Source organism: Rhodococcus sp. AZ1 (genome assembly GCF_054979605.1).
In genome coordinates, this window is record NZ_JBUEQF010000015.1 from 1 (window position 1) to 57671 (window position 57671).

Below are 57671 nucleotides of genomic sequence, written 5' to 3' on the forward strand. Positions count from 1 at the left end.
GACGAAAGGGGACCCACATCGTGGGTCCCCTTTCGCATGTTCGGAGCACTGTGTGATGCAGAATCAAGGCGGCGCTGGACCGAGTGCGCTGCACTGTCGTTGTGATCGTCACTGTCGATGTGATCGTCGGTCGTGTCGGCAGTCGAGAGGGGAATGTGGTGTCGGACGACAGCAGTGAACGCAAGGACGTTCGTGGCGGGGTTCCGCGATCGGCGTCCCGGGCACGCTCGGCCGGTGAACCTCGAGCGGGACGCTCGGGTGTGCCGCACCGCCGGGGAGGTGACCCGGTGTCGCGTCCACGACGTGAGCGTGGCGGACGGCCACTCGACCCCGCGCGGCGTGAGCCGCGCGCGCCCCGGCCCGTCGAGCCGGACCTGCCCGACGAGGTTGCGGCAACAGACCTCGAGCCGGCAGTGCGGCGAGACCTGCTGAGTCTGGACAAGTCGAACGCCGACGCTGTGGCACGTCACCTGGTGATGGTGTCCAAACTCATCGAGGACGATCCGGCGCTTGCGCTGACCCACGCACGTGCTGCGCGTAATCGAGCCGGAAGGATCGCCGTCGTGCGTGAGACCGCCGGCATCGCCGCCTACCACGCCGGCGAGTGGGCCGAGGCGCTGTCCGAGCTGCGCGCTGCGCGCCGGATGGCCGGTGGGCCAGGGCTGGTTGCAGTGATGGCCGACTGTGAGCGCGGCCTCGGGCGACCGGAGCGGGCGATCGAACTCGGCCGCAGTGATGAGGCGCGGCTGCTCACAGGTGACGAGGCGTCCGAGTTACGGATCGTCGTCGCGGGTGCCCGCATGGATCTCGGACAGTACGACCAGGCCGTCGTCACGTTGCAGACCCCCGATCTGGCCGGTGACCGTACCGGCTCGGCCGCAGCCCGTCTGTATTACGCGTACGCCGATGCTCTCGTGGCGGCGGGACGAACCGATGATGGGCTGCAGTGGTTCCTTCGAGCCGCCGCAGCAGACCTGGACGGTGAGACCGACGCCGAGGACCGCGTTGACGAGTTGACCGGTTCGCCCGAATGACGTCGTTCGCCGACCTGTACGACGTGCTACTTCTCGACCTGGACGGAACCCTCTACCGGGGACCGGACCCGGTCCCCGGGACGGTGGAAGTTCTCTCGGCGTGTCCCATCGTGGCCTGGTACGTGACCAACAACGCGAGCCGCAGCGCATCGGCCGTCGCCGATCACCTGACAGATCTCGGCTTCGCGGCCACGTCGGATCGCGTTGTGACCAGCGCGCAGGCAGGCGCTCGCCATTTGGCGCAGACGCTCGCACCCGACTCGTCGGTCCTGGTGGTCGGGAGCGACGATCTGGCACAGGCCGTGGCGGAGGTAGGGCTGCGCCCCGTGCGATCGGCCCAGCCGCGACCGGCCGCCGTCATTCAAGGACACTCGCCCACCACCGACTGGTCGATGATCGCGGAGGCCACGTATGCGATCCGGGCCGGATCCGCGTGGGTGGCCACCAACGCCGACGCCACGCTGCCCACTGCGCGCGGCCTCGGCCCGGGAAACGGCGCGATGGTGGCGGCGGTACGCACGGCCACCGGAGCGGCACCGACGATCACCGGCAAGCCGTTCGCTCCCATCATGAACGATGCGCTCGCGCGCAGCGGTGCGCGGTCGGCGCTCGTGGTCGGCGATCGTCTCGACACCGATATCGCAGGTGCGGCCTCGGTCGGGCTCGATTCCCTGCTCGTACTCACCGGCGTCAGTACCGTCCTCGATCTGCTGAACGCGGTCGAGTCGGAACGGCCGACCTACGTCGCGTTCGACCTGTCCGCCGTCCTGACAGAGAGCGACGGGTTCAGGTTCGATTCGGCGAGCGACCAGCGGTCGTCCTGGTACGCAGTGCTCGTCGACGACGTTCTCACCATCGAGGGACCCGACCGGTCGGATGCAGCGGCGTCGGATGCAGCGGCGTCGGATGCAGTCGACGCGTTGCTGGTTGCCGCACCTGTGGCATGGCGATCGGGAGCGGTGCGGTCGGTGGTTGCCCGCGGCGATCGCGCCGAAGCGGTGATCGCCGACTGGGGTCTGTGATCGGTCGGTCCGAGATCGGCTCTAGTGCCGCGATGTCCGATGTCGCAGGCGTCGACTAGCGTGGTCGGCGATGAACGAGTCGATGCCCCGCCCCGGTGAACACCTGGCGCAGCCGCATGCGCTCATCACCCCTCAGGACCTGGTCGAACGGATCGACGCTCTTCTTGCACAACTGGACACCGTGCCACAGGTCGCGCACGGTGACGAGGTTGCGTTCGCCGAGCAGACCAGGATCCTCGAGGCCGCTCACGAGGTTCTCGTCGGGTCGCTCTCTGCCGTAGAGAAGTCCTGACGTGTCTCGTCGCGCTCGCCTCGACGCCGAATTGGTTCGCAGGGGCCTTGCCAGGTCCCGCGAGCATGCTTCGGAGCTTGTTGCCGCCGGTCGAGTGAAGGTCGCGGGTTCGGTGGCAGTCAAGGCTGCCACCGCAGTCGAGGCCGCAACCCCGCTCGTCGTCACCGAACTCACGGATGAGGTGTCCTGGGCTTCGCGCGGCGCGCACAAGCTCATCGGAGCGCTCGAGGCCTTCTCCGACCAGGGTGTTCGGGTTGCGGGCGCTCGCTGTCTCGACGCCGGCGCGTCCACCGGCGGGTTCACCGACGTGCTCCTCTCTCGCGGTGCCCGCGAGGTGGTCGCGGTGGATGTCGGATACGGGCAACTGGTGTGGAGGCTTCGTTCGGACGAGCGCGTGCGGGTGCTCGATCGCACCAATGTGCGCAACATCGACGCCGATGCCATCGGGGGTCCGGTGGATCTGGTGGTGGCCGACCTGTCGTTCATTTCCTTGAAGCTCGTGCTTCCCGCGTTCGTCGCCTCGATGGGCCCGCGCGCCGATATCGTTCCGATGGTCAAGCCGCAGTTCGAAGTCGGTAAGGATCGTGTCGGTTCGGGCGGGGTCGTGCGGGATCCCCGGCTGCGGGCCGAGGCGGTCGTGGACGTGGCCGAGGCTGCCGCGTCTCTCGGGCTCGCCACCGCTGCGGTGGAACCGAGTCCTCTGCCGGGGCCATCCGGGAACGTCGAATACTTCCTCCTGCTCCGGGCCGCGGACGCGATCGAGGATCCGGATGCGATGCCGTCGGTACGCGAGATGGTTGCCCGTGCTGTCGAGGAAGGACCCCAGTGACCGAGTGCCGCGAAATTCTCGTGGTCGCCAATCCCTGGCGTCCGGACGTGGTCGCCACGGCGGCGCGAGTAGCGAAGACGTTCCACGACAATGGAATTGCCCTCAGGGTCCTGGTGGACGAATACGACAATTCGAAGACCGAACCCACCCGTGAGTTCGGTGACCTCGTCCCCGAGGCAGCCGAGGTCACCGTGGTGGAATTCGGTCCGGACGCCGCGACAGGATGCGAGATGGTCCTGGTTCTCGGCGGCGACGGGACATTGCTGCGGGCTGCCGAGCTTGCCAGGTCGGCCGGGATACCGGTGCTCGGGGTGAACCTCGGCCGCATCGGGTTCCTGGCCGAGGCAGAGGCAGAGAGTCTCGACGTGGCTCTCGATCGTGTCGTTCGTCGTGACTACCGCATCGAGCCGCGCATGACACTCGACGTCACCGTGTCGGTCGACGAGCAGGTGGTCGAGCGTGGTTGGGCTCTCAACGAGGCGAGTGTGGAGAACCGCTCTCGCCTAGGTGTCCTCGAGCTGGTCCTGGAAGTCGACGGTCGCCCGGTCTCGTCCTTCGGCTGCGACGGCATCCTCCTCTCCACACCAACGGGTTCCACGGCGTACGCCTTCTCGGCGGGTGGTCCGGTGGTGTGGCCCGAGCTCGAGGCGATCCTGGTGATCCCGAGCAATGCCCACGCACTGTTCGCGCGACCACTCGTGACCAGTCCGGACTCGCGCATTGCCGTGGAGGTGTTCGATGGCGGTCACGATGCTCTGGTGTTCTGCGACGGCAGACGCACACTGGACCTGCCGGCTGGTGCTCGCCTGGACGTCGTGAGGGGAGCCAAGCCGATTCAATGGGTCAAACTCGACTCGACGCCGTTCGCCGATCGGGTGGTGCACAAGTTCGCCCTCCCTGTCACCGGATGGCGGGGAAGGCCCGGTTAGCCAGTGCTGTCAGAGATCAGGATCTACGGACTCGGTGTCATCTCCGAGGCGCATGCCCAGTTCTCCACCGGATTGACCGTTCTGACCGGCGAGACCGGTGCGGGCAAGACGATGGTGGTGACCAGCCTGCACTTGCTCTCGGGTGCTCGGGCCGACCCATCGCGTGTACGAATCGGCGCAGATCGTGCGATCGTCGAAGGGCGCTTCACCACCGATGCGGCACCCGAGCGGTCGGTCTCCGACATCGATGAGTTGCTCGAATCCACCGGCGGCCGACGCGATGACGACGACAGCATCATTGCCGTGCGCACGGTCGGAGGCGACGGACGCTCGCGCGCCTACCTCGGCGGCCGCAGTGTGCCGGCGGGCGTGCTGTCGGAGTTCACCGGCTCGCTGCTGACCGTCCACGGTCAGAACGATCAGCTACGGCTCCAGCGTCCCGAGGAACAGCTGGCTGCCCTGGACCGTTTCGGCGGGGCTCGGATCGCATCGCTCGTCGAGAAGTACCGGCGGGACCGGGAGGAGTGGCTGAGCGCGGCAACCGAACTACGCGAGCGTCGCGAGAGGTCACGCGAACTCGCCCGTGAAGCCGACCAGCTCCAGTTCGCCCTGGCCGACATCGATGCGATCGACCCGGCGCCCGGCGAGGACGAGGAGATAGCGGCCGCCGTGAGGAGGCTCAGCGACCTCGATTCCCTGCGGAACGCTGCGCTCGGCGCACAGGAAGCGTTGGTCGGCGGCGACGACGGCATCGATGCCGCATCGGTGATGAGCCTGCTCGGTCAGGCTCGGGAGCGGGTGCAGACCTCCGGAGATCCGACGCTCAGCGCGTTGTCGGACCGGGTGAGCGAGGCGATCTCCGTCGTGACCGACGTCGCGTCCGATCTGTCGTCGTATCTCGGGGATCTACCGACGGACGAGACCTCCCTCGAGGCGCTCCTTGCTCGGCAGGCCGACCTGAAGAATCTCACTCGCAAGTACGCAGCGGATGTGGACGGTGTCATCGAATGGGCGCGCTCTGCGCGCGAACGCCTCGCGAGTATCGACGTCTCGGCCGAGGCTCTCGACGAGCTGGCCGCGAGGGTTTCCGATGCTGCTGGTCGGACCGCGAACGCTGCATCGGCGTTGACGTCCGCACGCACGAAGGCTGCGGTCGGGCTCGCGAAGGCGGTCAGTGCCGAACTCGCCGGGTTGGCGATGGGCAAGGCGTCACTCGAGGTGTCGGTGGCGCCGCGCGAGGCCGGTGCAGCCGACGCGGCCGCCCTCGAGGTGGACGGTCGGACGGTGCATGCGGGTTCGACCGGAGTCGACGAGGTGGAGTTCAGGCTGGCAGCGCACAGCGGCGCTCGGGCATTGTCGCTGAACAAGAGTGCGTCCGGTGGCGAGCTCTCACGTGTGATGCTCGCTCTGGAAGTTGTTCTGGCCGGCTCGGACTCGGGTGTCACCATGGTCTTCGACGAGGTCGATGCAGGCGTGGGTGGTCGCGCTGCGGTGGAGATCGGCAAACGTCTCGCGCGTCTGGCCCGTACCCATCAGGTCATCGTCGTCACGCACTTGGCGCAGGTGGCGGCCTATGCCGACACGCACTTGATGGTCGACAAGACCGACGGGCAGGCGGGCCCCGACAGTGGGGTTCGCTCGCTGTCGGACGCCGAGCGTGTGGTCGAGCTCGCCCGCATGTTGGCGGGTCTGGGCGATACCGAGACCGGGCGTGCGCACGCCGAGGAACTGTTGACGACCGCTACCGCGGAGCGCGAGGCGCCCTGACTCGTGTGACTGGTGTGGCCGAAGTGTCGAATGGTACGGCGCGCCTCCTCCGCTGAGGATGTCCGCGCGGTCATCATCGAGTGCATGAAGATGCCTGCACTGCTCTCGCGTAGTACCGACTCGCTGCCCGGAGTCACAGGAATCGCCCGGGTGGACCGCAACACGTCCAAGCTCCTGAAGAGAGTGGGCCCCGGCGACGTCGTGGTCCTCGATGAACTCGACCTCGACCGCAATTGCGCCGACGCGCTGGTCGAGGCGGGTGTGACCGCCGTTGTCAACGTGTCGGCCTCGATGTCTGGGCGCTACCCCAACCTCGGCCCGGAGGTCCTGCTGGCCAACGGCATCGTGCTGATCGATTCGGTCGGGCCGGACGGCTTCTCACGTATCAAGGACGGTCAGAAGGTTCGACTCGACGAGGGTGTGGTGTACGCCGGTGAGAAGACCCTCGCCACCGGTACACACCAGAGCGAGTCCGACATATCCGATCGGATGATCGAGGCCAAGGCCGGCCTGATCGATCACCTCGAGGCGTTCTCGGGGAACACGATCGAGTTCATCCGCGCGGAGAGCCCGCTGTTGATCGACGGTGTCGGAATCCCGGACGTGGACGTGCGGATCGCGGGTCGCCACGTCGTTGTCGTCACCGACGGCCCCGAGCACATGTCGGATCTGAAGTCCCTCAAGCCGTTCATCAAGGAGTACTCACCCATCCTGATCGGCGTCGACGGTGGTGCGGACGCCCTCACGGAGGCGGGCTACCGACCGGACCTGATCGTCGGGGACCCCGAGGTGATCAGTACTCGCTCGCTCAAGTCCGGCGCCGAGGTGGTGCTGCCCGCCGATACCGACGGCCATGCCAACGGACTCTCCCGGATCCAGGATCTCGGGATCGGCGCGGTGACGTTCCCGGCCACCGCCACCCCGGCCGATCTCGCACTCATCCTCGCCGATCACCACGGCGCATCCCTGATCGTGACGGTGGGCTGCTCTGCCTCGCTCGACGAGTTCTTCGACAGCGAGAAGCGCGCGAGTACTCCATCGACCTTCATGACCAGGCTCAAGGTCGGGCCGAAACTCGTCGACGCCAAGGCGATGGCGACGCTCTACCGCACCCGAGTGTCCGGCGTGGCGGTGGCCCTGCTGGTTCTGGCGGCTCTCGTGGCGGTGATCGCTGCGCTGGTGGTGACCAACGGTGGTCAGGAGACTCTCGATTGGGCCATACAGACCTGGAACAGCTTCGCGCTGTGGGTTCGGGGGCTCCTTCCGTGATTTCGCTTCGCCAGCATGCCATCTCGTTGGTGGCGGTGTTCTTGGCGCTGGCCGTCGGGGTCGTACTCGGTTCGGGGCTGCTCTCCGGCAGCGTGCTGTCGGGGTTGCGCGACGACAAGGCCGACCTGCAGTCCCGCGTGGACGCGCTGCAGAACGACAAGAATGCACTCAACGAACGCCTCAACGCCGCCGACGGTTTCGATGCCGCGGTCGCCGGACGCATCGTCTCGGGTGTGCTGGCCTCGCGCACGGTGATGGTGTTCACCACGCCCGATGCCGATCCTGCGGACGTCGACGCCATCACCGGTCTGATCAACCAGGCAGGTGGGTCGGTATCGGGCCGTGTCGGTCTGACCGAGTCGTTCGTCTCTGCAGCGAGCGGGGACGACCTGCGCACGCGCCTGACGAACGTGGTCCCGGCGGGGGTCCAACTTCGCACGGGCGCGGTCGACCAGGGCAGCCTCGCCGGTGACCTTCTCGGGGCAGTGCTGTTGCTGAACGCGCAGAGTGCGCAGCCTCAGAGCACCCCGGCCGAACTCGGCCTGGCCCTGGACACCCTGCGCAGCGGCGGCTTCATCACCTACGACGACAACACGGTGCGACCCGGCCAGTTGGCTGTGGTCATCACCGGTGCGAGCAGCAGTACCGACGACGGCAACCGAGGTGCGATCGTGGCCCGGTTCGCCGGTGCCCTCGATGCGCGCGGTGCCGGCACCGTACTGGCGGGACGGCCCGCATCGGCGACGGGGACCGGAGCGATTGCCGTGGTTCGGTCCGACGCGGCGCTGTCCGCCGGTCTGAGCACGGTCGACGACATCGATCGGCAATCCGGTCGTGTGACCTCGATCCTCGCACTCGGCGAACAGCTCGCTGGTTTCGCGGGCCGCTACGGCACCGGACCCTCCGCTACCGCGATCACGGTGGGCGCTCCGGCCAAGTGACGGGTTCCCCCCGCCGCCCGGGCCGGGGCGGCGTGTTGTGGGACCCTCCGGAGCATTGGTGTTACCGTGAAGTCCCGTGGTCGGGTACATCCGAGCCACTTCTCCACCGCCGACATCGTCGGCGTGGGGGAGATGCCGAACGACGTCACGGGAGTTCTCTTGGCACAGATTCGCGCTCAGGCGCGCGGGGACATCAAGCACATCTTCGTCAGCGGTGGTGTCGCGTCCTCGCTCGGTAAGGGCTTGACCGCCTCGAGCCTGGGGCAACTGCTCACGGCGCGAGGTCTGCGGGTCACGATGCAGAAGCTCGACCCCTACCTCAACGTCGATCCCGGGACGATGAACCCGTTCCAGCACGGCGAGGTCTTCGTGACCGAGGACGGCGCCGAGACGGACCTTGACGTCGGACACTACGAGCGGTTCCTCGATCGCGACCTATCGGCCGATGCCAATGTCACCACCGGACAGGTGTACTCGACGGTCATTGCGAAGGAGCGCCGCGGCGAGTATCTCGGTGACACGGTGCAGGTGATCCCGCACATCACCGACGAGATCAAGAGTCGGATCCTGGCGATGCGAGGACCCGACCTGCAGGGTCACCTTCCCGACGTGGTGATCACCGAGATCGGTGGCACCGTCGGCGATATCGAGTCGCAACCCTTCCTCGAGGCCGCTCGCCAGATTCGTCACGACGTGGGGCGGGAGAACGTCTTCTTCCTCCACGTGTCCCTCGTTCCGTTCCTGGCTCCGTCCGGGGAACTGAAGACCAAGCCGACGCAGCACTCGGTGGCTGCACTGCGCAGCATCGGTATCGCTCCCGACGCCCTGATCCTTCGGTGTGACCGCGACGTGCCACCGGCACTGAAGAACAAGATTGCACTGATGTGTGACGTCGACGTCGACGGCTGCATCTCCACCCCCGACGCGCCGTCGATCTACGACATCCCCAAGGTGCTGCACCGTGAAGGTCTCGATGCGTACGTGGTGCGCAGGTTGGGTCTGCCGTTCCGCGATGTGGACTGGACGGTGTGGGGCACCCTGCTCGAGCGGGTCCACCAGCCGCGCGAGACGGTGTCGGTTGCGCTGGTGGGCAAGTACGTAGATCTACCCGACGCGTACCTCTCGGTCACCGAGGCGCTCCGTGCGGGCGGGTTCGCCCATCGTGCGAAGGTCGACATCGTGTGGGTGCCGTCCGATGAGTGCGCCACGCCGGCCGGCGCCGCCGCCGCCCTCGAACGTGTTCAGGCCGTGCTGATTCCGGGCGGGTTCGGGATTCGGGGAATCGAGGGCAAACTCGGGGCCATCACATATGCACGAACCCGCGCCATCCCCACCCTGGGTCTGTGCCTGGGTCTGCAGTGCATGGTGATCGAGGCTGCCCGGTCGGTCGGCCTGACGGGCGCGAACTCCGCCGAGTTCGATCCCGACACCACCGACCCCGTGATCTCGACGATGGCCGACCAGGAGAAGGCCGTGGCCGGTGAGGCCGACCTCGGCGGGACCATGCGCCTGGGGTCCTACCCCGCCGTACTGACCAGGGGATCGGTCGTGGCCCGCGCCTACGGCACCGAGAACGTCACCGAGCGGCATCGGCACCGCTACGAGGTGAACAACGCCTACCGTGACCGGATCGCGGAGAGCGGTCTGCAGTTCAGCGGAACATCGCCGGACGGGACACTGGTCGAGTTCGTCGAATTGCCCGCCGACACCCACCCGTTCTTCGTGGCCACCCAGGCACACCCAGAGCTCAAGTCGCGGCCCACGCGCCCCCATCCGCTGTTCGCGGCGCTGATCGGCGCCGCGCTGACCTACAAGGCGGCCGAGCGACTCGAGGTGGACGTCCACGTCGACGAGCCCACGCCGGTCCCCCCGTCGACACCGGTGACGGTCGAGACGGCCTGAGAGCGCGCGGTGCCCGATCGTCACGAGTTCGAAACGCTGGATTCGACGCTCATCCACTCCGGCGCGGTGTTGGCACTACGCGTGGATTCGGTGTCGATGCCCGATGGTCGCACCGCCCGCCGCGAAGTCGTCGAGCATCACGGCGGGGTCGCCGTGGTCGCGGTCGACGACCGTGGCGACGGCGCCGAGACCATCGTGCTGATCAGTCAGTACCGCCACCCGATGCGGACACGGCTGCTCGAGCTCCCGGCGGGCATGCTCGACGTGCCGGGAGAGGACCCCCTCGCCGCGGCTCGGCGGGAACTGGCCGAGGAGACGGGTCTGGCCGCGAAGCGCTGGTCCCTGCTGGTCGACGTGGCGGCGTCGCCGGGGTTCACCGACGAGGTGGTGCGTATCTTCCTTGCGGAGGGTCTCACCGAGACCGATCGCCCCGATCCCGTCCACGAGGAAGCCGACATCGAGTTGGTGCGCATGGATCTGCCCGGTGCGGCCGCGGCGGTACTGGACGGCCGCATCGTCAATCCAGCCGCGGTGGCGGGCATCCTGGCGCTCGGCGCCCTGCGATGGGGTCCGGGCCTGGACCCGCGCCCGCTCGACGCACCGTGGCGGGATCGCCCGACGGCGTTCGAACGCAGACAGCAGCGACCCGGTGTCTGAGCGCGCGCCTGCGCCACGTCTCGCCGGGGTGGTGCAGACATATCTCGACCATCTCACCGTCGAGCGGGGATCGGCGCACAACACGATCACCTCCTATCGCCGGGATCTCGATCGCTATCTGGCCTACCTGGCCACCCGCGAGGTCACCGAGCTGGCCGGGGTGACCGAGCGCGACGTCGCCGACTTCGTGCTCGCGCTGCGACAGGGCTCGCCGGGGTGCGCACCACTTGCCGCGAGTTCGGCGGCTCGCGCTCTGATCGCGGTGCGGGGGCTGCACCGGTTCGCCGCTGCCGAAGGCATCGTCGACGTGGATGTCGCCGCACCCGTCAAACCGCCCGCGCCGTCGCGCCGCCTGCCCAAGTCGCTCCCGCACGAGACGGTGTTCGCGCTGCTCGACGCAGCCGTCGGGACCGCGGGCGACACTCCTCGCGGGTTACGCGATCGCGCTTTGCTGGAACTGCTGTACTCCACCGGCGCCCGGATCTCGGAGGCCGTCGGCCTCGACATCGACGACATGGACACCGCGACGCGGTCGGTTCTCCTGCGGGGCAAGGGTGGAAAGCAACGGATGGTGCCCGTCGGCCGTCCGGCGATCGATGCGGTGGACGCCTACCTCGTGCGCGGGCGGCCCACCCTGGCCACGCGCAACACACCCGCGCTGTTCCTCAATGTTCGTGGTGGACGGTTGTCCCGGCAGAGTGCGTGGCAGGTCCTCCAGGACACCGCACAGCGCGCGGGGATCGCGTCCGGTGTCTCGCCGCACGTCCTGCGGCACTCCTTCGCGACCCACCTCCTCGACGGCGGCGCAGACGTCCGAGTGGTGCAGGAACTCCTCGGCCACGCGTCGGTGACCACCACCCAGATCTACACTCTCGTCACGGTCACCACCCTCCGCGAGGTCTGGGCCCAGGCCCACCCGCGCGCTCACTAGCGTGTCCGAACCCGAGACCGGCCGCACGGGCGGGTAGCGTTTCGGGCAGCCCTGGTCCCCGCGGCCAGGTGAAGTCGCCGAAGAACAGTCGCACCCAGCAAGATCGTTCATCCAGCAACATCGCATGCAGGATCGTCCGGAACAGGAGCGCAAGCACTCGTGGTGTCGCCGCAGCCGGGAGCCAACGACAAGGCTCAGGACGAGGGGGTGCTCTTTCGTGCTCGATTCGCCGAGTCCGAGGCGTCCGACCGGGCCGCCGTCGGGGCGCAGTCGGTCGAGGGCGAGGCCGCACCGCCCGTCGGGGGTGATCCCACCGTTCATGGACCCACCGGACGGGTGAGGCGAGATATTCCCGACCCGGCACCCCTGACTCGCCACGGCCCCGCCGTCGTGGTGGCCGTGTGCAACCAGAAGGGTGGGGTGGGCAAGACCACCACCACGATCAACCTCGGCGCTTCGCTGGCGGAGTACGGTCGCCGGGTTCTGCTGGTGGACCTCGATCCTCAGGGCGCCTTGTCCGCAGGCCTCGGTGTTGCACACCACGAACTCGATCTGACGGTGCACAATCTCCTCGTCGAGCCGCGCGTGTCCGTCGACGACGTTCTGATGCGCACACGCGTCGACAACCTCGACCTGCTCCCGAGCAACATCGACCTTTCCGCCGCCGAGATCCAATTGGTCTCGGAGGTCGGTCGTGAACACACCCTCGGTCGGGTCCTGCACCCGATCCTCGACCGCTACGACTACGTCCTCATCGACTGCCAGCCGTCGCTGGGCCTGCTCACCGTCAATGCCCTCGCCTGCGCGGACGAGGTGATCATTCCGATGGAGTGCGAGTACTTCAGCCTGCGCGGGTTGGCCCTGCTCAACGACACCGTGAACAAGGTGCGTGAACGGCTCAACCCGCGACTGTCACTCGGCGGCATCGTGGTCACGATGTTCGATGCGCGCACCCTGCACTCGCGCGAGGTGATGAATCGGGTGGTCGAAGTGTTCGGCGACACGGTTTTCGACACCGTCGTCACCCGCACGGTGCGGTTCCCCGAGACCTCGGTCGCCGGTGAGCCGATCACCTCGTGGGCGCCCAAGTCGTCGGGCGCGCAGGCGTATCGGGACCTCGCCCGTGAGGTCATTCATCGGGACACCTCACACACATGACGAGCGTCGTCTCATCGGAGCCGGTCGAGACGAGCGGCGGTTTCCGGGTGCGCCTCGACAATTTCGAGGGCCCTTTCGATTTGTTGCTGACCCTGATCAACTCACACCGCCTCGACGTGACGGAGGTGGCGTTGCACGTGGTCACGGACGAGTTCATCGCCTACACACGTGAACTCGGTCCGGATCTCGGGCTCGACCAGACCACCGAGTTCCTCGTCGTCGCTGCCACCCTGCTCGATCTCAAGGCCGCTCGACTGTTGCCGGCGGGCGATGTCGAGGACGCCGAGGACCTTGCCCTGCTCGAGGTGCGGGACCTGCTGTTCGCCCGACTGCTGCAGTACCGCGCGTACAAGCAGGTTGCGCAACTGTTCGCCGAACTCGAAGGCACTGCACTGCAACGCTATCCACGTTCGGTATCGCTCGAGGACCGCTACGCCGCATTGCTGCCCGAGGTACTGCTCGGAGTTGACCCGCTGCGTTTCGCGGAGATCGCTGCCGCGGCCTTCACGCCGAAACCTGTTCCGGCCGTTGGGCTGAGCCACCTGCACTCGTCGACCGTGTCCGTGCCCGAACACGCCGCAGCGATCATGGAGATCCTGCGCCTCGGCGGGCCGGGACACTGGACGAGCTTCGCGTCGCTCGTGGCGCAGTGCACCGCGCCGGTCGAGGTTGTCGCTCGGTTCCTTGCCCTGCTCGAGCTCTACCGCGAGCGTGCCGTGGCGTTCGAGCAGGCCGATCCGCTCGGGGAACTGACGGTCACCTGGACCGGTGAGGAAACCGACGACCTGCGCATGGACCCGGACTACGGATGACGGAGGATGGGGCGATGAGCGAGTCCGCGGAGACGCTGGACATCCTCGACGACGATCGCTTGCGTCGCGCGCTCGAGGCTCTCCTGCTGGTGGTCGACTCCCCGGCGTCGACGGAGTTGCTGGCGGGCGCGCTCGGTTCGACGGTCGCGAGGGTGCACGAGCATCTGACGTCGATGGCGGCCGAGCTGGACGAGCAGGGCAGTGGCATCGATCTGCGGTTCGCGGGCGACGGGTGGCGGTTCTACACGCGCACGGAGTTCGCTCCGTACGTGGAGAAGCTTCTTCTCGATGGTGCGCGATCCAAGCTCACTCGCGCGGCTTTGGAAACCTTGGCGGTGATCGCCTATCGTCAACCGGTTACCCGCGCACGCGTCGGAGCCGTACGCGGGGTGAACGTCGACGGGGTGATGCGCACCCTGCTAGCTCGCGGTCTCATCGCCGAGGCCGGACTCGATCCGGACTCCGGTGGCACGCAGTACGTGACCACCGAGATGTTTCTCGAGCGACTGGGCCTGGCCTCGTTGGCGGATCTCCCCGATCTGGCTCCGCTGTTGCCGGGTGTCGACATGATCGACGACATCAGTGACAGTCTGGACACCGACCCCAGAATGCTGCGCGCACAGGGCATCGCCCCGAACGCGGAACCGAACGGCGGAGTACCCGAGGAGGGGGCACTGCGGTTCGATACCGAGGCCGACTCCTGACGGTGTTGGCCCACACGAAGTTCTCTCCAGAGGAAGCAGTACAAGTGAAGACACCCGCTCGCCGAGATGGCACACCGGATCGCAACAAGGCCGCCGGCACGAGGAAGCCCCGTCCCCGGAAGGGTGGTGCAACCACTCCCCATAAGGGTGGTGCAACCACCAACGCCCGCGCGATCAACCCCGAGATCCCGCGCAAGAACCCCAAGCCGACGCGCAAGGTCGCCGTGGCGCCGACCATCAGCAATGCCAAGCCGGCCCGTCACCAGAACGTCGACACCGCCGCACGTCGTCAGCTGCCCGCAGGCGAGGGTGTGCGGCTGCAGAAGGTGCTCGCTCAGGCGGGGGTCGCCTCCCGGCGAGCAGCCGAGGAACTGATCGAGCAGGGTCGGGTGGAGGTCGACGGGCGCATCGTCACCGAGCAGGGACTTCGTGTCGATCCGGGCACGGCGGTGGTGCGTGTCGACGGCACGAGAGTGATGGTCAAGGCCGATCTGGTGCACATTGCGCTGAACAAGCCGCGCGGATGGCAGTCGACGATGTCCGACGACCTCGGGCGCCCCTGCATCGGCGACATCGTGGCCGAGCGGGTGCAGGCCGGGCAGCGCCTGTTCCACGTCGGCCGCCTCGACGCCGACACCGAGGGCCTGATCCTGCTGACCAACGACGGCGATCTCGCGCACCGGCTGATGCACCCTTCGTTCGAGGTGTCCAAGACGTACCTGGCAACCGTCCACGGCACGATCGATCGGAGCGTGGGCAAGCGCATGCGCACGGGCGTCACGCTCGACGACGGTCCGGCCTCGGTGGACACGTTCACCATCCTCGACATCAACGAGGGCAAGTCGTTGGTGAAGGTGGTGCTGCACGAGGGTCGCAAACATATCGTCCGCCGACTGTTCGACGCGGTGGGGCACCCGGTGATCCGGTTGGTGCGCACCGACATCGGCGCCGTCGCACTCGGGGATCAGCGCCCGGGTACGCTGCGTGTCCTCGGTCGCGGCGAGGTGTCGAGTCTGTACGGGGCGGTGGGACTGTGAGCGCCGGCGCCTCGCGAGGGGAGCCGATGGTCGTGGCCATGGACGGCCCGTCCGGGACCGGCAAGTCCACCGTGTCCAGAAGACTGGCCCGCGAGCTCGGAGCCGAATATCTCGATACCGGGGCGATGTACCGGGCGGCCACCGTGTGGGTCCTCGACAACGATGTCGACCCCGACGACACCGAGGCTGTGGCCGCAACGGTGGACACCCTCGAACTCGTCATCGGGACAGATCCCGAGGTCGAGTCGGTGACCGTCGGTGGCCGCGACGTCTCCGGTCGCATCCGCGGCCCCGAGGTGACCGCGGCCGTGTCGGCCGTGTCCGCCGTCTCGCCGGTGCGCGCTGCGTTGGTGGCACATCAGCGTCGACTGGTGCGCTCGACCACACGCATCGTCGTGGAGGGGCGGGACATCGGCACCGTGGTACTGCCCGATGCCGATGTGAAGATCTTCCTGACCGCCTCGGCGCGGACCCGCGCGCAACGACGTCACGGGCAGGATCTGCGTGAGGGCAGGCGCACCGAGTTCGACGCCGTGCTCGCCGACGTCGAACGGCGTGACGCGGCAGATTCCTCGCGCGCCGACTCACCGCTGCGACCGGCCGAGGACTCGCTACGCGTGGACACCAGCGATCTCGACGCAGACGGCGTGGTGGAGTTGCTGGTGTCGCTGGTCGTCGAACGAACGGGAGTACTCAGATGAGCGATGGTGCGTACCCCTCGCCGGGGGACTACACCTCCGCGGGCGACTCCTTCGCCGGCGACGGTACCTGGTCCGAGGAATCGGATTGGGATTCAGTGGTTTTCGACGACGACGAGTCCCTCGACGAATCTGTGGCCGTGCCCACCCTCGCTGTGGTGGGCCGTCCCAACGTGGGCAAGTCGACTCTCGTCAACCGCATCATCGGCCGTCGCGAGGCGGTGGTCGAGGACGTACCCGGCGTGACGCGCGACCGCGTCTCCTACGAGGCCAACTGGAGCGGCCGCCGGTTCCTGGTGCAGGACACCGGGGGGTGGGAGCCGGATGCGAAGGGCCTGCAGGCTGCGGTGGCGCGGCAGGCCGAGCACGCGATGGCGACCGCGGACGCGATCCTGATGGTGGTCGACGCCGTGGTCGGGGCAACGGCGACAGACGAGGCGGCAGCCAAGGTGCTGCGTCGGTCGAAGACGCCGGTGATCCTCGTCGCAAACAAGGTCGACGACGAACGCACCGAATCCGAGGCCGCTGCACTGTGGTCGCTCGGTCTGGGCGAGCCGCGTGCTGTCAGCGCCTCTCATGGCCGGGGGACCGGCGACCTGCTCGACGATGTACTGGCCGTACTGCCGGAGACCCCGCGGGAGGGAACCGGCGTCGCCGGTCCTCGCCGGGTGGCCCTGGTGGGTAAGCCGAACGTCGGCAAGTCGTCGCTGTTGAACAAGCTGACCGGCGACGAACGGTCGGTGGTGCACGACGTCGCCGGGACCACGGTCGACCCTGTCGACTCGCTCGTCGAGCTCGGCGGCAAGGTGTGGCGTTTCGTGGACACCGCAGGTCTGCGCAAGCGGGTCTCGCACGCCAGCGGCGCCGAGTTCTACGCCTCGCTTCGGACGAAGGGCGCGATCGACGCCGCCGAGGTGGCCATTCTGCTGATCGATGCGTCGGAGCCCATCTCCGAGCAGGACCTTCGGGTGTTGTCGATGGTGGCCGACGCCGGACGGGCCTTGGTGATCGCGTTCAACAAGTGGGATCTGGTGGACGAGGATCGCCGCGAGCGCCTCGAGCGGGAGATCGACCGCGACCTCTCGCGGGTGCCCTGGGCGCAGCGGGTGAACGTGTCCGCGCGCACCGGTCGCGCCGTCGCGAAACTGGTGCCCGCGATCGAGACGTCGTTGGCATCGTGGGACAAGCGCATACCCACAGGTCGGCTCAATTCGTGGCTCAAGGAGGTCGTGGCAGCCACCCCTCCACCGATGCGTGGGGGGCGCCTGCCGCGAGTGATGTTCGCGACCCAGGCCGGCACGCGACCCCCGACGTTCGTGCTGTTCACCACGGGGTTTCTCGAGGCTGGATACCGGCGATTCCTCGAGCGGCGACTGCGCGAGGAGTTCAACTTCGATGGCAGCCCGGTGCGGATCTCGGTGCGAATCCGGGAGAAGCGAGACCGCTCGCGGCGGTGAATGCGAGCACGGCACGGCGATTGGCTTCCGGCAACGGCGCTGCGGTAGTCTCGGCGAGCGCCCCGCGGGGTGCGGCGGGCTGTGGCGCAGCTTGGTAGCGCACCTGACTGGGGGTCAGGTGGTCGCAGGTTCAAATCCTGTCAGCCCGACACGAGAAGCACTGACGCTCCGTCAGCTGCTCATCTGCCTACGTTCGTCCACCATGCCCGAGTCGTCGGCAGAGGATTACTCGGCAGCGCGTTGTTCACAACCACGTCCGACCCGATGTGCGACGCTGATCCGATGGCGGAACAGTCTCGGCGAGTGAGTAGTACCGAATCGGCGAGGGCTCCCGATCCGGAGGGCCGAGTGCTCACCGTGCCGAACCTCCTGAGTTTTCTGCGGCTGCTCGGCGTGCCCCTGCTGGTGTATCTGCTCGTGGTCCAGAAGGCCGACGGGTGGGCTCTGGCGATTCTGATCGCGAGCAGCGCCACCGACTGGTTGGACGGCAAACTGGCGCGTCTGCTCGATCAGACCAGCCGGCTCGGTGCCCTGCTCGATCCCCTGGTCGACCGCCTCTTCGTGGTGGCGACCCTGTTCGCGTTCGTCCTCAGGGACCTGCTGCCCTGGTGGGTTGCTCTCGCCCTCATCGGCCGCGACGCGGTACTGGGGCTCACCATGTTCGTGTATCGACGTCGTGGTCTGCCTCCGCCCGAGGTGATCTACCTCGGCAAGGCAGCCACGTTCGTCATCATGGTGGCGCTGCCGCTGATCCTCGCCGCACAGTTGGACTGGTCGGGTGCAACGGTCGTGGAGCCGATCGCACGAGCGCTGCTCGTCTGGGGGACCGGCCTCTACATCTGGACCGGGCTGCTGTATCTGTGGAAAGCGGTCGCGGTCGCACGAGATGTTCCGCCGCTGTTGCACGAACAGAATCCACGCCCATAGGGTCGTGAAGTCCCGGAAGGGCATTCGGTGCCCTCCGACACTCCTCGAAAGGACCCGCGACGGTGAGCGATCCCGACGTACCGACGGAACTGCGTTACACGACCGAGCACGAGTGGGTCCGGCGCTCCGGTCCGACGACGGTGCGTGTGGGAATCACCAACTACGCCCAGACCCAGCTGGGCGACGTCGTCTTCGTACAGTTGCCCACGATCGACGAATCGGTCGAGTCGGGCGAATCGCTCGGTGAGGTCGAGTCGACCAAGAGCGTCTCCGAGATCTATTCACCTCTGACCGCCAAAGTCGTTGCAGTGAACGGTGATCTGGATGGTGATCCCGAACTGGTCAACTCCGATCCCTACGGAGAGGGGTGGTTGGTGGACCTCGCCGTCGACTCCGAGGACGAACTCGACGAGGCCCTCGATGCGATGCTCGACGCGGAGGCGTACACAGCGATCACGGACGGGTAACGTCTGGCGACCCTTGGGTGCCGAGGATCGACGTGTGTGCACCGATGCGGGGTACGGTCGGTAAGGTTCCTACTCGTGGTCCGCGGCTGACCGCGGTCGCGGAGAGATCGCAGGAGTTCTCGCGCTCACTTCGATGAGCACGTCCCGGGGGCCACCGCGACTTGGTACGAATTACGTGCTGCACCGTCCCGGCTGTCATCAGGACGGTCACACCGAGGAGGAGAAACGTGAGCGAGAACGACGGCGGCTTCGGCGAGGCACCGGTGGAAACCACCTCGGTCTTCCGGGCAGACTTCCTGAACGAGATTGACAGTGCGGCCGCGAGCCCATCGTCCGATGCGCCCGTGTCCGGTGTCGAGGGACTCCCGGTCGGTTCGGCGCTGCTCGTGGTCAAGCGCGGACCGAACGCCGGCTCTCGTTTCCTGCTCGATCAGGCGACCACCTCCGCCGGTCGCCACCCCGACAGCGACATCTTCCTCGACGACGTGACCGTCAGCCGCCGCCACGCGGAGTTCCGTCAGGAGGGTCCGGACTTCCAGGTGGTCGACGTCGGCAGCCTCAACGGCACCTACGTCAATCGGGAGCCCGTGGATTCCGCCGTTCTCGCGAACGGCGACGAGGTGCAGATCGGCAAGTTCCGTCTGGTGTTCCTGACTGGTCCGCGTGCTGCCGCTGATTCCTCCGATCCGGGCTCGGGTAGGTAACTCGTGACAGCGGTCGGGCACCAGTCGGCCGATGGCATGTCGATCGGCACCGTCCTCGATCGTCTGCGGCCCGACTTCCCTGACGTCACCATCTCCAAGATCAGGTTCCTCGAGTCGGAGGGCCTGGTCTCGCCCGAGCGGACCCCGTCGGGTTACCGACGGTTCTCGGTGGCCGACTGCGAGCGCCTGCGTTTCGTGCTCACCGCTCAGCGCGATCAGTACCTTCCCCTGAAGGTGATCAAGGAGCAGCTCGACGCCATCGACAACGGTTCGGCGACGCTCGTCGACGCAGCGTCCCGGCGTCCGCGAACACTCGCGCCGGCGACGGGCTCGGTCTCGCCCGACGAGTTCCGCACCGACCGACTCACCCGAATGTCCCGGTCCGATCTGATCGACCGGGCGGGGATCGACGATGCGTTTCTCACCGAGCTGCATCGCGCAGGCCTGATCTCCGCCGGGCCCGCGGGGTTCTACGACGAGGAGGCCGTGGTGTTGGCGCGTACCGCGTCGACGATGTCCGAGTACGGTCTCGAGATCCGGCACCTGCGGGCGTTCAAGGCGGCAGCCGACCGCGAGGCGGGCCTCGTCGCACAGATCGCCGGACCCGTCGCGAAGGGTCGTGACGTCGGTGCACGCGATCGCGCCGAGGAGGTGGTGCGGGAGCTGGCGGCGCTCTCGCTGTCCCTGCACGCCTCGTTGGTCAAGCAGGCCGTGCGCGGCGTCCTCGATCGCTGATCGTCACCGAGCCGCGACCAACGGTCGTTCGCGGGCACAGTTTTTCAATACACTGGCCGAGAGGTCAGGGATCGACGACCGATCCGGCACGCACGCCAGGTGGAAGGCAGACGCGATGAGCGAAATGCGGGTGATCGGGGTTCGTGTGGAACAGCCGCAGAACCAGCCGGTGCTTCTGTTGCGTGAGGCCGACGGCGACCGGTACCTACCCATCTGGATCGGGCAGGCCGAGGCCACCGCGATAACGCTCGAGCAGCAGGGCGTGGCGCCGCCGCGACCGCTCACGCACGATCTGATCCGCGACATCGTCGCCGCGCTCGGTCGCACTCTGACCGAGGTTCGCATCGTGGACCTTCGCGAGGGAACGTTCTACGCCGACCTCGTCTTCGACAAGGGTGTGCGCGTGTCCGCCCGTCCGTCGGACTCCATCGCGATCGCGCTGCGGGCAGGCGTGCCGATCCACGTGGAGGACACTGTGCTCGACGAGGCCGGGCTGGAGATGCCCGACGAGCGCGAGGACGAGGTGGAGAAGTTCAAGGAATTCCTCGAGTCCGTATCGCCCGATGACTTCAAGGGCGGCGACGGTTTATAACGGTTCAGTCTCACCCTCAAGTCAAGGTTTAGGTTTTGGGCGTGGCGCGTTGACCCGTTCCGGCCCCCGCCCTACCGTTCGCCTCACGTGGAGCCGATATCCAATCGGGGGCCCCGGGCGTAACCTGGGGACAGTCGAGAAGTACCGGATCACGCTTTCGGGTGGGACCTCATCCTCCTCGACCGATCGTCCGACAAGGGAGTGCACGTGGCAGACAGGCCGCAGGAGCCGGAGCAGCTCGATCTGCTCGTCGGTGACGTCGAGGTGGACGTTCAACCCGGACTGTTCCCGGACGACTCCATCCCGGACGAGCTGGTCGGGTACCGCGTTCCCAGCGCCTGCCAGATCGCCGGGATCACCTATCGCCAGCTCGACTACTGGGCGCGTACCGGTCTGGTGGTCCCCTCCATCCGCGGTGCCGCAGGATCCGGTAGTCAGCGCCTGTACTCGTTCAAGGACATCCTCGTCCTGAAGATCGTCAAGAGACTCCTCGACACCGGGATCTCTCTGCAGAACATCCGCGTCGCGGTGGATCATCTGCGTCGCCGGGGTGTCGCCGACCTGGCTCGCATCACCCTCTTCTCCGATGGAACCACCGTCTACGAGTGCACGTCCGCCGAGGAGGTCGTCGATCTGCTGCAGGGCGGACAGGGTGTGTTCGGCATTGCCGTCAGCGGTGCGATGCGTGAGCTGACCGGTGCGATCGCCGACTTCCCGGCAGAACGTGCGGACGGCGGCGAGACGCAAGCCACTCCCGAGGATGAGCTGGCCTCGCGTCGCAAGACCCGCACCACACGGCGAACCGGCTAGACTCGGGCGCGCGTCGTCGCCGCACGGGAGAGTTCCGAGCAGTCGCCGAAGCGAGAACTGGTTCTCGCACGGGCGCGGACTCGGACGCCGAAGGAGCAGCACCTCTCCGTCGATCTCTCAGGCACCCGGACCGTGCGGGCTCCGGCGCCTCTGGAGAGTGGTGGAATCACCCACCCGCCCACGGGGAAAGGCCGCGTATCCGTAGCGGCCGAATCTCTCAGGCGCTCGGATCGGCGAGCGACAGACAGAGGGAGAGGGCCCGCAGTTCGCATGCGCGAGCGGCGCCGCCCGAAACCCCGAGGGAGAACCATGAGCCCGCACCCCAGCATCCCGTTCGCCGATCGCCACATCGGTCCGAACGCTGCCGAGATGGCCCGCATTCTCGACGTGATCGGCGTGGACGATCTCGATGCGCTGGCCACTCTCGCCGTTCCCTCGAGCATCCTCGACGGCGTCGACGGCGATACCGGAGTCGCTGCCGGCCTCGACGTTCTTCCGCACGCACTCTCCGAGCACGACACCCTCGCCGAGTTGGCGACCCTGGCCAACTCCAATGTCGTTTCGCGCTCGATGATCGGTCTGGGCTACTACGACACCCTCACGCCACCGGTTCTCCTTCGGAACATTCTGGAGAACCCCGCCTGGTACACCGCGTACACGCCCTACCAGCCAGAGATCAGTCAGGGCAGGCTCGAGGCCCTGCTGAACTTCCAGACGATGGTCGCGGATCTGACCGGCATGGCGATCGCGAACTCCTCGATGCTCGACGAGGCGACCGCAGCGGCGGAGGCGATGACCCTTCTGCGGCGGGTCGGGAAGTCGGCGTCCACGCGTTTCGGCGTGGACACCGATGTGTTTCCCCAGACACGCGCCGTTCTCGCCACGCGGGCCGAGCCACTCGGTATCGAACTCGTCGATGTCGATCTCGACGCCGATCCCTTCGGTTCGGGAGCGTTCGGCGACCTCTTCGGGCTCCTCGTTCAATACCCCGGCGCCTCGGGTGCCGTGCGTGACATCGCGCCGGTGATCGCGGCAGCCCATGATGCCGGCGCACTGGTGGCCGTCGCCGCCGATCTGCTCGCCCTCACCCTGATCACCCCACCCGGCGAGATGGGGGCCGATGTGTGCCTCGGCACCACCCAGCGGTTCGGCGTCCCGCTCGGTTTCGGTGGCCCGCACGCCGGGTATCTGGCCGTGCGCGAGAGCCACGCGCGGCAGTTGCCCGGCCGGCTGGTGGGCGTCTCCGTCGACGCGGACGGCAACCGCGCCTACCGGCTGGCGCTGCAAACGCGCGAGCAACACATTCGTCGGGAGAAGGCCACCTCCAACATCTGCACGGCGCAGGTCCTGCTGGCGGTGGTGGCCGCGATGTACGCGAGCTATCACGGCGCCGAGGGGCTGACTGCGATCGCCCGGCGAGTGGCTCACCACGCGTCGAGCATCGGCGGCGGATTGCGGGCGCTGGGTATCGACCTCGTGCACGAGAACTATTTCGACACCCTCGTCGCCCGCGTGGACGGTGGGGGAGCGACCATCGTCGCGAAAGCCAAGCGCCGCTACGGAATCGACCTGCGTTACATCGACGACGATCACGTCGGGATCGCGTGTGACGAGACCACCACCGCCGATCACGTCGGCCAGGTGCTCGGGGCCTTCGGCCTCGACAACGAACTTCGGTGGCAACACCCGGGGACGGCCGTACCGGCCGGCCTTGCCCGCACCTCGACCTTCCTCGAGCACGCCGCCTTCACCGACCACCGAACCGAGACCCGGATGCTGCGCTATCTGAGGTCGTTGTCCGACAAGGACATTGCCCTGGATCGGAGCATGATCCCCCTCGGTTCGTGCACCATGAAGCTCAATGCCACTGCCGAGATGGAGCCGATCACCTGGCCTGGATTCAATCGGCTGCACCCCTTCGCACCGCCCACCGACGTTCCCGGCATGCTACGGGTGATCGAGGATGTCGAGACCTGGCTCGCCGCCGTCACCGGCTATCACGCGGTGAGTCTGCAACCGAACGCCGGCAGCCAGGGTGAGTACGCCGGGTTGCTGGCAATTCGCAACTACCACCGCAGCAACGGCGATGAGGGGCGCACGGTGTGCCTTATTCCCTCGAGCGCCCACGGCACCAACGCGGCCTCGGCGGTGATGGCAGGAATGAGCGTGGTCGTGGTGTCTTGTCGAGAGAACGGTGACGTCGACCTCGACGACCTGAAGGCCAAGGTGAGCAAGCATGCGGAGCAACTCGCCGCGATCATGATCACCTACCCGTCCACTCACGGGGTGTTCGAGCACGAGATCGGCGAGATCTGCGCAGCAGTCCACGACGCGGGCGGACAGGTATACGTGGACGGGGCGAATCTCAACGCGCTGGTCGGTGTGGCGAGGCCGGGTCGGTTCGGCGGCGATGTCAGCCACCTCAACCTGCACAAGACCTTCTGCATACCGCATGGCGGCGGTGGCCCCGGCGTGGGGCCGATCGGTGTTGCAGAGCACCTGGCGCCCTTCCTTCCCGGGCATCCGTATCTGCCCGGCGCGCAGACGGGCGCGGTGTCGGCAGCGCCCTATGGCAGCGCGTCGATTCTGCCCATCACCTGGGCCTACATCCGGATGATGGGAGCGGACGGTCTGCGGCGGGCCACCCTCACGGCCATCGCGTCGGCCAACTACATCGCGCGCCGACTCGACGAGTACTTCCCCGTGCTCTACACCGGAGACCGCTCGATGGTGGCGCACGAATGCATCCTCGATCTGCGTCCATTGACCAAGGCCACCGGCGTGACGGTCGACGATGTGGCGAAGCGACTGGCCGACTACGGGTTCCACGCCCCGACGATGAGTTTCCCGGTCGCGGGAACGCTGATGGTCGAACCCACGGAGAGTGAGTCGCTCGCCGAGATCGATGCATTCTGCGACGCCATGATCGCCATTCGCGCCGAGATCGATCGAGTGGCTGCGGGGGAGTGGACCGTCGAGGACAACCCGCTCCGCGGTGCCCCGCACACGGCCCGGTGCCTGATCGCCGACGCCTGGGATCACCCCTACTCACGCGAGCTCGCGGGCTACCCGCTGGGCCAGGCTCGCCCCAAGGTGTGGCCCGCGGTCCGTCGGATCGACGGCGCACGAGGTGACCGGAATCTGGTGTGCTCGTGCCCGCCCATCGAAGCGTTCGCGTGAGCGTGCCCTACTGGGACTTGCCGAGCAATCGGGCGAGAGTCTCGCCGTAGTTCGCATCCGACGAGCGCGCCTGCACCAGTTCCCCGCCGGTGGCGGTGGCCAGTGACGTCAAGGTCGCCAGATCGCTGTTGCTCGCCAGGGACACCACGTCCACGCGGACCGGCTTGGCTGCGGAGCCGGCTGCCTTGATGTCGGCCAGGAACGTCGACGACGAGATCGAGGTGTCGTCGTTCGGGCCGTCGGTGATGAGGACGATCGAGTTCGACCGTCCGGGCGTCCAGTTCGCGACCGCGGCCCTGTAGGCGGCCTCGACGGAGACGTAGGTCGACGTCGCCGTGGCCGGACGGACCGAGTTCAGATCGGCGGCGAGCGCCGCACGCTTGCCCTCACCGCCGAGCGGTGCGGTTTGCTCGAGCACGCGATACGCATTGGCCCCATCGAGATTGCGACTGAACACCCACAGGCCCACATTGGATGCGTCCGGCATCGAGGCCAGCGCGGAGGTCAATGCCGTCGTGGTGTTCCGCAATCGGGTTCCAGAACCTTCGCTCGAATCCATCGAACCCGAGACATCGAGGACGATCGTGGTCGTTGTCGGGCTCACCGGGTTGTCGACGACACTGTCGAGCGCAGCCTGCGCCGCTGCCGACGGTCGCTCGAGCGTGCTGAGGATCGGTACGAAGTCGAGTCCGTCGCTGCTCTGTGGCGCCAGGACTCGGCCATCGGCTCCGACGACCCGGAACCCGGCTCGCCCCAGCACGTTCTGCTGATCGGGAGCCAACGCGTACTCGACGAACTGCGCCGCGGCGGCGCGCAGGGTGTCGTCGGCGTCGGCGAGGATCACTGCCGGGTGATCGGCCATCGGGGTGGCACCGGCGGGACGGAAGACCGTCAGTTGGCTGCCCTCCCGGCGTGCTGCGAACACCTGCTGTTCGGTGGCCGGCACCGCCTGAACGGGACCGCTCGCAGGTGTGTTCTCCCCGCTCAGTGCCTTCACGCTGTCCGCGGTGCTCGACGATCCGGTGTCCGCCGCGGAACGTACGAGGGTCGAGACGGCAGTCCGCACGGCCGGTGTGCCGACCTGCTCGGGTGTGAGCGGTCCGGTCGCGCCCGCTGCGGCAGCCGCCACCGCCGCGACCGCGTCGGTCGTCGCCGAGGACCCGGCCCCGGTGGGCAGAGCCAGACGGAGCGAGCCCCATCCGGGCAATCCGATCGCATCGAGCGTGTTGGAGCCCGACGTCAAGCCCGGCAGTGCCGCCCATCCGGTCGCGGTGGCCTCCAGCGCACTGCTCAGAGCCGACGGCACGGCCAGCACCACCGGACTGGTCGCCAGCGATTTGGGTGAACCGTCCACCGCTCCTGGCTTGTCGAGAACTGCGGCGGCCGCCGACGAACTTGCCGGAACCCACAGCGCCGGCCTCGGCCCCACAGAACCATCCCACGAGGGTGCGGACAGACCGCGCGCCACCGCCGCGCCGTCCAGCCCGGTGACGTCGGCGGTGATGCACTTGTCACGGACCACCGGCCGCGTCGCCGACCATGATCGGGCAAGGTCGGTCAACGGAGCCGCGATGTCGGGGTCGGCGGCGATCTGAATCGTCGCCGACCCCTCCACGCAGGACGCAGCAGCAGCGGCTGCCTCGTCCCGGCTCTTCGAACGAAGTGTGAACCACCCGATCACCAGGGCCATCACCACGAGCAGGACTACTCCGGCGATCACGGGTCCCTTGCTGACCCCGCGACGACCGTCCTCCCTGCGATGCTCACCCATGGTCAGTGGTGCCGGTGTCTGCTCTGTACCTGGCCCTCGGCTCCGGTCCTAGGCGTTCGCTGCCTTGTACTCGCGGCGGCGGCGGTGAAGGATCGGCTCGGTGTAGCCGTTGGGCTGCGACGTGCCCTCCAAGATCAGTTCCTTGGCTGCTTGGAAGGCGATGTTGTTCTCGAAGTCGTCGGCGAGGTTGTTGTACGCCGGATCGGACGCGTTCTGTCGATCCACCACCGGTGCCATGCGCTCGAGGGACGCAACGACGTCCGCTTCGCTCACCACACCGTGACGAAGCCAGTTCGCCACGAGCTGGCTCGAGATGCGCAGGGTCGCGCGGTCCTCCATGAGTGCGACGTCCGAGATGTCCGGCACCTTCGAGCACCCGACACCCTGATCGATCCACCGCACGACGTAGCCCAGAATGGACTGGGAGTTGTTGTCGAGTTCGTTCTGCTTCTCCTCGGGCGTCCAGTCGACCGACTCGGCAAGCGGGATCGTCAGAATGTCGTCGATCTTCGCGCGACGGGCCCGGGCGATCTCGTCCTGTCGGGCGAACACGTCGACCTGGTGGTAGTGCATCGCGTGCAGTGTCGCCGCAGTCGGGGACGGGACCCATGCGGTGTTGGCGCCTGCCCGCGGATGCGCGATCTTCTGCTCGATCATGTCGTGCATCAGATCGGGCATCGCCCACATGCCCTTGCCGATCTGCGCCCGGTGCTGCAACCCGGCGGCGAGCCCGGTGTCCACGTTGTAGTCCTCGTAGGCCGCGATCCAGGCCTGCTTCTTCATCTCGGCCTTGCGAACCACGGGCCCGGCGACCATCGACGTGTGGATCTCGTCGCCCGTGCGATCGAGGAACCCGGTGTTGATGAAGACGACGCGGGACTGAGCGGCCTTGATGCAGGCGCCGAGGTTGACCGTGGTGCGTCGCTCCTCGTCCATGATCCCCACCTTGAGAGTGTTGGCGGGCAGGCCGAGCACCGACTCGACACGGCCGAACAACTCGTTGGTGAAGGCGACCTCGTCGGGTCCGTGCATCTTCGGCTTGACGATGTACAGCGAGCCCGTTCGGCTGTTGGCCAATGCGGCGGACCCGTTGAGGCTGTGGATGCCGCACAGCGAGGTCAGCAACGCGTCGAGGATTCCCTCGGGAACCTCGTTGCCCTCGGCGTCGAGGATGGCGTCGCTGGTCATCAGATGGCCGACGTTGCGCACGAACAGAAGTGAGCGGCCGTGCAGAGTGAGCGTCGAGCCGTCGAGCGCGGTGTAGACGCGGTCGGGGTTCATCACACGGGTGAACGTCTTGCCGTTCTTGGTGACGCTCTCGGCCAGATCACCCTTCATCAGGCCGAGCCAGTTGTGGTACCCGAGAACCTTGTCCTCGGCGTCCACCGCAGCCACCGAATCCTCGAGGTCCATGATCGTGGTGACCGCCGACTCGAGGACGACGTCCTTGACCCCGGCGGGGTCGGTGCTGCCGACGGGTGATTGAGCGTCGAACTGGATCTCGATGTGCAGACCGTTGTTGACCAGAAGAATTGCCGTGGGCGAGTCGATGTCGCCGGTGTAGCCGACGAGCTGGGACGGATCGGCGAGGGCAACGGTGTCGCCGCCGGACAGGGTCACGGCCAGTGCGCCCCCGGTGATCGCGTACGAGACGGAGTCCACGTGTGAGCCGGAAGTCAGGGGAGTGGCGGTATCGAGGAAGCCGCGCGCGTACGCGATCACCTTGTCACCACGGACGCGGTTGTAGCCGACGCCCTTCTCGGCGCCGCCGTCCTCGGGAATCGCGTCGGTACCGTACAGCGCGTCGTAGAGCGAACCCCATCGAGCGTTCGATGCGTTGATCGCGAACCGAGCATTGAGTGTGGGAACCACCAGCTGCGGACCCGCGGTGTCGGTGATCTCCTTGTCCACGCCGCTGGTGGTCACGGAGAACGCCTCGGGCTGCGGGCGGAGGTAGCCGATCTCGGTGAGGAAGACCTTGTAGGCCGCGCGGTCGTAGTCGGGGCCGGGGTGCTCGGCGTGCCAGGCGTCGATCTTGCCCTGGATGATGTCGCGCTCGGCGAGCAGCTGGCGGTTGCGCGGTGCGAGATCGGCCAGAAGGGACTCGGCGCCCGACCAGAACGCTGCGGAGTCGATCCCGGTACCGGGCAGCGCCTCCTTCTCGACGAAGTCGTAGAGCACCGAGGCAACCTGCAGGCCACCGATCTGAACGCGTTCGGTCATGAATCCCTCACTTCGATCTTCGCCGCGGTGTTCTGGCCGCGCTGTACGCCGGTCATGTTACTCGGTGGTCCGGCTCGGTTCGGGCACCGCGGCGAGCAGTCGACGACACTGTTCTGCCAGGCGCTCTCGCAGGAGAGCGGCCTGATCTGCGACGGCACTCTGCAGCCGCACGTACTCCGCTCGACCCGACGCGGTGTCGATCTCGATCGGCTCGTACCCGTGACCGGACAGGTCGTACGGTCCGGCGCGCATGTCGAGCTCGCGCGCGGTCAGGGCGAGGGAGAAGCACGCCAGGCGCAGGTCGGCATCGAGGAGCGGGCCGAGCTTGGCGCACCACTTGTAGAGGTCCATGTTCGCGTGCAGACAGCCGGGTTGCTCGAAGTCGATCTGGCCGGTTCGACTGAGCATGTTCTCGCTGCGCGGCACGGCGTCGGGAGTGAAGAACCGGAAGGCGTCGAAATGGGTGCAGCGCAGCGGAAGCGACTCGACAACGGCATCGGTGCCGGCGGAACCCAGGCGAAGAGGCAGCGGGTGGCGGATCGAGCTCGGATCGGCACGGTAGACCATGGCCCACTCGTGCAGACCGAAGCATCCCAGCAGTGGGGCCCTGCTCGCGGTGGCGGTGGTGATCGCGAGCACGAACTCGGTCGTCACACGACGGCGGACCAGCACCGCCGGATCGACCGTCACCGCGTCCGGGCCGTGGTCGGGGCAGGCGACGAAGCCGCCTGCGTCGACGAGAGCGCGCGTGGTCGGACCGGTCAGCACCACACCGTACCCGGGGGACCAGCGGAGCAGGTGCCCGACCGGAACCCCGAAGTAGGTGAACAGGAAGTCCAGAACCGGGTGCTTCTCACCCCGACGTCGCTGCTGGATGTAGCCGCCGAGCAGAGCGTGGACGTCGGCGACGTGGGCGGCTCGAGCGGCCGTCCACTCGCTCTCGCCCCGGACACTCTCGGTGGCACCCATCGCGATCCCGGCTACCGGTCGCCGGCCCGTGGGGAGTCCGGGGCCGGTGTGCGTGTGCTCTCGCGCGCGGTGCCCACGAACTCTTCGACGAGATCCTCGAGAGCGACGATCCCGATGGTCTCGGTGTGCTCCACCACGGCCCCGAGATGGGCGTTCTGTCGTCGCAGAAGTGCGAGCGCTTCGTCCAGCGGGGTGCTCACGTCGACCAGGGGGAGCGGTCTGACGTCCGCGCGGGCGATCACGGTGTCCGGCCCGGCCGATTCGTCCCCCATCAGGGTCAACACGTCCTTCAGGTGCAGATACCCGATCAGCCCGACGGCGGCGTCACGCACCGGGTACCGGGAGTAACCGGTCTCACGCACCGCCGCCTCGACGGCTCCGAGGGTGGGCCCGTGATCGTCGGTGACGATGGTGTGGGCGGTCTGGATCGGGATCAGCACGTCGCGGACGGTGCGGCCGGTGGTCTGCAGCGCCCGGGTGAGTCGGCGGTGCTCCTCTTCGTCGATCAGGCCCTCGGTGCGCGATTCGAGGATCATCTCCGACAGTTCGTCCGCGGAGACCGTCGAGCTCAGTTCGTCCTTCGGTTCCACCCGGAGCGACCTCAGGACGACGCTCGCGCACAGGTTGTAGAACCAGATCAGCGGATGAGCGATCCGCAGCCACAGCAGGTGTGCCGGAACCAACAGCATCGCGGTACGTTCCGGGCCCGCGATCGCGATGTTCTTGGGCACCATTTCGCCGACGAGGATGTGTAGAACCACAACCAGCGCGAGCGCGAGGGCGAACGCGATCGGGTGTAGGAGGGCGTCGGGCACGTCGACCAATGCCAGCGGCGCCTCGATCAGGTGTGCCACCGCCGGTTCTCCGACTCGTCCGAGCAGGATCGAACAGATGGTGATGCCCAGTTGTGCGGCGGCAAGCATCAACGAGAGGTTCTGTCCGGCCTCGATGACCGTGCGGGCACTCCTGCGGCCCTGGGCGACAAGGCTTTCCAGGCGATCACGGCGGGCGGAGATCAGCGCGAACTCCGCGGCCACGAAGAAGCCGTTCAGTAGCAGCAGGACGATCGCCAGGACGACGCCGGTCAGGTCCTTCATCGTCGGCCGGCCTCGATGTTCAGGCGCGCAATCTCCTCCGCGGGCACCGGCCGCACCAGCACACGGTCGATGCGGCGGCCGTCCATCGCCGTGACCCGAGCGACCCAGCCGCCGACCTCGTCGGTCGATGATTCCGTGCGGGGCGGAGGGAGAACGACCTCGTCGCCGGTCTCGGGGATTCGCTCGAACCGCATCAACACCAGGCCACCGAGTGTGTCGTACTCGCCGTCGGGGGCGGCGTATCCGGTGGCGGAGTTGACCTCGTCGATTCGCAGCAGTCCCGTGCACAACCACCCGTCGGACACACGCACCACGTCCACGTCGAGGCGGTCGTGCTCGTCGCGGACATCCCCCACGATCTCCTCGATGAGGTCCTCCATGGTCACCATGCCGGCCGTGCCGCCGTACTCGTCGACCACGATCGCCATCTGCATGTTGTCGGCGTGCACCCGTTCCATCACCGCGTCGCCGTCCAGGCTCGCCGGGACGCTCGCCACCGGCTGGGCGAGATCACGCACGGTCGTCGACCGCCGCTCGGCGGCGCCCACGGTGAACGCGTGCTTGATGTGGACCACGCCGACGGTGTCGTCGAGGTCGCCGAGCACCACGGGGAATCGCGAGAAGCCGGTGCGGGCTGCCACCGAGATCAGGTCGGCGACGGTGTCGGAGGCGGCCAGGGTCTCGATCTTCACACGCGGGGTCATGAATTCCTCTGCCGTGCGGCCGCCGAACCGAAGCGAACGATCCACCAGAACCGCAGTGCTCTCGTCGATGGACCCCTGTTCGGCGGAGTTGCGAACCAGTGATCCGAGTTCGCCCGGTGACCGAGCGGACCGCAACTCCTCCGCCGGCTCGATCCCGAGCCGCCGGACGATGGCGTTCGCAGTTCCGTTGAGACCTCGGATGACCCACTTGAAGGTCAGCGAGAATGCTGCCTGCGGTCCGGCGGTGGCCCGCGCTGTGGGCATCGGTGCCGAGATGGCGAGGTTCTTCGGGACCAGTTCACCGAAGACCATCGAGATCGATGTCGCGACCACCAACGCCACAGTGAGGGTGATGGCATCGGTGACGGACTCGCTCGCTCCGAGGCCCCGAACGATCGGCGCGATGAACCGGGCGAGAACAGGCTCCGCGAGGTAACCGGTGATCAGCGTCGTGATCGTGATCCCCAGCTGGGCGCCGGAGAGTTGGAACGACAGTGTCCGGTGGGCGTGGGCGACCATGCGGGAGCGGCGATCGCCATCACGTGCGTGCGCGTCGACAGTGCTGCGTTCGAGGGCGGTCAGAGAGAACTCGGCAGCGACGAAGATTGCTGTCCCGGCGGTGAGCGCCACGAAGCCGACCAGGCTTGCCACCGTCGTCAGAACCGTCATCGCGGATCACCAACCGCCGGGCAGCGGTCGTCCCTCCGCGAAACCTGCGGCGGACTGGACCCCGATCACCGCGCGCGAGTGAAGTTCCTCGAGCGTGCGGGCGCCCGCATAGGTACACGTGCTGCGCACCCCGGCGCAAATGTGGTCGATGAGGTCCTCGACGCTCGGTCTCACAGGATCGAGCCGCATGGACGAGGTCGAAATTCCCTCCTCGAACAGACCCTTGCGCGCACGATCGAACGCACTGTCGCCCGCGGTGCGTGCGGCGACGGCTCGCTTGGACGCCATGCCGAAGCTCTCCTTGTAGGCCCGTCCCGCCGCGTCGTGGCGCAGATCGCCGGGAGATTCGTAGGTTCCCGCGAACCACGAGCCCACCATCACGTTCGACGCACCCGCCGCCAACGCCAAGGCCACGTCGCGGGGGTGCCGCACACCACCGTCGGCCCACACGTGTGCGCCCCGCTCGCGTGCCGCGGCGGCGCACTCGGCGACGGCCGAGAACTGCGGACGGCCCACCCCCGTCATCATGCGGGTGGTGCACATCGCCCCGGGCCCGACGCCGACCTTGACGATCTGAGCACCCGCGGAGATCAGGTCTCGGGTTCCCGCCGCGGAGACCACGTTGCCCGCCACCAGTGGCACTCCGAGGTCGAGTCGCGCCACAGCCTCGAGGGCATCGAGCATCTTCCGTTGATGACCGTGAGCTGTGTCGAGAACGAGAAGATCGGCCCCGGCGTCCGCCAGGGCCTTCGCCTTCGCGGCCACGTCACCGTTGATCCCGACAGCGGCGCCGATGCGGAGCCGTCCCTGGTCGTCGACGGCGGGTGCATAGATCTCGGCACGCAGCGCGCCCGTCCGGGTGAGTACACCCGCCAGATGACCGCTGTCGGTGACGAGCACCGCCAGGTTGTCGTGACGGCCCTCGAGGAGATCGAAGACCTCTCTGTGGGCAGTGCCGACCGGCGCAATCAGCATGTCCGTGGTGGCCACGGTGGACACCCGTGCGAACCGGTCGACATCGGTGCAGGCCTGCTCGCGAACCAATCCCACCGGGCGGCCGTCGTCGACCACCACCACCGCGCCGTGCGCTCGCTTGTGGATCAGCGCCAGGGCGTCGGCCACCGACGCGTCGGGGCCGAGCGTGACCGGTGTGTCGACCACCTGGTGGCGGGACTTGACGAACGAGACCGTCGCAGCCACAGCCTCGATGGGCAGATCCTGCGGAATGATCGCCATCGCGCCGCGACGGGCGACCGTCTCGGCCATCCGTCTGCCGGCCACGGCGGTCATGTTGGCGACGATGATCGGAACGGTGGTGCCGGATCGGTCCACACTGGCCAGATCCACATCGAAGCGCGACGCGACGTCGGTGTCGTTCGGAACGAGGAACACGTCGTCATAGGTCAGGTCGTACGGCGGTGTGTGGCCGGGCAGGAAGTGCACGGTGAGTCAGGTTACGCGGATCGGACTCGGGAGAGCTCGATGGCGGCCCAGATCATGACCACGACGGCCAGTGCCACCACCGCCGATGCGACCCCGTCGACACGTAACCGTTCGCCGAGAACAGCGACGCCGAGCGCGGCGCCACCGAGAGGTTCACCGATGGTGACCGTGGGCAGCGATGCGGCCAGTGGCCCGACCTGGAAAGCCTTCTGTTGCAGTCCGAATCCCACCGCACCCGAGGCCACCAGCGCCCAGATCTGCCACGAGGTGAACACCTCGGAGATGCCGATCGCGAACTGATCGGTGACCGCCTTCGTGAACGCAACCGACACACCGAAGAGCACCCCACCGGCCGCACCGAACAGCAATGCACGCGTGGATGATTCGGTCGAGATGTACGCCCCGGCCACGGCAGCGACGCACAGCGCCGACACCACTGCGACCGGAACCACCCAGGCCGATGCGGGCGCGGTGTCGCGACCTTCGGTCGGGTTGCCCACCACCAGGAACACGACCAGGGCGGCCGACAGCGCGACCGCGGTTGCCCGGGTCGACGGCGTCACCCGTGCGCCGGCGAAGCGGGCCGACAGGGGTAGCGCGAACAGAAGCATGGTCACCAGCAGGGGTTGAACCACGAGCACCGAACCGAACCACAGTGCGGCGACCTGGAATGCGTACCCGCCGGCGTCACCGAGCAGGCCCATCCACCATCGTGGACTGCCTGCGAGGCCCCCGATCAGCGACTCGCCCTCCGGCACTCCGGACGCCGCACTCTGCTGCGCCACCGATCCGCATGCGAACAGGAAGGCTGCGATCAGCGCGAGAAGGATCGACAGGGCGGTGTGAGTCACGAGCGGCTGGTTCAGGCCCGGACCTCGGACCGGTCCCCGCTCCAGAGCGTGTGGAACTTGCCCTCGGAGTCGAGCCGCTCGTAGGTGTGGGCGCCGAAGAAGTCCCGCTGCGCCTGCGTCAGGGCTGCCGGCAGTCGCGGCGCCCGAAGCGCGTCGTAGTAGGCGAGGGACGACGAGAACGCGGGAACCGGTATGCCGAGCGAGGCCGCTGTGATCACCACGCGACGCCAACTGTCGACCGCTGCCTCGAGTGCCTGGCGGAAGTACGGTGCCAGCACCAGACTCGGTAGCGCCGGGTCGTCGCGGTACGCATCCTTGATGCGATCGAGGAATCGTGCGCGGATGATGCACCCACCACGCCAGATGGTGGCCAGATCGCCGGGATCGACGTTCCACCCGTACTCGGCGCTGCCGGCGGCGATCTGGTCGAAGCCCTGGGCGTAGGCGACGATCTTCGACGCGTAGAGCGCACGGTTGATGTCGGTTGTGAACTGGTCCACGTCGGTCGGCTTGGCGGCGAGGGTTCCCGAGGCCAGACCCGCAGCCGCCGACCGTTGGGCGCGCGATCCGGACAGCGCGCGCGCGAACACGGCCTCGGCGATGCCGGTGACGGGCACCCCGAGATCGAGTGCCGACTTCACGGTCCAACGCCCGGTGCCTTTCTGCTCGGCGGCGTCGACGATGACGTCGACCAGGGGCTCACCGGTGCGGGCATCGACCTGGCGCAGCACTTCGGCCGTGATCTCGACGAGGTAGCTCTCGAGGTCGCCGGTGTTCCAGTCGGTGAAGACGCCCGCGATGCGATCTGCGTCGAAACCGAGGGCGTCTCTGAAGAGGTGGTACGCCTCACCGATCAGCTGCATGTCGGCGTATTCGATGCCGTTGTGCACCATCTTGACGAAGTGACCTGACCCGTCCGGTCCGATGTGGGTGCAGCACGGGGTGCCGTCCACCTGCGCGGCGATCGATTCGAGCAGTGGACCGAGTGCGGCATACGAGTCGACCGGTCCTCCGGGCATGATCGCCGGACCGTTGAGGGCGCCCTCCTCGCCGCCGGAGATTCCGGCACCGACGAACAGCAGACCACGCTCCTTCATCGCCGCCTCACGGCGAATGGTGTCCGTGTACAGCGCATTGCCACCGTCGATGATGATGTCGCCGGTGTCCAGGTGATCGGCGAGTTCGCCGATCACCGCGTCGGTGGCCTCACCGGCCTTGACCATGATGAGTACTCGACGAGGTTTGTCGAGGGCGGCGACGAACTCGGCGACCGACTCGCACCGCACGAAGCTTCCCTCGTGACCGTGCTCGGCGAGGAGGGCATCCGTCTTGGCCACCGAGCGGTTGTGCAACGCCACCGTGAATCCGTGGCGTGCGAAGTTGCGGGCGATGTTCGAGCCCATCACGGCGAGGCCGGTGACCCCGATCTGCGCGAGTGCTGTCGATTCCGAGGTTGTCATGAGTACAGCTTTACCGGGTCACACTGCTTTGCGGAAACCGGGTCCCGCACGCGATGTGCTCCCCGGTCAGTCGACTAGCCCGGAAGAGCGCGATCTGAACCCGCCCGGGCGGGTGGACGGGGCCCGTCGCGGCTGGTGCGCACCGGTACCGGCTTCCGACCCGGTCCGGGGCGCGCGACGAGTCCGATTCGGGGTGGGGGTGCCGGCGCCGCCTCGGCTGGGGACGTGACTGCGCTCTCGAGGCTCCCGTCGCGCGAACTCACGCACTGGTTCACCGGACGGCGCCTTGGCCCCGGTGATCGAGACGAGGGTGCTCGAACCGGGGGAGACGTCGACCGATCGCACCGCCACGCCGGCCATCGAGGTGAGCCGCGCCATCGTGCGCTTCTGGTTAGGCAGGATGATCGCGACGACGGTTCCGGCCGCTCCGGCGCGTGCCGTTCGCCCGGCCCGATGCATGTAGTCCTTGTGGTCTGCCGGCGGATCGACGTGGACGACGAGATCGACGCCGTCGACGTGGATGCCGCGCGCTGCAACGTCCGTGGCCACCAGCACCGGCGTCCGTCCGCTCTTGAACCGATCGAGTACTCGGGAACGCTGGTTCTGGGGCTTGCCGCCGTGCAGCGACTCCGCCGCGATGCCGACGGCACGCAGTCGTTCGGTGATGCCGTCGCATCCGAGCTTGGTGCGCGCGAACATGATGGTGCGTCCCTCGCGCGCGCCGATCTCGGCCAGCACCAGATCCTTCTGGCCACGTCCTACATTGAGCAGGTAGTGCTCCATCGATTCGACGGCGGCATTGCTGTCCCCGGTGGAGTGCTCGATGTGCTCGGGCAGGAACTGCCGAACCAGCGACTGGACCTCGCGATCGAGTGTCGCGGAGAACAGTAGACGCTGGCCCTGCGGCGCCGTTGAACCGAGGATGTCGCGGACCTCGGGTAGGAACCCCATGTCCGCCATCTGATCCGCCTCGTCGAGAGCGGTGATCTCCACGTTGGACAGATCGCACGTGCTCTGACGCAGATGATCGCCCAACCGGCCGGGCGTCGCGACAAGGACGTCGACCCCGCGACGTAGCTGATCGGCCTGACGACCGAACGGTGTTCCACCGACCGCCGCACGCACGGTGAGTGCGACAGGTGCTGCGTAGGCACCCAGCGAATCCACCACCTGGAACGCAAGTTCCCTGGTGGGGACCAGGACGAGAGCCCGAGGGCGCTTGGGAGCGGGCCGCGGACCTCCGGCCAGTCGAGAGAGCATCGGCAGACCGAATGCCAGGGTCTTCCCCGAGCCGGTCTGCGCGCGACCGAGAACATTGCGGCTGGCGAGGATGTCCGCGATGGCCATCTTCTGGATCGGTGACGGCGTCGTGATCGAGTTTCGGGCGAGCGCTGTGACGATGGGTGCAGGGAGCCCAAAGGCTGCGAACGCGAGTTCAGTGGTCGGGATGGTCGGTGTGGACATGGGGTACCTCTCGGTCGGCGGCGCGCCGCCGACCGAGGGACCAGAGGGTCTCGCGTGCAGCGAATGACGAGCCAGGGCACGGGTCACCTGGTTGTCGGTGCGCGCTCTGCGCACAGTGAGGTGTCGAGATCGTGGGGATGCGGGGCGTACAGCCGAACGCGCACGAGTTGAGTGCCATAGGGAAGATGGATGGGCCCGTGAGGACCACCCGTGACACTACGGCAACGGCCTAGCGTCGATCGAATCGAGTGACGTAACCGTCAGTTGCTCAACAGGCGACCGAGTTCGGTGAGCCACGGGACGGCGACATAGACGGTGGGGACGACCAGAATCCCGAGTGCGCACATGTACGCCGCCACCGAGACCACACGGCGCGGTTCCCCCGCCGTCAACCGTTGAATTCGGATAAGCGTGGTCGGGCCGCCGGCTGCCATGGCGCCCGTGGGTGCCGCCGACCCTGCGCAGGCGACCAGGGCACGGGCCAGCGGCCGCGGCCCGGTGACCTTGACGGCACTGTCGTCCGCCAGCAGTTCCACGAGCAACTGTACCGCACCCAGCGCAGATTTGCTGCGGACGATGCGCGGGAATGCTTCGTAGACGGCGGTGAAGGCTTCGAGGACGAGATCGTGGCGCGCACGCAGGTGCGAGCGCTCGTGCACCAGGATTGCCCGCAACTCGTCTCGGTCGAGCTGGGCGAGGGTTCCGGTGCTCAGAACCACGCGTCGACGCAGACCCGGCAGGCAGTAGGCGACCGGAGCGAGCGAATCGAGAACTCGAACGTCCGCGCCGTGGTGGTCGGCGAGGTCGGCGCTGTCGTCGAGCAGGTCCACCAGCATGCGGTGGCGTGCTCGACGTGTTCGGGTGCGCACCGCGACGTGCGCCGACGCCCAGATCAGCCTTGCACCGATCATCAGGGTCAGCAGGAACACCACCACGTACAGGGTCCAGAGCGGTGCGCCGAGCGCGTCGATCTCGGCGGTCGGTGACGTCGTGGGCCGCCCTTCGGCGTCGACGACGAGAAGCTTGCTCGCGATCGCCAGACCGGAGCTGAAAGCCGAGAGAACGGCGGCCAGCGCGATCGCCTGCCACAGCACCAGCGCAGCACGGGGGCTCCGATACGGCCACCGCGCGCGGGACAGAACCGCGGGAACAGGACCGGCCAGAACCAAGGCCAGCAGGGCGAACACGGCCGCGGTGGTGGCGTTCATCGCGTCAGGCCCAACGGTTCATCGGACACATCACCGACCCCGACGTGACCCGTCGGTGAGGTTCGGTGCCTCGAGCGCTGCCAGCGCTTCACGCAGTGCCGCCGCTTCCTCGGCGCCGACCTGCCCGACGAAGTGGACGAGGGCGGCGGCGCGCCCACCCATCTCGTCGGCCTGCTGGAGTGCGTCCACCATCAGCCCCGCCACCAGCTCTTCGCGGCCACGTACGGGCGCATATCGGTGTGCGCGATCATCGCGCTGCTGGCTGACCAGATCCTTCTTGGCCAAACGCTGCAGAACTGTCATGACCGTGGTGTACGCGAGCTCGCGATGCTCGGCGAGAGCTTCGTGGACCTGCCGGACGGTCTGAGCATCGTCGCTGGCCCACAGGTGGTCCATCACTGCGCGTTCGAGTTCTCCGAGACCGGCCATAGGTCCAGTCTACGGAACTGCGACGCGTGTGCGTACTACCGCCGGTAGGAGTGGCCACTGGTGTGTACTGGAGGCATTGGCGTGTGCACCACCGAGAAAGGACCACCGATCATGGCCGAACCAGCCGATCCCGACCCCGCGCATCCCGCCCCGGCAGACGAGATCGGGGTGCTCATGGCGCGCGCGAACGCTGGATTCGGCGCAGCGCTCGGACTGATCTACGGGGAGTTGACCGCCGAGCGGGTGACGGCGGAGCTTCCGCTGGGGCCGCACCTGCATCAGCCCGGCGGCATCGTCCACGGCGGTGTCTACTGCGCTGTCGTCGAGGGGTTGGCCAGCACCGGTGGTGCGATCTGGTTCGCCGGTCGAGGACACGTCGTCGGGGTCAACAACAACACCGACTTCCTTCGGGCAGCGCGGGAGGGCGTGCTGGCCTGCGAGGCGCTGCCGATCCATCGCGGTCGCACCCAGCAGCTGTGGGTGGTGACGCTCGTGGACGCCCGAGAGCGGCTGATCGCGCGGGGTCAGGTCCGCCTGCAGAACATCGCGGACACCGCGGCGATCGGTCACTGACCAGCCGTCCACTCGCCCGGCTCGAACCGCTCGGTCGTGCCAAGATGACGGGGCCGACGGGTCCGCGTCGGATCGTCCGGTGTGTGACAGGAGGAACCGTGAGGCTGTCCCCGCACGAGCAGGAACGACTTCTGGTCAGTTACGCAGCCGAACTGGCTCGCCGGCGTCGTGGCAGAGGGTTGCGGCTGAACCATCCGGAGGCGGTCGCGGTGATCACCGATCATCTGCTCGAGGGCGCGCGGGACGGACGCACCGTCGCAGAACTGATGGCGTCGGGCCGTGAGGTTCTCGCACGTTCCGATGTCATGGACGGCATCGCGGAGATGCTCGACGAGGTTCAGGTCGAAGCCACCTTCCCGGACGGGACGAAGTTGATCACCGTCCACCACCCCATCCCGTGAGGTCTGCATGATCCCTGGAGAGGTCGTCACCGAGGAAGGCGTGATCGTCGTCAACGCCGGGCGCACAGCGCTGGTCCTCACCGTGGTCAACGACGGTGACCGGCCCATCCAGGTCGGGTCACATGTCCACTTCCCGCAGTCCAACGCAGCCCTGACCTTCGATCGGGTCGCCGCACACGGCAAGAGACTCGACATCGCGGCGGGCACCGCGGTGCGCTTCGAACCCGGCCTGGCGCAGGACGTCGCGCTGGTCGATCTGGGTGGTACCCGCGAGGTCCACGGGATCGGGCACACACCGCCAGGTCGGCTGGACGACCCCGGCCACCCGAGCGGAGCGCGGTGATGGCCGAGCTCTCGCGAGCTCGATACGCCGAGCTCTTCGGACCCACGACCGGTGACCGCATTCGTCTGGCCGACACCGATCTGATGATCGAGATCACCGAGGACCGCTGCGGCGGTCCGGGTCTGGCCGGGGACGAGGCCGTCTTCGGTGGGGGGAAGGTGATTCGCGAGTCCATGGGCCAGTCCCGCGCGACTCGCGCCGACGGGGCGCCGGACACGGTCATCACCGGTGCGGTGATCCTCGACCACTGGGGAGTTATCAAGGCCGATATCGGAATTCGAGATGGTCGCATCGTCGCCCTCGGGAAGGCCGGGAACCCGGACATCATGTCCGGGGTGCACCCGGCGCTGGTGATCGGCCCGTCGACGGAGATCATTGCCGGCAACGGTCGCATCGTCACCGCCGGGGCCATCGACTGTCATGTCCACCTGATCGCACCGCAGATCATGGAGGAGGCGCTCGGGGGAGGGATCACCACCATCATCGGTGGCGGTACCGGTCCGGCCGAGGGTTCCAAGGCGACAACCGTCACACCCGGTGCCTGGCACCTCGCACGCATGCTCGAGGCGCTCGACGGGTGGCCGATGAACATCGTCCTTCTCGGCAAGGGCAACACGGTCGGGGCCGAAGCCATGTGGGAGCAATTGCGCGCCGGCGCATCGGGATTCAAGCTCCATGAGGACTGGGGGTCCACACCCGCTGCGATCGACGCGTGTCTGACCGTGTGCGAGCAGGCCGGAGTTCAGGCGGCCCTGCACTCGGACACGCTCAACGAAGCCGGTTTCGTCGAGGACACCCTCGCGGCGATCGCCGGACGCGGCATCCACGCTTACCACACCGAGGGAGCCGGCGGTGGCCATGCACCGGACATCATCACCGTGGCCTCCCAACCGTTCGTTCTTCCCAGCTCCACCAACCCCACGCGCCCACACACCGTGAACACGCTCGACGAGCATCTCGACATGCTCATGGTGTGCCACCACCTGTCGCCGTCCATTCCCGAGGATCTCGCGTTCGCCGAGAGTCGGATCCGACCGTCCACGATCGCCGCCGAAGACCTCCTGCACGACATGGGGGCGATATCGATGATCGGCAGCGATTCCCAGGCGATGGGTCGAATCGGCGAGGTGGTGATGCGGACCTGGCAGACCGCCCATGTGATGAAGCGGCGTCGCGGATATCTGCCCGGCGACGTTCGGGCCGACAACAACCGCGCCATGAGATATATCGCGAAGTACACGATTTGCCCGGCGATCGCACACGGGCTCGACGCCGAGATCGGCTCCGTCGAACCCGGCAAACTTGCCGACCTCGTGCTGTGGGAGCCCAAGTTCTTCGGAGTGCGGCCGCACGCGGTGGTCAAGGGCGGCATGATCGCATGGGCCGCGATGGGCGACGCGAACGCCTCGATACCCACCCCGCAGCCGGAGTTCCCGCGCCCGATGTTCGGCGCCGCCCCGAAGGCAGCCGCCGCCACCTCGGTCCACTTCGTCTCCCCGCAGGCACTCGACGACGGTCTGGCCGAGCGCTTGTCGTGCGATCGGCGCCTGGTTCCGGTCGCCAACGTCCGCAACATCGGCAAGGCCGATATGCCGAACAACGCCGAGATGCCCCGGATCGAGGTCGATCCCGATACGTTCACCGTCACCATCGACGGGCAGGTGTGGACCGAGGAGCCCGCGACCGAGCTCCCGATGGCGCAGAGGTACTTCCTGTTCTGATGAGCCTGTCCGCATTGATGTCTCTCACGGATTCGAGACTGCCCATCGGTGGCCACGTGCATTCGGGCGGGGTCGAGGAGGCCATCGCAGCGGGCATCGTTGCCGACCTCGGCACCCTCGACGCCTTCCTGCGCCGCCGGATCACCACTGCCGGTGCGGTTGCCGGTTCCGTCGCGGCCGCCGTGGTGACCGGACTGCTCACGCCCGTCGACGCAGAGATCGAGTACGAGGCCAGGACTCCATCGCTGGCAGCGCGTGCGGCATCGCGTTCGCAGGGCAGGGGAATGCGGCGCCTGGCGGTCCACACCTGGCCGGGGCACGACTGGACAGATCTGGGTCTCAAGCCGCACGCGCCGGTGGCCGCGGGTGCGGTTGGTCGGTTCCTCGGCTTGGGCGCCTCGGAATGCGCTCTGGTGCAGATCTACACGGCAATGACCGGCTCGGCTGTTGCCGCCCAGCGACTGCTCGCCCTCGATCCGGCCGACGTCGCCGCCCTGACGTTCACGCTCACAGGCGAGTGCGACGCCGTTGCGGCCCGGGTGTGCGTCGCGCTCCCCGACCTGTGCGACGACTCGGACCCGCTGCTGGACTTCCTCGCCGAACGTCACCGGGTCCGGGAGCGACCGCTGTTCGCCTCCTGACCTTCTCCTCCGACCACCGACGACCGATCACCGACGACCGATCACCGAAAGAGAACTCGACATGCCACCGCATCTGATCGACGGCCAGCCGCACACCCACGCACCGGACCGGCCGCGTCGTACCCGAACACCGGGAGAAGCACTGCGTATCGGGATCGGTGGCCCCGTCGGTTCAGGAAAGACCGCGCTGGTGGCGGCCCTGTGTCGTGAGTTGCGCGACGAGATTTCGCTCGGCGTGCTCACCAACGACATCTACACCACCGAGGATGCGGACTTCCTGCGTCGTCACGCGGTGCTGCCCGATGAGCGCATCACCGCCGTCCAGACCGGTGGCTGCCCCCACACGGCAATTCGGGACGACATCACAGCGAACCTCGATGCCATCGACGACCTCGTGGAAGCCAACCCCCCGCTCGATCTCGTTCTGGTCGAATCCGGCGGTGACAACCTGACCGCAACCTTCTCGTCCGGCCTGATCGACGTGCAGATCTTCGTCGTCGACGTAGCCGGTGGGGACAAGGTGCCCCGCAAGGGTGGTCCGGGGGTGACGTACTCGGATCTGCTGGTGATCAACAAGACCGACCTCGCCGCGATGGTCGGCGCCGATCTGTCGGTCATGGACCGTGACGCCGGCCGGGTCCGCGAGGGACGTCCCACCGTGTTCACCTCGCTCACCGAGGACCCCGCCGCAACGCCCGTCCTGTCATGGGTGCGCGAGCAACTCGCTGCCGTGGCCGACGAGACGCCGTAGAACCGACCACCGAGCGCCAAGCCTGTGCGAACTTCTGTTCTGATCGTCGCCTCCACGGGCCGCCGCCCGCGTCTCGAAGCCGAGGGCGGTATCGCCGCGCGACTGACCGGCCCCCACCAGGTGCATCTGATCGGCACCGCGGCCACGCCGCTCGGCGGCGACCGAATCGACGTGCGGGTGATCGTCGAGGAGGGAGCCCGACTGCTCCTGCGTAGCGCGGCCGCCACGGTCGCCCTCCCGGCGGCGACAACCGATGTGTCGCACTCGCACTTGTCGTACGAGGTGCACGACGACGCTGTTCTGTCCCTCGACCCGGAGCCGGTGATCATCGCGTCCACTGCCTACCACCACACGCGGACGACGATCACGGCCACCGCGTCGTCGAGGGTGTCCGTACGTGAGCGCGTCCAGATAGGTCGCAGTGACGAGAAGGGTGGACAGTGGTCGGGCACGATGCACGTCGATGTCGACGGCTGCCCGAGGCTGCGCCATCGCCTGCACCTGGGCGCCGGTACCGGTCATGACCGACTGTTCCAGCCCGGTGCCCTCACCAGCGTCCTCATGCTGGGAGCAGACGTCGAAGAACAACCCGTAGTCGAGGGTGATCAGTTCCTCGGAGCGAGCACCGTGCTGCCGCTGGCCGGTGGCGGGCTGCTCAGCACCACCGTCGCAGCGCGGTTGTGATCGGTCGCGAGGTCAGGCCTCCGCGACAGCCTTCTGCGGTGGTGAGGCTTGCTCGACCGGTACTGCCCTGGGCGGCGAGGAAGGTGTTGCCGACGCTTCGCCCAGGTGCATGTTGTGGACCTGTTCGATGGCAAGTCGGGCGAACACCTGCTGCTCGGTCGAGGCCATCTGTGCGCGGCTGCGCCCGATGAAGCTCATGAACCACGAGATCATCGTGGTGAGTCGGTTCCGGTAACCGACCTGATAGACGAGGTGGATGGCCAACCACATCGCCCAGGCGACGATGCCGCCGAACTCGAGCTTGCCCACCTTCGCCACGGCGTTGAACCGGGAGACGATGGCCATCGACCCCTTGTCGAAGTACTTGAACGGCTGGCGCGCGGCCGGATCGGCGCCCTGCAGCGAGGCCTTGATCATCTTCGCTGCGTACTGGGCTCCCTGGATGGCGCCCTGAGCCATACCGGGCACGTCCTTGACCAGCATCATGTCACCGACGACGAAGACGTTGGGGTGGCCCTTGATGGTCAGGTCGGGTTCGACGATCACACGTCCGGCGCGGTCGAGTTCGGAGCCCGACTGCTCGGCCAGTTGCTTGCCGAGCGGCGAGGCCTGAACACCGGCCGACCACACCTTGCACTGCGAGTCGATTCGACGCTCCGCGCCGTCCTTGTCCTTGACGGTCAAGCCGTTCTCGTCGACACCGGTGACCATCGCATTGAGCTGGACGTCCACCCCGAGCTTCTCGAGACGCCGCTGCGCCTTGAGGCCGAGCTTGGGGCCCATCGGCGGAAGAACCGACGACGCCGCATCGAGGAGGATCACCTTGGCGTCCTTCGGATCGATGTTGCGGAACGCACCGTCGAGAGTGCGGTCGGCAAGTTCGGCGATCTGACCGGCCAACTCCACACCGGTGGGCCCCGCGCCGACCACGACGAAGGTGAGCAGTCGAGCCTGCTCCTCCGGATCGTTCGACAGCTCCGCCTGCTCGAACGTGCTCAGGATTCGCCCGCGCAGCTCCAGGGCGTCGTCGATGGTCTTCATCCCCGGCGCGAACTCGGCGAAGTGATCGTTGCCGAAATACGACTGCTGCGCACCGGCCGCAACGAGCAGGCTGTCGAAGTGCGTCACGGTCTCGCGTCCCAGCAGGCTCGAGGTGACGGTTCGAGCTTCGAGGTCGATCGTCTCCACCTCGCCGAGCAGAACCTGGGCGTTCTTCTGGCGTCGCAACACGACGCGGGTGGCCGGTGCGATCTCGCCCACGGACAGGATGCCGGTTGCGACCTGGTAGAGCAGGGGCTGGAAGAGGTGGTGCGTGGTCCGTGCGATCAGTGTGACGTCGACGTCGGCGCGCTTGAGTGCCTGTGTGCCGAACAGGCCGCCGAAGCCGGACCCGATGACGACGACGCGGTGGCGTTTGCTGCTGATCGGCTGGACACTCATTGATGCACTCCTCGAAATTGGTACACGCCGAATTGGAACCGGGTACCACGGTAGTCGCCACGATGTACGTCGGCGCGGCAAGGCGCGGCCCCGAGCTGTTGGTCGCTACGGGATGAGAACGAACTTACCTCTCGGTCTCGGCCCGACGAGGTCGGCGTGGGCTCGCGCGACGTCGGTCAGTGGATAGGTGCGGGCGACGTCGACCGTGAGGGCCCCGGCCCGGGCCGCGGCGACGACGGGCTGACGGGCAGCGCGGCGACGCCGACCACTGTCGTTGTCACCGCCGCCGACCGCGTGGAACCCGTCGGTCGCCGCCCGCGCGAACGCGACGATAGAGACCACCGCACCCGGTTCGGGCGCCAAGGCCAGGGACAGGTCGACGATCTCGTCGGTGCCGACGGTGTCGATCACCGCGTCGATCCCACTGGGCGCCATCGCGCGAACACGCTCGACGAATCCGCTTCCGTACTCGACGGGGAGCGCGCCGAGGGAACGGACATCATCGAGATGCCGTGTGGAGACGGCTCCGATCACCGTTGCACCACGATCGGACGCGAGTTGTACGACGTGCTGTCCGACGGCTCCCGCCGCGCCGTGGACCAGCACCGTGGTTGCGCTCCCGACCCCGACGGTGTCGAGCGTGTCGACTGCGGTGGTCGCCGTGAGCATCAGTCCCGCGGACTCCTCGAACGAGAGGTTCTCCGGGGCGGGCACCACATCGCGAACGTCGACCACCACCTCGTCGCTGTAGAGCCCTTTCCCGATCACGATCACGGCGTCACCGACCGTGACTGCACCTTCCTGGTCATCGGTTCCCGGCCCGAGCGCGACCACGACACCCGACGCCTCGGTGCCCAGGGCGATGGGCAGGGTCGACCGGTCGCGTCCGAACGCACCGCTGTAGCTCTTGACGTCGTAGGGATTGACCCCGATTGCGCGCAGGGCCACGCGAGCTTCGCCCGGTCCCGGGTCCGGCAGAAGAATCGATCGAACTTCGAGAACGTCGGGTCCGCCGAAATCCGTGGCAACGACCGTGCGCGTCATGTGTGCTCCTGTCGGGTGGTGTTCGGTGCCGAGAAGGCTCGTTGTGATCGGGTCAGGCCAGCGTGTGGTCGATGTAGCACCAGCGCCACGTCTCGTCCGGCTCCGCGGACTGGATGACCGGGTGTGCGGTGGTGTCGAAGTGGGCGCCGGCGTGGCGACCGGGGGAGGAGTCGCAGCATCCGACGTGTCCGCACACCAGACACTGGCGCAGGGCAACCCACTGCGTGCCCTCCGCCACGCACTCGGGGCAGGTGCCGTCGGTGACCGTGATCGTGACCGGATGATCGGCGAGGTGAGAGCACGATGAACGGGGTGCGACCGGGGCCACGGGCGAGGATGTGTCCAACCGGGCTGTCCGCAGTTCGTCGCGAGCGCTGACTGCCCGATCGATCATCGACTCCTCGATGTCGAGCATGGCGAGCACCTCGGCGATCACATCCGACGGCACATCCCCGGTGCTGCGGATCTCGAGCACCCGGCGGCGCTCGGCGTCGATCATCGCCGAGCGGATCCTGGCGTACAGCTCGCTGGGGGTCTCCTGGTTCGGTGTGGTGCCCAACCGTTCCCAGGCAGCGTGGTTGCGTCTGTCGGCGCGCTGCTCGACCATCTCCATCACTCCCGTGGGATCGTCGATCTGCATCGCCGCGAGCTCGGCTCGACCCGCCTTGGTCGCCTGCTGCAGCACCGTGGCGCGGGCGAGGGCGTGATCGACCGGGTCCGGCGCCGGCAATTTCAGTGCGCGTGCCAGGAGAGGCAGGGTGAGCCCCTGCAGGAACAGGGTTCCGGCGACCACCGTGAACGCCACCAGGAGCAGGATCTCGCGATTCGGGACGTCGTCGGGCAGCGTGAACGCCGCAGCGAGGGTGACCACGCCGCGCATCCCGGCCCACCCCACCACCACGATGCTGCTCCACGACGGGGTGTGTCCGTCTCGGGAGCGGCGCAAGAGATAGCGCGAGGCGCACACCCACACCAGGCGCAGAACGATGACGCCGGCGAGGGTCGCGCCACACACGAGTACGATGGTGGCGGCGGAGAGATCGCTGGTGGTGACGTCCCGGATCAACCACGACGCCTGCAGGCCGATGAGCAGGAATACCGCGTTCTCCAGAATGTAGGCGGTGGTGTCCCAGTTGAGGCGCTCGGCGATACGGGATTTCGCACTCTGCAGGATCGGCGCGTTGTGCCCGAGGAGCAGGCCCGACACCACCACGGCCAGAACGCCCGACGCGGTGAGTTCCTCGGCGAAGAGGTAGGCGGCGAACGGCACCACGAACGAGATCCCGGTGTCCAGCAGGGGATCTCGCACCCGGCGGCGGATGAACGCCACGACCGCGTAGACCACCAGGCCCACCAGCACGCCGCCGCCGGCCGCGACCACGAAGTCCAGTCCGATCCGCCAGCCCTGCACCGAGTGCCCGATCGCATACAGCGCCGTGCTCAGCGCCACCAGGGCGGTGGCGTCGTTGAGCAACGATTCACCTTCGATAATCGTCACCACACGGCGGGGCAGTCCGATTCGGCGACCGATCGCCGTGGCTGCAACGGCATCGGGTGGAGCCACGACGGCCCCGATCGCGAACGCGACCGGCCAGGAGACGCCGGGCAGCACCAGGTACACCACGACGCCGATGCCTGCGGTGGTGAACGCGACGAGTCCGATGGACAGCATGCCGATGGCCCGCCGGTTGGCCCGGAAGTCGATCAGGGACGATCGCGCCGCGGTGGCGTACAGCAGTGGTGGAAGTAGGCCCAGGAGAACGACATCGGGCTGCAGTCGAACCTCGGGGACTGCGGGCACGTAGGAGACGAGCGCGCCGACGACGATCAGCAGCAGCGGCGCCGGCAGGCGAACACGATCAGCGAAGGCCGTCATGGTCAGAACGGTGACGGCGAGGCCGACCAGCAGCAGGGCGATCTCCATCGGATCATTCTGTACCGCGGGTGCGACATCAGGTCGGCCGGTCGTGTCCGACCACGAGTGCGGACGGCCCCTCTGGCCTACGCTCTGCCCATGACCGAACACGACGTCCATGCAACGCGCCGCGAGGTGACCGAGGCGCTACTGACCGCTTTCGACCGTCGCCACGAGGTTCTCGACGCCATCGTCGATGCGACGACCCGTGCCGATGCTGTCGCCGCCGTCGCCACCCTGCTCGGAACCTCGACCCTCGGCGGTGAGGCGGTGATGGGGATGCGCCTGGATCAACTGACCATCGACGCCCGACGCGACAACGCCGCCGAGCTCGAGGACCTCAACAGCCGACTCAGCTTCACCCTGGCCGAGCGACCTGCGAGTACCGGCGAGGGCATGACGCTGCGGGCGTTCGCCGGTTTCGACGACGCCGACATCTTCGCCGTCCGCCTCGCCGATGTCGGGACGGCGGGCGACGGGTCGGGCTCGGCTGCCGAGAGCGTGGAGGAGGAGATCGCGAAGGCCCTCTCGCGCGTCGACGCCGAGCAGGCGGCCTGGTTCGTCGCCGTCGAGGGCGAGAACAAGGTCGGCATCGTGTTCGGAGAGCTGGTCGGCAACGAGGTCGATCTGCGGATCTGGGTCCACCCCGAGCACCGAAAGAAGGGGTACGGCACGGCGTCCCTGCGCAAGTCTCGCTCGGAGCTCGCGGCCGTCTTCCCCGGTGTGCCCCTGCTCGTGCGCGCGCCGGGCGGACCGTCCTGACCCCCTGACGAGCGAAACCCCCACGACCGAGATGTGGCCGTGGGGGTTTCGCTCGCTCTGTGATCAGGCCAGATCGAACCGATCGAGCTCCATCACCTTGGTCCACGCGGCCACGAAGTCCTTCACGAACTTCTCGCCCGCGTCATCGGCTGCGTACACCTCGGCGAGCGCGCGCAGCTCGGAGTTCGACGCGAACGCCAGGTCCACGCGGGTGCCGGTCCACACCAGTTCACCGGTGGCGCGGTCACGACCCTCGTACAGCCCGTCCTCGCTGGCGGGCGACCATTCGGTACCCATGTCCAGGAGATTGACGAACCACTCGTTCGAGAGCGTGCCCGGCGTGCTGGTGAACACCCCGTGGGTCGACTTCTGGTAGTTGGCACCGAGGGAGCGCAGTCCGCCGATCAGGGCGGTCATCTCCGGCGCACTGACCGTCAGCAGGTTCGCCTTGTCGATCAGGGCGTACTCGGCCGGCAGGCGCTGGCCCTTGCCCACGTAGTTGCGGAAACCGTCGGCCGTCGGCTCGAGCGCAGCGAACGAGTCGACATCGGTCTGATCCTGGGTGGCATCCGTGCGGCCCGGGGTGAAGGGGACCTGCACCGGGTGTCCTGCTGCCGCAGCGGCCTGCTCGACAGCAGCAACGCCGGCGAGCACGACGAGATCGGCGAAGGACACCTGTGCCGGACCGGCGTTGAAGTCGGCCTGGATCGTCTCGAGCGCGCGAATCACCTGTGCCAGCTCGTCCGGCTCGTTGACCTCCCAGCCGGCCTGGGGCTGGAGCCGGATCCGACCGCCGTTGGCGCCACCGCGCTTGTCCGAACCACGGAACGACGACGCTGCGGCCCACGCAGTGGAGACCAACTGTGCGGTGGTCAGACCGGACTCGAGGATGCGCGACTTCAGATCGGCGATCTCCGCGTCACCGATCAGGTCGTGATCGACGGCCGGCAGCGGGTCCTGCCACAGAAGTGTCTCGGCGGGAACCTCCGAGCCGAGGTACCGCGCAACCGGGCCCATGTCGCGGTGGGTGAGCTTGAACCACGCCTTCGCGAACTCCTGCGCCAGCTCCTCCGGGTGCTCGAGCCACCGGCGGGTGATGCGCTCGTAGATCGGATCGACACGCATCGCGAGGTCGCTGGTGAGCATCATCGGTGCGTGGCGCTTGTTCGGGTCCGCAGCGTCGGGCACCAGGTCGGCGCCCTCACCGTTCTTCGGACGCCACTGCCATGCGCCACCGGGGCCCTTGTGGACCTCCCACTCGTAGCCGTAGAGCGTCTCCAGGTAGCTGTTGTCCCACGCGGTCGGGGTCGGGGTCCATGCGCCCTCGAGGCCGCTGGTGATGGCGTCGGTGCCGACGCCGGTGCCGAAGCTGTTCTTCCAGCCCAGTCCGACCTGCTCGAGCGGTGCACCCTCGGGTTCGGCGCCGACGTACTCGTCGGCGTCGGCGGCGCCGTGCACCTTGCCGAAGGTGTGACCACCGACCACCAGGGCTGCGGTCTCGACGTCGTTCATCGCCATGCGTGCGAAGGTCTCGCGGATGTCCATTGCGGACGCGGCGGGCTCAGGGTTGCCGTTGGGGCCCTGCGGATTGACGTAGATCAAGCCCATCTGCACCGCTGCCAGCGGGTTGTCGAGCTCACGCTGTCCCGAGTAGCGCTCGTCGCCGAGCCAGGTCTGCTCGGGACCCCAGTACACGTCCTCGTCGGGCTCCCACTGGTCGACGCGTCCGCCGGCGAAACCGTAGGTTTTGAAGCCCATCGATTCGAGCGCGACGTTGCCGGTGAGAACGATGAGATCTGCCCAGGACAGCTTGCGGCCGTACTTCTTCTTCACCGGCCACAGCAGGCGGCGCGCCTTGTCCAGGTTGGCGTTGTCCGGCCAGCTGTTCAGCGGTGCGAAACGCTGCATGCCCGCACCCGCTCCGCCGCGGCCGTCCTGAATGCGGTAGGTGCCGGCGGCGTGCCATGCCATCCGGATGAAGAACGGTCCGTAGTGCCCGTAGTCGGCAGGCCACCACGGCTGGGAGTCGGTCATCACCGCGGTGATGTCGGCCTTGACCTCGTCGAGATCGAGGGAGAGGAACTCCGCGGCGTAATCGAAGTCCTCATCCATCGGGTTGCCGACAGCCGGGTTCTTCTTCAGAATCCGCAGATTCAGCGCGTTGGGCCACCAATCGCGGTTGCCGCCGCCCTCGACGGGCTGCGGAAGTCGGTTGTGGACGACGGGGCAGCCACCGCTCTGGTCCGGGGCTCCCTCGTACTGGCCGGTGGTCAGATCTTGAGACACGACATTCCTTTCGATGGACGAGCGGTTCGGATGTTCTGTCATGGCTGGCTCCGCGATACCGCGGAATTCGAGCAGGCCTCGCACAGGCCCCAGTAGATGACCTCTGCTTCGTCGACCACGAAGTTGCCGACGCGGTCCGGTGTCATGCAGGGCACCTCACCGACGGCGCACTCGACGTCGTCGATGCCGCCGCACTCGCGGCACACGAGATGGTGATGGTTGTCCCCGACGCGAGCCTCGTAGCGCGCACTCGACCCGGAGGGTTGGAACCGTCGCACCAGCCGTGCGTCGGTGAGTGCGTGCAGAACGTCGTACACGGCCTGGCGCGATACATCCGGCAGTGCAGCTCGCACCACACCGAGCAGACCCTCGGCGTCGGCGTGAGGATGGTTGTGCACGGCGCCCAGTACCGCCACACGCGGACGGGTGACCCGCAGGGAGGCCGCGCGAAGGATCTCCGCGAACTCCTGATCAGTGGTCACCTCTCCACTATGGCCTTGTTTTCTGGATCAGGTCAAGACTCGCCGCATGGAGGTTCGGGCTCGCGTGACACACTCGTGCGTGTCAGGGGATGACGAAGAGGAAGCCGGTGCGATGCCGGCGCGGTCCCGCCACTGTATTCGGGGAGTGAACCGCTCGTGATTGCCACGGCCGTCGAGGCTGGAAGGCAGGCGGTGAGCACTGATCCGAGAGCCAGGAGACTCGCGTCATCTCGAACGTCGTATCGGGGCGGATCTCCCCGAGAGAGGTGGCGAACCCACCATGCGCGTAGATGTCCCTCGAATCGGGCGGCGGTCCGCTCTCGCTCTCCTCGTCTCGATGTCCCTGATCGTCGCCGGGTGCGGTGCCTCGACGCCGCCGACCACCCAGCGCGACGGGCGTGGATGCATCACATCCTTCGACCCGAACACCGATTACTTCCCGACCAAGTCCACGCTCTCGGACGCGAAGAACTTCTCCATCCGCTACGAGAAGAGCTACCAGGTGGTCACGGTGTCGCAGCCCTACCCCGGCGGCGCCCCCGAGTCCTACGTTCTCGTCCAGTGCGGCGCGCCCGATCCGCAGCTCACCGGTGATCTGGCTGCGGCTCAACGGATCACCGTTCCGGTGACCAGCCTGTACTCCGCGTCCACGACCCATCTGCCCGCTTTGGCGGCGCTCGAGCGCAACGACGTCCTGCGCGGAGTCGCGAGCGCCTCGGCGATCACCGACCCGGACCTGAAGTCGCGAATCAGCAGCGGGGCCATCACCGAGTACGCGCCCGGTGACACCGTGGACCTGGAGAAGGTGGTGGCCGCGAACCCGAACGTGCTGGTGACGGCGGGCGTCGACGATCCGTCGTACGCGAAGCTGCGGGCCGCTCGGATTCCGGTGGTCGCCGACGCCGAGTATCTGGAGCCGACCGCGCTCGGCCGAGCCGAGTGGGTCAAGCTGTTCGCCGCCCTCACCGGGACCGAGGGCGCAGCCGCTACCCTGTACGACACCATCCGACGCAGTTACGGCGACACCGTGGCCACGGTTGCGTCGGCCCCGAAGGCCGCGGTTCTTCCCGGAACCATGTATCAGGGCACCTGGTACATGGCCCCCGGCGGCGGCTACTTCGGTCGGCTGATCCGCGACGGGGGTGGCACCTACCCGTGGGAGAGCGACACCTCGACCGCCAGCCTGCAATTGAGCTTCGAGGACGTCTACGCCCGAGCGGGGACAGCGCCGATCTGGCTGGTGATGGCCGACTGGGCGCGCACCGCCGATGCCGTCGCCGAGGACCCCCGCTACGGAACTCTGTCCGCCGTCACCTCCGGTCAGGTGTGGTCGAGCACCGCGGCGTCGGGGACGACGTCGACGAACGACTTCTTCCAACTCGGTGTGCTGCGACCCGATCTGGTTCTGGGCGATCTCGCGGCCATCGTGCATCCGGATCTGTTCCCGCGGCACTCGTTCTCGTTCTACCGCCGAGTTCCGTCGGCCTGATGACGCGACCATCGCGGTCGATGTCGGTGGTGGCTGCGATGGTCGTCGCCGGTGCGATCCTGTTCCTGCTCGCGCTGGCGCTCGGCCCCGTCGACGTCCCGCTGATCGACACGGTCCGCGTCCTCGTCGGTGCGCCCGCGTCCGACCCCCGGTGGCAGGTGGTGGTGCACGACCTGCGGCTCCCGCGTGCTCTCACCGCTGCTCTCGCGGGGGCGGGTCTCGCCGTGGCCGGCTTGCAGATGCAAACCCTGTTCCGCAACGCACTTGCCGACCCGTACGTGTTGGGCGCGAGTTCCGGCGCGAGCTTGGGTGTGGCGTCGGTGGTGCTGCTCTCCGGCGGGGCCGGTGCTGCATCGTTCACCGCGGGGATCGCCGGCACGGGTCGCGTCGGCGTGGTCACCGCCGCAGCCGGAGGCGCCGCGCTCGTTCTCCTGGTGATCCTCGTCCTCGCCCGATGGGTGCGGTCGGCCGTGACCTTGCTGCTGGTGGGGGTCATGGTGGGCTCGGCGACCACGGCGGTGGTCAGTGTTCTGCTGGTGTACGCAGATCCCGCCCGGACGCAGCAGTTCCTGCTCTGGGGGCTCGGAAGCTTCGCGGGCACGTCCTTCTCCGACGTCGCGATCCTGGCAGCGGTGGTCGGTGTCGGTCTGGCGCTCGCGGCGAGCACCGTGCGGGCGCTGAACGCGCTACTGCTCGGGGAGAACTATGCAGCCACGATGGGTGTTGCGGTGCAGCGGATTCGGGTTCTCACACTCCTCTCGGCCGCACTGTCGACCGGTGCGGTGACCGCGTTCTGCGGCCCGGTGGGGTTCATCGGATTGGCGGTGCCGCATCTGGCCCGGACGGCGCTTCGGACGTCCGATCACAGAGTTCTGCTGCCCGCCGTCGTGGCCGGTGGTGCGGCGGTGGCGCTGGCGTGCGGCATCATCAGCCAGGTTCCCGGTGGGGAGTCGGTGCTGCCGCTCAATGCCGTGACGGCGGCCATCGGTGCACCGGTGGTGATCGCGGTGCTCCTACGATCGCGAAGCATCGGTGACGGAGTGCGCAGTGGATGAGCCGGGCCGGGGCCTGACCCTGGTCGATACCTCGATCGGCTACCTCACCCGGTCCCGGGTGCGCGGTGTGCGGTCACAGATCGTGTGTGCGGGCATCACCGCAGCCGCCGTGGCGGGGGAGTTGACGGTGCTCGTGGGGCCGAACGGGGCAGGCAAATCGACTCTCCTGCGGACGGTGGCCGGGTTGCAGAAACCTGTCGCCGGAACCGTCGAACTCGACGGGCGTTCGGTCGGATCGATTCCTCGGGCCGAGGCCGCCACCATGATCGCCGCGGTTCTCACCGATCGTTTCGATCCCGGTCTGCTCACCGGATTCGACCTCGTCTCCCTCGGTCGAACCCCGTACCTGGGTTTCGGTGGTCGGTCGGGCCCGGCCGACCGCGAGATCGTCGAGCGCTGTCTGCGCTCGGTCGACGGAGTCCACCTGGGCGCGATACCGGTGGCGCGGATGTCCGACGGTGAGCGCCAGCGGGTTCTCATCGCGCGTGCGCTCGCGCAGGAACCGACGATGCTCGTTCTCGACGAACCGACCGCGTTCCTCGACGTCTCGGCGCGCGTGGGCGTACTCGAGTTGCTGCGGCGGACCGCAGTGGACCTGGGGCTGACAGTGCTGCTGTCCACCCATGATCTCGAGCCCGCTCTGCGGGTGGCCGACCGAGTGTGGGTGCTCGATCCGGAGCACGGGTTGAGTGAGGGGTCGGCCGCCGAGGTTGTCGAACGCGGACTGATCGGACGCACCTTCGATTCCCCGTCCGTGAAGTTCGACCCAGCCACCGGGACGTTCGTGCTCACTCGACGGGGCTGAAGGGCGCCGCGTCGACGAGAGCTGCTGTGTAGGAATCGATGTCGTCGAGGACATCGGGGGAGGACAGGATCGAGATCGTGATGCGCGCACCGGCGCGGGTCACCACATGCGTCAGGGCCACCGCGTCGGTGACCATGGCGAACCCCGAGTTGAAGGTCGAATGCCCCAGGCCGCCGGAGGGTCGATCGGTGCGCGAGGACGTGCTGATCACGGTGTGACCGATCACGGCGGGTGCACGTCGGGTGGAGCGGGCGACCCGCCGGGTCAGGTTGGCCAACACGACAGGTGGGACGCAATCCACGACCCGGAAGGTCGCGAGGTGATCAGGATCGAACGACCGGGCCCGGGCGTTGGTGACCTCGGCGCGAATCCGCCGTGCCCGGTCGTCGAGGTCGGCGCTCGTGCAGTGCAGGTCGATGGTGGCGCTGACGAATCGGTTGGCTGCGCTCCAGTGCGCCTCGCGCGGGAGCACCAGTGTGACCACGGCTCCGAGCGTGTCCGTGCCCTCGCCCCGATCCGTCAGGTATCGCCGCATGGCCTCACTGATGGCGGCGATCGCTCGCGCGATGGCGGTGTCGGGGTCGGACGGATCGTCGAAGACGAGGAATCGAACCACTCGGGCCGGGCCGAGGGGGCGGTTGAATCGAGTGTGGGGGAGCGTCCGATCAGGAAGGGGGTAGCGCTGTCGGATTCTCGACGTGCGGCGCAGTGAGCGCACCAGTGCGGGCCCGAGCCGCAGCATGTCGACCGGTGTCCGGGCCAGTGCCCGGGTCGCCGCTCGCCGACGCGACATCGTGTCCGGTGCCGTGAGGGCCGGTGCCGGCAGATCCTGGTCGAACAGCAGCGTGCGAGCGGTCACCGCCAGCCCGTACCCGTCGGTGAGAGCATGCGAGAGACGAAACAGGAGAACGACGTTGGTGCCGTCCGGACCGTCCTCGAAACCGTGAACCACCACGATGGTCCACGTGGTTCGATCGGTGTCGAGGGGAACCGCGACGACATCGGCGATCGCGTTCTGGGCCTCGCGCCAGGACGGTGTCCGTACACCGACCACGCACGACTCGTCGCAGGTCGGGTCGATTCTGAGCAGGGGATGCTCGAGGTCGGCCGGTACCCGCTCGAACCTCCTGTGCAGCAACGGTGCGAGGTGGAATCGCTCACGCACCTTCGTGCGGACGGTGGAGACAGCGGCCGATCGTGCCCAGGGTTCGGCGAGTGCGTACACGTTGTGCAGGTCCGTGGAGATGGTGGAGCCCGCCGTACGCGGGTAGAAGAACATCGCGTCCTTGGCGTTGACGGGGCTCATGGTCGTATGGGATCACACAGCGGTAGGTGCTGGTCGGCGGGGGATCGCTGAGCGAATTGTCCGAAAAAATTTCTGGCACTCTCGTCTGCCGAGTGCTAACTTTGGTGGTGCACAGTGATGGCGCCCGCGCCACGCGGGTGGCCCGACAGAGCAGAGTGCAGGAGGTGGTTACTGTGCTTCGTTTCGATCCGTTCCGTGACCTCGACGGCCTCACCGCCGGCTTGCTGGGCGCTTCGTCCGGCTCCACGCGTGCGCCCCGGTTCATGCCGATGGACCTCTACAAGGTCGATGACCACTATGTCCTCAGCGCCGACCTCCCGGGTGTGGACCCCGGCTCGATCGACGTCGACGTCGACCGTGGGACCCTCACTCTCACCGCGCATCGCTCCGCGGCCGGAGACGATGGCGTGCAGTGGATTTCGTCCGAGCGCTTTACCGGAACCTACCGTCGTCAGATCGCTCTCGGTGATGGAGTCGACGCAGACCGGATCACCGCCTCGTACGACAACGGGGTGCTCTCGGTGACCATCCCCCTCGCCGAGCGTGCGAAGCCGCGCAAGGTCGCTGTGGCCCACACCGTCGACTCCGAGGCGAAGACCATCTCGGCGGCCACCACCGGATGATCGCGGACGGTTCTGCAGGAGGACGTGCCATGGAAGATGCAGTTGTCTGGCCGGTGGCCGACGAGCGCGAGCAGTGGTGGGCGTCGGTAGTCGGGCGATCCGATGTGCTCGAGTGCGACCCGGTCGATCGTGCGTATCAGCAGCACGAGTACCCGTACGACGAGGACGCGTACCCGATGACCGAACGGATCTCCGCGGCCTGAGCTGG

Annotated in this window: 53 protein-coding genes, 1 tRNA gene, 1 pseudogene and 2 riboswitches; of the genes and pseudogenes, 38 read left to right on the forward strand and 17 right to left on the reverse strand. The window is 67.6% G+C overall.

From position 1 onward, the window contains the following. The first annotated feature begins 104 nt into the window (after positions 1–104). From ACY48E_RS15425 to gcvP, 25 genes are all read left to right on the forward strand, one after another. Positions 105–1034: a hypothetical protein gene (locus tag ACY48E_RS15425; protein WP_462873177.1), complete on the forward strand. Its 930-nt coding sequence runs from the start codon at positions 105–107 to the stop codon at positions 1032–1034. Then, positions 1031–2056 carry an HAD-IIA family hydrolase gene (locus ACY48E_RS15430; RefSeq protein WP_462873111.1) on the forward strand — a complete coding sequence of 342 codons (1026 nt, stop codon included), beginning with the start codon at positions 1031–1033 and terminating at the stop codon, positions 2054–2056. Before ACY48E_RS15425 ends, ACY48E_RS15430 begins: the two co-directional genes overlap by 4 nt. Before the next feature lie 70 nt (positions 2057–2126). After that, positions 2127–2348: a hypothetical protein gene (locus ACY48E_RS15435; protein ID WP_462873112.1), complete on the forward strand. Its 222-nt coding sequence runs from the start codon at positions 2127–2129 to the stop codon at positions 2346–2348. A 1-nt stretch (position 2349) separates the two neighbouring features. Continuing rightward, complete coding sequence (locus ACY48E_RS15440) at positions 2350–3177, forward strand: TlyA family RNA methyltransferase (RefSeq protein ID WP_462873113.1); 828 nt, start codon at positions 2350–2352, stop codon at positions 3175–3177. Then, positions 3174–4106 carry an NAD kinase gene (locus ACY48E_RS15445; RefSeq protein WP_462873114.1) on the forward strand — a complete coding sequence of 311 codons (933 nt, stop codon included), beginning with the start codon at positions 3174–3176 and terminating at the stop codon, positions 4104–4106. The genes ACY48E_RS15440 and ACY48E_RS15445 overlap by 4 nt, the downstream gene beginning before the upstream one ends. A gap of 3 nt (positions 4107–4109) precedes the next feature. Continuing rightward, entirely contained in the window at positions 4110–5873 is a 1764-nt protein-coding gene (gene recN, locus ACY48E_RS15450) for a DNA repair protein RecN (RefSeq protein ID WP_462873116.1), read from the forward strand. Positions 5874–5957: 84 nt separating this feature from the next. Next, entirely contained in the window at positions 5958–7142 is a 1185-nt protein-coding gene (gene steA, locus ACY48E_RS15455) for a putative cytokinetic ring protein SteA (protein ID WP_462873117.1), read from the forward strand. Beyond that, positions 7139–8083: a copper transporter gene (locus ACY48E_RS15460; RefSeq protein ID WP_462873118.1), complete on the forward strand. Its 945-nt coding sequence runs from the start codon at positions 7139–7141 to the stop codon at positions 8081–8083. Before steA ends, ACY48E_RS15460 begins: the two co-directional genes overlap by 4 nt. Positions 8084–8215: 132 nt before the next feature. Then, positions 8216–9985, forward strand: a complete 1770-nt coding sequence (locus ACY48E_RS15465; RefSeq protein WP_462873178.1) for a CTP synthase — start codon at positions 8216–8218, stop codon at positions 9983–9985. A 9-nt stretch (positions 9986–9994) separates the two neighbouring features. Next, the gene (locus ACY48E_RS15470; RefSeq protein WP_462873119.1) at positions 9995–10642 is read left to right on the forward strand and encodes an NUDIX domain-containing protein; all 648 of its coding nucleotides are present in this window, start codon (positions 9995–9997) and stop codon (positions 10640–10642) included. Further along, positions 10635–11573, forward strand: coding sequence for a site-specific tyrosine recombinase XerD (gene xerD / locus ACY48E_RS15475; RefSeq protein WP_462873120.1), 939 nt, complete (start codon positions 10635–10637; stop codon positions 11571–11573). The genes ACY48E_RS15470 and xerD overlap by 8 nt, the downstream gene beginning before the upstream one ends. A 159-nt stretch (positions 11574–11732) precedes the next feature. Further along, positions 11733–12731 (forward strand): ParA family protein, encoded by a 999-nt coding sequence (locus ACY48E_RS15480; RefSeq protein ID WP_462873121.1) that lies wholly within the window; start codon positions 11733–11735, stop codon positions 12729–12731. Continuing rightward, positions 12728–13543, forward strand: a complete 816-nt coding sequence (locus ACY48E_RS15485) for a segregation and condensation protein A (protein ID WP_462873122.1) — start codon at positions 12728–12730, stop codon at positions 13541–13543. Before ACY48E_RS15480 ends, ACY48E_RS15485 begins: the two co-directional genes overlap by 4 nt. Continuing rightward, entirely contained in the window at positions 13540–14247 is a 708-nt protein-coding gene (gene scpB / locus ACY48E_RS15490) for an SMC-Scp complex subunit ScpB (RefSeq protein WP_462873123.1), read from the forward strand. The genes ACY48E_RS15485 and scpB overlap by 4 nt, the downstream gene beginning before the upstream one ends. 44 nt (positions 14248–14291) lie before the next feature. Then, the gene (locus tag ACY48E_RS15495; protein WP_462873124.1) at positions 14292–15284 is read left to right on the forward strand and encodes a pseudouridine synthase; all 993 of its coding nucleotides are present in this window, start codon (positions 14292–14294) and stop codon (positions 15282–15284) included. A gap of 26 nt (positions 15285–15310) precedes the next feature. Beyond that, positions 15311–15985: a (d)CMP kinase gene (gene cmk, locus ACY48E_RS15500; RefSeq protein ID WP_462873179.1), complete on the forward strand. Its 675-nt coding sequence runs from the start codon at positions 15311–15313 to the stop codon at positions 15983–15985. Beyond that, positions 15982–17439, forward strand: coding sequence for a ribosome biogenesis GTPase Der (der, locus tag ACY48E_RS15505; RefSeq protein WP_462873125.1), 1458 nt, complete (start codon positions 15982–15984; stop codon positions 17437–17439). The genes cmk and der overlap by 4 nt, the downstream gene beginning before the upstream one ends. A gap of 75 nt (positions 17440–17514) precedes the next feature. Further along, positions 17515–17588 (forward strand) — tRNA-Pro (locus ACY48E_RS15510). Between the two features lie 154 nt (positions 17589–17742). Further along, the gene (locus ACY48E_RS15515; protein ID WP_462873126.1) at positions 17743–18366 is read left to right on the forward strand and encodes a CDP-alcohol phosphatidyltransferase family protein; all 624 of its coding nucleotides are present in this window, start codon (positions 17743–17745) and stop codon (positions 18364–18366) included. A gap of 62 nt (positions 18367–18428) precedes the next feature. Continuing rightward, positions 18429–18833 carry a glycine cleavage system protein GcvH gene (gene gcvH / locus ACY48E_RS15520; protein ID WP_462873127.1) on the forward strand — a complete coding sequence of 135 codons (405 nt, stop codon included), beginning with the start codon at positions 18429–18431 and terminating at the stop codon, positions 18831–18833. Positions 18834–19060: 227 nt separating this feature from the next. Continuing rightward, complete coding sequence (gene garA, locus ACY48E_RS15525) at positions 19061–19537, forward strand: glycogen accumulation regulator GarA (RefSeq protein WP_462873128.1); 477 nt, start codon at positions 19061–19063, stop codon at positions 19535–19537. 3 nt (positions 19538–19540) lie between these two features. Then, complete coding sequence (gene ftsR / locus ACY48E_RS15530; protein ID WP_462873129.1) at positions 19541–20272, forward strand: transcriptional regulator FtsR; 732 nt, start codon at positions 19541–19543, stop codon at positions 20270–20272. A gap of 115 nt (positions 20273–20387) precedes the next feature. Then, positions 20388–20864 carry a bifunctional nuclease family protein gene (locus ACY48E_RS15535; protein ID WP_462873130.1) on the forward strand — a complete coding sequence of 159 codons (477 nt, stop codon included), beginning with the start codon at positions 20388–20390 and terminating at the stop codon, positions 20862–20864. Positions 20865–21071: 207 nt separating this feature from the next. Then, the gene (locus ACY48E_RS15540; RefSeq protein WP_462873131.1) at positions 21072–21674 is read left to right on the forward strand and encodes a MerR family transcriptional regulator; all 603 of its coding nucleotides are present in this window, start codon (positions 21072–21074) and stop codon (positions 21672–21674) included. A gap of 14 nt (positions 21675–21688) precedes the next feature. Further along, positions 21689–21817, forward strand: a riboswitch (glycine riboswitch). Between the two features lie 166 nt (positions 21818–21983). Beyond that, the gene (gene gcvP, locus ACY48E_RS15545) at positions 21984–24854 is read left to right on the forward strand and encodes an aminomethyl-transferring glycine dehydrogenase (protein WP_462873132.1); all 2871 of its coding nucleotides are present in this window, start codon (positions 21984–21986) and stop codon (positions 24852–24854) included. A 7-nt stretch (positions 24855–24861) separates the two neighbouring features. Here the strand turns inward: gcvP and ACY48E_RS15550 are convergent, their stop codons facing one another. From ACY48E_RS15550 to ACY48E_RS15600, 11 genes and pseudogenes are all read right to left on the reverse strand, one after another. Continuing rightward, positions 24862–26574: a substrate-binding domain-containing protein gene (locus tag ACY48E_RS15550; protein WP_462873133.1), complete on the reverse strand. Its 1713-nt coding sequence runs from the start codon at positions 26572–26574 to the stop codon at positions 24862–24864. A 99-nt stretch (positions 26575–26673) separates the two neighbouring features. After that, complete coding sequence (locus ACY48E_RS15555; protein ID WP_462873134.1) at positions 26674–28848, reverse strand: malate synthase G; 2175 nt, start codon at positions 28846–28848, stop codon at positions 26674–26676. A gap of 57 nt (positions 28849–28905) precedes the next feature. Then, positions 28906–29817: a 3-methyladenine DNA glycosylase gene (locus ACY48E_RS15560; RefSeq protein ID WP_462873135.1), complete on the reverse strand. Its 912-nt coding sequence runs from the start codon at positions 29815–29817 to the stop codon at positions 28906–28908. 11 nt (positions 29818–29828) lie between these two features. Beyond that, on the reverse strand, positions 29829–30914 hold the full coding sequence (locus ACY48E_RS15565) for a hemolysin family protein (protein WP_462873136.1): 1086 nt from the start codon (positions 30912–30914) through the stop codon (positions 29829–29831). Next, on the reverse strand, positions 30911–32287 hold the full coding sequence (locus ACY48E_RS15570; RefSeq protein ID WP_462873137.1) for a hemolysin family protein: 1377 nt from the start codon (positions 32285–32287) through the stop codon (positions 30911–30913). Before ACY48E_RS15570 ends, ACY48E_RS15565 begins: the two co-directional genes overlap by 4 nt. Positions 32288–32293: 6 nt before the next feature. Then, on the reverse strand, positions 32294–33730 hold the full coding sequence (locus tag ACY48E_RS15575) for a GuaB1 family IMP dehydrogenase-related protein (RefSeq protein ID WP_462873138.1): 1437 nt from the start codon (positions 33728–33730) through the stop codon (positions 32294–32296). An 11-nt stretch (positions 33731–33741) separates the two neighbouring features. After that, positions 33742–34581 (reverse strand): DMT family transporter, encoded by an 840-nt coding sequence (locus tag ACY48E_RS15580; protein ID WP_462873139.1) that lies wholly within the window; start codon positions 34579–34581, stop codon positions 33742–33744. A gap of 11 nt (positions 34582–34592) precedes the next feature. Continuing rightward, complete coding sequence (gndA, locus tag ACY48E_RS15585) at positions 34593–36041, reverse strand: NADP-dependent phosphogluconate dehydrogenase (protein WP_462873140.1); 1449 nt, start codon at positions 36039–36041, stop codon at positions 34593–34595. A gap of 93 nt (positions 36042–36134) precedes the next feature. Further along, positions 36135–37505, reverse strand: a pseudogene (locus ACY48E_RS15590) (DEAD/DEAH box helicase); the annotation flags it as partial. 260 nt (positions 37506–37765) lie between these two features. Continuing rightward, the gene (locus ACY48E_RS15595) at positions 37766–38713 is read right to left on the reverse strand and encodes a M56 family metallopeptidase (RefSeq protein ID WP_462873141.1); all 948 of its coding nucleotides are present in this window, start codon (positions 38711–38713) and stop codon (positions 37766–37768) included. A gap of 30 nt (positions 38714–38743) precedes the next feature. After that, positions 38744–39142: a BlaI/MecI/CopY family transcriptional regulator gene (locus ACY48E_RS15600; RefSeq protein WP_462873142.1), complete on the reverse strand. Its 399-nt coding sequence runs from the start codon at positions 39140–39142 to the stop codon at positions 38744–38746. A gap of 111 nt (positions 39143–39253) precedes the next feature. On the opposite strand from ACY48E_RS15600, the gene ACY48E_RS15605 reads away from it, so the two are divergent. From ACY48E_RS15605 to ACY48E_RS15635, 7 genes are all read left to right on the forward strand, one after another. Next, complete coding sequence (locus ACY48E_RS15605; RefSeq protein WP_462873143.1) at positions 39254–39715, forward strand: PaaI family thioesterase; 462 nt, start codon at positions 39254–39256, stop codon at positions 39713–39715. A gap of 98 nt (positions 39716–39813) precedes the next feature. Then, entirely contained in the window at positions 39814–40116 is a 303-nt protein-coding gene (locus tag ACY48E_RS15610; RefSeq protein WP_462873144.1) for an urease subunit gamma, read from the forward strand. Between the two features lie 7 nt (positions 40117–40123). Next, on the forward strand, positions 40124–40459 hold the full coding sequence (locus ACY48E_RS15615) for an urease subunit beta (protein WP_462873145.1): 336 nt from the start codon (positions 40124–40126) through the stop codon (positions 40457–40459). Beyond that, the gene (locus tag ACY48E_RS15620) at positions 40459–42180 is read left to right on the forward strand and encodes an urease subunit alpha (protein WP_462873146.1); all 1722 of its coding nucleotides are present in this window, start codon (positions 40459–40461) and stop codon (positions 42178–42180) included. Before ACY48E_RS15615 ends, ACY48E_RS15620 begins: the two co-directional genes overlap by 1 nt. After that, entirely contained in the window at positions 42177–42821 is a 645-nt protein-coding gene (locus ACY48E_RS15625; protein ID WP_462873180.1) for an urease accessory protein UreF, read from the forward strand. The genes ACY48E_RS15620 and ACY48E_RS15625 overlap by 4 nt, the downstream gene beginning before the upstream one ends. A gap of 61 nt (positions 42822–42882) precedes the next feature. Beyond that, positions 42883–43572 carry an urease accessory protein UreG gene (ureG, locus tag ACY48E_RS15630; protein ID WP_462873147.1) on the forward strand — a complete coding sequence of 230 codons (690 nt, stop codon included), beginning with the start codon at positions 42883–42885 and terminating at the stop codon, positions 43570–43572. Positions 43573–43596: 24 nt separating this feature from the next. Continuing rightward, on the forward strand, positions 43597–44256 hold the full coding sequence (locus ACY48E_RS15635) for an urease accessory protein UreD (RefSeq protein ID WP_462873148.1): 660 nt from the start codon (positions 43597–43599) through the stop codon (positions 44254–44256). 12 nt (positions 44257–44268) lie between these two features. Here ACY48E_RS15635 and ACY48E_RS15640 read toward each other — a convergent pair whose 3' ends face one another. The 3 genes from ACY48E_RS15640 to ACY48E_RS15650 form a co-directional block, all read right to left on the reverse strand. After that, positions 44269–45696, reverse strand: coding sequence for an NAD(P)/FAD-dependent oxidoreductase (locus tag ACY48E_RS15640; RefSeq protein ID WP_462873149.1), 1428 nt, complete (start codon positions 45694–45696; stop codon positions 44269–44271). A 105-nt stretch (positions 45697–45801) separates the two neighbouring features. Continuing rightward, positions 45802–46740 (reverse strand): NADP-dependent oxidoreductase, encoded by a 939-nt coding sequence (locus ACY48E_RS15645; RefSeq protein ID WP_462873150.1) that lies wholly within the window; start codon positions 46738–46740, stop codon positions 45802–45804. Positions 46741–46792: 52 nt separating this feature from the next. Next, positions 46793–48664: a Na+/H+ antiporter gene (locus ACY48E_RS15650; protein WP_462873151.1), complete on the reverse strand. Its 1872-nt coding sequence runs from the start codon at positions 48662–48664 to the stop codon at positions 46793–46795. A 90-nt stretch (positions 48665–48754) separates the two neighbouring features. Between ACY48E_RS15650 and ACY48E_RS15655 the strand changes: the two genes are divergently transcribed. Then, entirely contained in the window at positions 48755–49417 is a 663-nt protein-coding gene (locus tag ACY48E_RS15655; protein ID WP_462873152.1) for a GNAT family N-acetyltransferase, read from the forward strand. A 63-nt stretch (positions 49418–49480) separates the two neighbouring features. Here the strand turns inward: ACY48E_RS15655 and katG are convergent, their stop codons facing one another. Together katG and ACY48E_RS15665 are read right to left on the reverse strand one after the other, a co-directional pair. Next, complete coding sequence (gene katG / locus ACY48E_RS15660; protein ID WP_462873153.1) at positions 49481–51745, reverse strand: catalase/peroxidase HPI; 2265 nt, start codon at positions 51743–51745, stop codon at positions 49481–49483. Next, the gene (locus tag ACY48E_RS15665) at positions 51742–52185 is read right to left on the reverse strand and encodes a Fur family transcriptional regulator (RefSeq protein ID WP_462873154.1); all 444 of its coding nucleotides are present in this window, start codon (positions 52183–52185) and stop codon (positions 51742–51744) included. The genes katG and ACY48E_RS15665 overlap by 4 nt, the downstream gene beginning before the upstream one ends. 45 nt (positions 52186–52230) lie before the next feature. Beyond that, positions 52231–52427, forward strand: a riboswitch (cobalamin riboswitch). Between the two features lie 38 nt (positions 52428–52465). Between ACY48E_RS15665 and ACY48E_RS15670 the strand changes: the two genes are divergently transcribed. From ACY48E_RS15670 to ACY48E_RS15680, 3 genes are read left to right on the forward strand one after another with little or no spacing between them, the layout of a single operon-like run. Next, complete coding sequence (locus tag ACY48E_RS15670; RefSeq protein ID WP_462873156.1) at positions 52466–53674, forward strand: ABC transporter substrate-binding protein; 1209 nt, start codon at positions 52466–52468, stop codon at positions 53672–53674. Further along, complete coding sequence (locus tag ACY48E_RS15675) at positions 53674–54729, forward strand: FecCD family ABC transporter permease (protein WP_462873157.1); 1056 nt, start codon at positions 53674–53676, stop codon at positions 54727–54729. The genes ACY48E_RS15670 and ACY48E_RS15675 overlap by 1 nt, the downstream gene beginning before the upstream one ends. Continuing rightward, entirely contained in the window at positions 54722–55534 is an 813-nt protein-coding gene (locus ACY48E_RS15680) for an ABC transporter ATP-binding protein (RefSeq protein WP_462873158.1), read from the forward strand. The genes ACY48E_RS15675 and ACY48E_RS15680 overlap by 8 nt, the downstream gene beginning before the upstream one ends. On the opposite strand, the gene ACY48E_RS15685 is transcribed toward ACY48E_RS15680, so the two are convergent. Next, positions 55518–56840: a wax ester/triacylglycerol synthase domain-containing protein gene (locus tag ACY48E_RS15685; RefSeq protein ID WP_462873159.1), complete on the reverse strand. Its 1323-nt coding sequence runs from the start codon at positions 56838–56840 to the stop codon at positions 55518–55520. The two genes, ACY48E_RS15680 and ACY48E_RS15685, sit on opposite strands and share 17 nt — an antisense overlap. A gap of 173 nt (positions 56841–57013) precedes the next feature. Between ACY48E_RS15685 and ACY48E_RS15690 the strand changes: the two genes are divergently transcribed. Continuing rightward, on the forward strand, positions 57014–57463 hold the full coding sequence (locus tag ACY48E_RS15690) for an Hsp20/alpha crystallin family protein (RefSeq protein ID WP_462873160.1): 450 nt from the start codon (positions 57014–57016) through the stop codon (positions 57461–57463). Between the two features lie 29 nt (positions 57464–57492). After that, complete coding sequence (locus tag ACY48E_RS15695) at positions 57493–57666, forward strand: hypothetical protein (RefSeq protein ID WP_462873161.1); 174 nt, start codon at positions 57493–57495, stop codon at positions 57664–57666. Positions 57667–57671: the final 5 nt, after the last annotated feature.

Bases quoted from the DNA above. Each gene is read 5' to 3' on its own strand.
- ACY48E_RS15430 (WP_462873111.1), top strand. From the start codon at position 1,031: ATGACGTCGTTCGCCGACCTGTACGACGTGCTACTTCTCGACCTGGAC.
- ACY48E_RS15435 (WP_462873112.1), top strand. From the start codon at position 2,127: ATGAACGAGTCGATGCCCCGCCCCGGTGAACACCTGGCGCAGCCGCAT.
- steA (WP_462873117.1), top strand. From the start codon at position 5,958: ATGAAGATGCCTGCACTGCTCTCGCGTAGTACCGACTCGCTGCCCGGA.
- ACY48E_RS15465 (WP_462873178.1), top strand. From the start codon at position 8,216: ATGCCGAACGACGTCACGGGAGTTCTCTTGGCACAGATTCGCGCTCAG.
- ACY48E_RS15485 (WP_462873122.1), top strand. From the start codon at position 12,728: ATGACGAGCGTCGTCTCATCGGAGCCGGTCGAGACGAGCGGCGGTTTC.
- scpB (WP_462873123.1), top strand. From the start codon at position 13,540: ATGACGGAGGATGGGGCGATGAGCGAGTCCGCGGAGACGCTGGACATC.
- cmk (WP_462873179.1), top strand. From the start codon at position 15,311: ATGGTCGTGGCCATGGACGGCCCGTCCGGGACCGGCAAGTCCACCGTG.
- der (WP_462873125.1), top strand. From the start codon at position 15,982: ATGAGCGATGGTGCGTACCCCTCGCCGGGGGACTACACCTCCGCGGGC.
- ACY48E_RS15535 (WP_462873130.1), top strand. From the start codon at position 20,388: ATGAGCGAAATGCGGGTGATCGGGGTTCGTGTGGAACAGCCGCAGAAC.
- gcvP (WP_462873132.1), top strand. From the start codon at position 21,984: ATGAGCCCGCACCCCAGCATCCCGTTCGCCGATCGCCACATCGGTCCG.
- ACY48E_RS15555 (WP_462873134.1), bottom strand. From the start codon at position 28,848: ATGACCGAACGCGTTCAGATCGGTGGCCTGCAGGTTGCCTCGGTGCTC.
- ACY48E_RS15560 (WP_462873135.1), bottom strand. From the start codon at position 29,817: ATGGGTGCCACCGAGAGTGTCCGGGGCGAGAGCGAGTGGACGGCCGCT.
- ACY48E_RS15565 (WP_462873136.1), bottom strand. From the start codon at position 30,914: ATGAAGGACCTGACCGGCGTCGTCCTGGCGATCGTCCTGCTGCTACTG.
- ACY48E_RS15570 (WP_462873137.1), bottom strand. From the start codon at position 32,287: ATGACGGTTCTGACGACGGTGGCAAGCCTGGTCGGCTTCGTGGCGCTC.
- gndA (WP_462873140.1), bottom strand. From the start codon at position 36,041: ATGACAACCTCGGAATCGACAGCACTCGCGCAGATCGGGGTCACCGGC.
- ACY48E_RS15595 (WP_462873141.1), bottom strand. From the start codon at position 38,713: ATGAACGCCACCACCGCGGCCGTGTTCGCCCTGCTGGCCTTGGTTCTG.
- ACY48E_RS15600 (WP_462873142.1), bottom strand. From the start codon at position 39,142: ATGGCCGGTCTCGGAGAACTCGAACGCGCAGTGATGGACCACCTGTGG.
- ACY48E_RS15605 (WP_462873143.1), top strand. From the start codon at position 39,254: ATGGCCGAACCAGCCGATCCCGACCCCGCGCATCCCGCCCCGGCAGAC.
- ACY48E_RS15615 (WP_462873145.1), top strand. From the start codon at position 40,124: ATGATCCCTGGAGAGGTCGTCACCGAGGAAGGCGTGATCGTCGTCAAC.
- ACY48E_RS15620 (WP_462873146.1), top strand. From the start codon at position 40,459: ATGGCCGAGCTCTCGCGAGCTCGATACGCCGAGCTCTTCGGACCCACG.
- ureG (WP_462873147.1), top strand. From the start codon at position 42,883: ATGCCACCGCATCTGATCGACGGCCAGCCGCACACCCACGCACCGGAC.
- ACY48E_RS15640 (WP_462873149.1), bottom strand. From the start codon at position 45,696: ATGAGTGTCCAGCCGATCAGCAGCAAACGCCACCGCGTCGTCGTCATC.
- ACY48E_RS15645 (WP_462873150.1), bottom strand. From the start codon at position 46,740: ATGACGCGCACGGTCGTTGCCACGGATTTCGGCGGACCCGACGTTCTC.
- ACY48E_RS15650 (WP_462873151.1), bottom strand. From the start codon at position 48,664: ATGGAGATCGCCCTGCTGCTGGTCGGCCTCGCCGTCACCGTTCTGACC.
- ACY48E_RS15655 (WP_462873152.1), top strand. From the start codon at position 48,755: ATGACCGAACACGACGTCCATGCAACGCGCCGCGAGGTGACCGAGGCG.
- katG (WP_462873153.1), bottom strand. From the start codon at position 51,745: ATGACAGAACATCCGAACCGCTCGTCCATCGAAAGGAATGTCGTGTCT.
- ACY48E_RS15670 (WP_462873156.1), top strand. From the start codon at position 52,466: ATGCGCGTAGATGTCCCTCGAATCGGGCGGCGGTCCGCTCTCGCTCTC.
- ACY48E_RS15675 (WP_462873157.1), top strand. From the start codon at position 53,674: ATGACGCGACCATCGCGGTCGATGTCGGTGGTGGCTGCGATGGTCGTC.
- ACY48E_RS15685 (WP_462873159.1), bottom strand. From the start codon at position 56,840: ATGAGCCCCGTCAACGCCAAGGACGCGATGTTCTTCTACCCGCGTACG.
- ACY48E_RS15695 (WP_462873161.1), top strand. From the start codon at position 57,493: ATGGAAGATGCAGTTGTCTGGCCGGTGGCCGACGAGCGCGAGCAGTGG.